This is a genomic window from Rhizobium sp. Root708 (assembly GCF_001429725.1).
Taxonomy (GTDB): domain Bacteria; phylum Pseudomonadota; class Alphaproteobacteria; order Rhizobiales; family Rhizobiaceae; genus Rhizobium.
Genome location: NZ_LMHV01000011.1, coordinates 1 through 57671 on the forward strand (window position 1 = coordinate 1; position 57671 = coordinate 57671).

General features: G+C 58.5%; 43 protein-coding genes and 7 pseudogenes (1 of these 50 running past the window's edge). 14 read left to right on the top strand and 36 right to left on the bottom strand.

Going from position 1 to position 57671, the window contains the following annotated elements:
• Positions 1-413: cation:proton antiporter domain-containing protein (locus ASE04_RS09965; protein ID WP_200960703.1), on the bottom strand; the 413-nt coding region annotated here is incomplete at its 3' end.
• Complete coding sequence (locus ASE04_RS09970) at positions 410-1291, bottom strand: alpha/beta fold hydrolase (protein WP_056815950.1); 882 nt, start codon at positions 1289-1291, stop codon at positions 410-412. The genes ASE04_RS09970 and ASE04_RS09965, both read right to left, overlap by 4 nt.
• A 216-nt stretch (positions 1292-1507) precedes the next feature.
• On the opposite strand from ASE04_RS09970, the pseudogene dnaE2 reads away from it, so the two are divergent.
• Positions 1508-1842, top strand: a pseudogene (gene dnaE2 / locus ASE04_RS29895) (error-prone DNA polymerase); the annotation flags it as partial.
• An 89-nt stretch (positions 1843-1931) separates the two neighbouring features.
• Here the strand turns inward: dnaE2 and ASE04_RS09980 are convergent.
• From ASE04_RS09980 to ASE04_RS10035, 11 genes and pseudogenes are all read right to left on the bottom strand, one after another.
• Entirely contained in the window at positions 1932-3548 is a 1617-nt protein-coding gene (locus tag ASE04_RS09980; protein ID WP_056815956.1) for an arylsulfatase, read from the bottom strand.
• Between the two features lie 297 nt (positions 3549-3845).
• Positions 3846-5018, bottom strand: coding sequence for a hypothetical protein (locus ASE04_RS09985; protein ID WP_156408748.1), 1173 nt, complete (start codon positions 5016-5018; stop codon positions 3846-3848).
• A 671-nt stretch (positions 5019-5689) separates the two neighbouring features.
• Positions 5690-6682, bottom strand: coding sequence for a TniB family NTP-binding protein (locus ASE04_RS09995; RefSeq protein WP_162260518.1), 993 nt, complete (start codon positions 6680-6682; stop codon positions 5690-5692).
• A complete protein-coding gene (locus tag ASE04_RS30950) occupies positions 6624-7916 on the bottom strand; it encodes a hypothetical protein (protein ID WP_162260519.1) in 1293 nt (430 codons plus the stop codon). Before ASE04_RS30950 ends, ASE04_RS09995 begins: the two co-directional genes overlap by 59 nt.
• Before the next feature lie 27 nt (positions 7917-7943).
• Positions 7944-8936 (bottom strand): hypothetical protein, encoded by a 993-nt coding sequence (locus ASE04_RS10005; protein ID WP_056815969.1) that lies wholly within the window; start codon positions 8934-8936, stop codon positions 7944-7946.
• 2 nt (positions 8937-8938) lie between these two features.
• Positions 8939-9535 carry a hypothetical protein gene (locus tag ASE04_RS30625; RefSeq protein ID WP_156408749.1) on the bottom strand — a complete coding sequence of 199 codons (597 nt, stop codon included), beginning with the start codon at positions 9533-9535 and terminating at the stop codon, positions 8939-8941.
• A 1164-nt stretch (positions 9536-10699) separates the two neighbouring features.
• Positions 10700-11170, bottom strand: a complete 471-nt coding sequence (locus tag ASE04_RS10015; protein ID WP_056815974.1) for a nuclear transport factor 2 family protein — start codon at positions 11168-11170, stop codon at positions 10700-10702.
• A 297-nt stretch (positions 11171-11467) separates the two neighbouring features.
• Positions 11468-11617, bottom strand: a pseudogene (locus ASE04_RS31495) (hypothetical protein); the annotation flags it as partial.
• The gene (locus tag ASE04_RS10025) at positions 11610-12593 is read right to left on the bottom strand and encodes a saccharopine dehydrogenase family protein (protein ID WP_056815977.1); all 984 of its coding nucleotides are present in this window, start codon (positions 12591-12593) and stop codon (positions 11610-11612) included. The pseudogene ASE04_RS31495 and the gene ASE04_RS10025, both read right to left, overlap by 8 nt.
• Before the next feature lies 1 nt (position 12594).
• Positions 12595-12990 carry a VOC family protein gene (locus ASE04_RS10030; protein WP_056815980.1) on the bottom strand — a complete coding sequence of 132 codons (396 nt, stop codon included), beginning with the start codon at positions 12988-12990 and terminating at the stop codon, positions 12595-12597.
• A gap of 15 nt (positions 12991-13005) precedes the next feature.
• Entirely contained in the window at positions 13006-13749 is a 744-nt protein-coding gene (locus ASE04_RS10035) for an SDR family NAD(P)-dependent oxidoreductase (RefSeq protein ID WP_056815983.1), read from the bottom strand.
• 136 nt (positions 13750-13885) lie between these two features.
• Between ASE04_RS10035 and ASE04_RS10040 the strand changes: the two genes are divergently transcribed.
• The 3 genes from ASE04_RS10040 to ASE04_RS10050 all read left to right on the top strand — a co-directional run bounded on the left by ASE04_RS10040 (position 13886) and on the right by ASE04_RS10050 (position 16492).
• Entirely contained in the window at positions 13886-14767 is an 882-nt protein-coding gene (locus ASE04_RS10040; protein ID WP_056815986.1) for an AraC family transcriptional regulator, read from the top strand.
• Positions 14768-14948: 181 nt separating this feature from the next.
• Entirely contained in the window at positions 14949-15599 is a 651-nt protein-coding gene (locus ASE04_RS10045) for a hypothetical protein (protein ID WP_056815990.1), read from the top strand.
• A gap of 230 nt (positions 15600-15829) precedes the next feature.
• On the top strand, positions 15830-16492 hold the full coding sequence (locus ASE04_RS10050) for an abortive infection family protein (protein ID WP_200960704.1): 663 nt from the start codon (positions 15830-15832) through the stop codon (positions 16490-16492).
• Between the two features lie 135 nt (positions 16493-16627).
• On the opposite strand, the gene ASE04_RS32170 is transcribed toward ASE04_RS10050, so the two are convergent.
• A complete protein-coding gene (locus tag ASE04_RS32170; protein WP_082597299.1) occupies positions 16628-17029 on the bottom strand; it encodes an HNH endonuclease in 402 nt (133 codons plus the stop codon).
• Positions 17030-18327: 1298 nt separating this feature from the next.
• Positions 18328-19517 (bottom strand): IS3 family transposase gene (locus ASE04_RS10060; protein WP_156408750.1). Its coding sequence is split into 2 segments (ribosomal slippage): positions 18328-19265 and positions 19265-19517, totalling 1191 coding nucleotides; the frame shifts between segments, so codons are not numbered across the junction.
• 61 nt (positions 19518-19578) lie between these two features.
• Here ASE04_RS10060 and ASE04_RS30630 point away from each other — a divergent pair.
• Positions 19579-19791, top strand: a pseudogene (locus ASE04_RS30630) (helix-turn-helix domain-containing protein); the annotation flags it as partial.
• 62 nt (positions 19792-19853) lie between these two features.
• On the opposite strand, the gene ASE04_RS10075 reads toward ASE04_RS30630, so the two are convergent.
• Positions 19854-20801, bottom strand: a complete 948-nt coding sequence (locus ASE04_RS10075) for a HEPN domain-containing protein (RefSeq protein ID WP_056816010.1) — start codon at positions 20799-20801, stop codon at positions 19854-19856.
• Positions 20802-21396: 595 nt separating this feature from the next.
• Between ASE04_RS10075 and ASE04_RS10080 the strand changes: the two genes are divergently transcribed.
• Together ASE04_RS10080 and ASE04_RS10085 are read left to right on the top strand one after the other, a co-directional pair.
• Entirely contained in the window at positions 21397-21993 is a 597-nt protein-coding gene (locus ASE04_RS10080; RefSeq protein ID WP_244490377.1) for a helix-turn-helix domain-containing protein, read from the top strand.
• Positions 21986-23221 carry a type II toxin-antitoxin system HipA family toxin gene (locus tag ASE04_RS10085; RefSeq protein WP_056816013.1) on the top strand — a complete coding sequence of 412 codons (1236 nt, stop codon included), beginning with the start codon at positions 21986-21988 and terminating at the stop codon, positions 23219-23221. The genes ASE04_RS10080 and ASE04_RS10085 overlap by 8 nt, the downstream gene beginning before the upstream one ends.
• Before the next feature lie 722 nt (positions 23222-23943).
• Here ASE04_RS10085 and ASE04_RS10090 read toward each other — a convergent pair.
• The 3 genes and pseudogenes from ASE04_RS10090 to ASE04_RS31500 form a co-directional block, all read right to left on the bottom strand.
• Positions 23944-25116, bottom strand: a 1173-nt coding sequence (locus ASE04_RS10090; protein ID WP_056816148.1) for a DHA2 family efflux MFS transporter permease subunit, incomplete at its 5' end; no start/stop codon positions are given.
• A 67-nt stretch (positions 25117-25183) separates the two neighbouring features.
• Positions 25184-25861, bottom strand: a complete 678-nt coding sequence (locus tag ASE04_RS10095; protein WP_443216856.1) for an MFS transporter — start codon at positions 25859-25861, stop codon at positions 25184-25186.
• A pseudogene (locus ASE04_RS31500) lies at positions 25821-26016 on the bottom strand (isoprenylcysteine carboxylmethyltransferase family protein); the annotation flags it as partial. The pseudogene ASE04_RS31500 and the gene ASE04_RS10095, both read right to left, overlap by 41 nt.
• A gap of 218 nt (positions 26017-26234) precedes the next feature.
• Here ASE04_RS31500 and ASE04_RS10100 point away from each other — a divergent pair.
• Positions 26235-27283, top strand: a pseudogene (locus ASE04_RS10100) (nucleotidyltransferase family protein).
• Between the two features lie 275 nt (positions 27284-27558).
• Here ASE04_RS10100 and ASE04_RS10105 read toward each other — a convergent pair.
• The 3 genes and pseudogenes from ASE04_RS10105 to ASE04_RS29920 form a co-directional block, all read right to left on the bottom strand.
• Positions 27559-29950, bottom strand: a pseudogene (locus tag ASE04_RS10105) (arylsulfatase).
• A 403-nt stretch (positions 29951-30353) separates the two neighbouring features.
• The gene (locus ASE04_RS10110; protein ID WP_056816016.1) at positions 30354-30662 is read right to left on the bottom strand and encodes a hypothetical protein; all 309 of its coding nucleotides are present in this window, start codon (positions 30660-30662) and stop codon (positions 30354-30356) included.
• Between the two features lie 142 nt (positions 30663-30804).
• Positions 30805-31026, bottom strand: coding sequence for a hypothetical protein (locus ASE04_RS29920; RefSeq protein WP_200960705.1), 222 nt, complete (start codon positions 31024-31026; stop codon positions 30805-30807).
• Positions 31027-31401: 375 nt separating this feature from the next.
• On the opposite strand from ASE04_RS29920, the gene ASE04_RS10115 reads away from it, so the two are divergent.
• Positions 31402-34350 carry a 2-oxoglutarate dehydrogenase E1 component gene (locus ASE04_RS10115; RefSeq protein WP_082597302.1) on the top strand — a complete coding sequence of 983 codons (2949 nt, stop codon included), beginning with the start codon at positions 31402-31404 and terminating at the stop codon, positions 34348-34350.
• Positions 34351-34625: 275 nt separating this feature from the next.
• Entirely contained in the window at positions 34626-34919 is a 294-nt protein-coding gene (locus ASE04_RS10125; RefSeq protein ID WP_056816022.1) for an ArsR/SmtB family transcription factor, read from the top strand.
• Positions 34920-35205: 286 nt separating this feature from the next.
• Here the strand turns inward: ASE04_RS10125 and ASE04_RS10130 are convergent, their stop codons facing one another.
• The 9 genes and pseudogenes from ASE04_RS10130 to ASE04_RS10170 all read right to left on the bottom strand — a co-directional run bounded on the left by ASE04_RS10130 (position 35206) and on the right by ASE04_RS10170 (position 44950).
• The gene (locus ASE04_RS10130) at positions 35206-36210 is read right to left on the bottom strand and encodes a GlxA family transcriptional regulator (protein ID WP_056816025.1); all 1005 of its coding nucleotides are present in this window, start codon (positions 36208-36210) and stop codon (positions 35206-35208) included.
• A gap of 50 nt (positions 36211-36260) precedes the next feature.
• Complete coding sequence (mug, locus tag ASE04_RS10135; protein WP_056816027.1) at positions 36261-36800, bottom strand: G/U mismatch-specific DNA glycosylase; 540 nt, start codon at positions 36798-36800, stop codon at positions 36261-36263.
• 4 nt (positions 36801-36804) lie between these two features.
• Entirely contained in the window at positions 36805-38607 is a 1803-nt protein-coding gene (locus tag ASE04_RS10140; protein WP_056816030.1) for an acetolactate synthase 3 large subunit, read from the bottom strand.
• A gap of 168 nt (positions 38608-38775) precedes the next feature.
• Entirely contained in the window at positions 38776-39402 is a 627-nt protein-coding gene (locus tag ASE04_RS10145; protein ID WP_244490378.1) for a TetR/AcrR family transcriptional regulator, read from the bottom strand.
• A gap of 29 nt (positions 39403-39431) precedes the next feature.
• Entirely contained in the window at positions 39432-39812 is a 381-nt protein-coding gene (locus ASE04_RS10150) for a nuclear transport factor 2 family protein (protein ID WP_443216857.1), read from the bottom strand.
• Between the two features lie 41 nt (positions 39813-39853).
• Entirely contained in the window at positions 39854-40801 is a 948-nt protein-coding gene (locus ASE04_RS10155) for an aldo/keto reductase (RefSeq protein WP_056816036.1), read from the bottom strand.
• Positions 40802-40936: 135 nt separating this feature from the next.
• A pseudogene (locus tag ASE04_RS10160) lies at positions 40937-42179 on the bottom strand (adenylate/guanylate cyclase domain-containing protein).
• A gap of 58 nt (positions 42180-42237) precedes the next feature.
• Positions 42238-43794, bottom strand: a complete 1557-nt coding sequence (locus tag ASE04_RS10165) for an MFS transporter (protein WP_056816039.1) — start codon at positions 43792-43794, stop codon at positions 42238-42240.
• The gene (locus ASE04_RS10170) at positions 43787-44950 is read right to left on the bottom strand and encodes an HlyD family secretion protein (protein WP_056816157.1); all 1164 of its coding nucleotides are present in this window, start codon (positions 44948-44950) and stop codon (positions 43787-43789) included. Before ASE04_RS10170 ends, ASE04_RS10165 begins: the two co-directional genes overlap by 8 nt.
• Before the next feature lie 527 nt (positions 44951-45477).
• Here ASE04_RS10170 and ASE04_RS10175 point away from each other — a divergent pair.
• Together ASE04_RS10175 and ASE04_RS10180 are read left to right on the top strand one after the other, a co-directional pair.
• Positions 45478-47238: an MOSC and FAD-binding oxidoreductase domain-containing protein gene (locus ASE04_RS10175; RefSeq protein WP_056816041.1), complete on the top strand. Its 1761-nt coding sequence runs from the start codon at positions 45478-45480 to the stop codon at positions 47236-47238.
• A 40-nt stretch (positions 47239-47278) separates the two neighbouring features.
• A complete protein-coding gene (locus ASE04_RS10180) occupies positions 47279-47878 on the top strand; it encodes a peroxiredoxin family protein (RefSeq protein ID WP_056816044.1) in 600 nt (199 codons plus the stop codon).
• On the opposite strand, the gene ASE04_RS10185 is transcribed toward ASE04_RS10180, so the two are convergent.
• A complete protein-coding gene (locus tag ASE04_RS10185) occupies positions 47875-50778 on the bottom strand; it encodes an ATP-binding protein (protein WP_244490379.1) in 2904 nt (967 codons plus the stop codon). The two genes, ASE04_RS10180 and ASE04_RS10185, sit on opposite strands and share 4 nt — an antisense overlap.
• 155 nt (positions 50779-50933) lie before the next feature.
• On the opposite strand from ASE04_RS10185, the gene ASE04_RS10190 reads away from it, so the two are divergent.
• Both ASE04_RS10190 and ASE04_RS32040 read left to right on the top strand, forming a co-directional pair.
• Positions 50934-51479 carry a response regulator transcription factor gene (locus tag ASE04_RS10190; RefSeq protein WP_338012488.1) on the top strand — a complete coding sequence of 182 codons (546 nt, stop codon included), beginning with the start codon at positions 50934-50936 and terminating at the stop codon, positions 51477-51479.
• Positions 51480-51626: a LuxR C-terminal-related transcriptional regulator gene (locus ASE04_RS32040; protein ID WP_338012489.1), complete on the top strand. Its 147-nt coding sequence runs from the start codon at positions 51480-51482 to the stop codon at positions 51624-51626.
• A gap of 340 nt (positions 51627-51966) precedes the next feature.
• Here the strand turns inward: ASE04_RS32040 and ASE04_RS10195 are convergent, their stop codons facing one another.
• The 4 genes from ASE04_RS10195 to ugpE all read right to left on the bottom strand — a co-directional run.
• The gene (locus ASE04_RS10195) at positions 51967-53757 is read right to left on the bottom strand and encodes an ABC transporter ATP-binding protein (RefSeq protein WP_056816050.1); all 1791 of its coding nucleotides are present in this window, start codon (positions 53755-53757) and stop codon (positions 51967-51969) included.
• 1343 nt (positions 53758-55100) lie between these two features.
• Positions 55101-55613 (bottom strand): NUDIX hydrolase, encoded by a 513-nt coding sequence (locus ASE04_RS10200; protein ID WP_056816053.1) that lies wholly within the window; start codon positions 55611-55613, stop codon positions 55101-55103.
• A gap of 193 nt (positions 55614-55806) precedes the next feature.
• Complete coding sequence (locus ASE04_RS10205; protein ID WP_056816056.1) at positions 55807-56853, bottom strand: sn-glycerol-3-phosphate import ATP-binding protein UgpC; 1047 nt, start codon at positions 56851-56853, stop codon at positions 55807-55809.
• Positions 56853-57671 carry the 3' portion of a sn-glycerol-3-phosphate ABC transporter permease UgpE gene (ugpE, locus tag ASE04_RS10210; RefSeq protein ID WP_056816059.1) on the bottom strand. 30 nt of this gene lie beyond the right edge of the window, so only the last 819 of its 849 coding nucleotides appear in the window; its start codon lies beyond the right edge, outside the window; the stop codon is at positions 56853-56855. Before ugpE ends, ASE04_RS10205 begins: the two co-directional genes overlap by 1 nt.

The window sequence follows — 57671 nt, forward strand, 5'->3', positions numbered from 1 at the left end:
AGAACGGGATCTGTCGGCGCAAGGGCGGCTCCAAGAAGCAACGCCGATGCGGCCCCGAGGCCAAGCACGCTCCATCCGAGAAAGGCGATGGCTGCGATGGAAAGGGGCATGGCAATTCCCAAGAGCCGCCATGTCGTCGCCCATCGATGCAGTCCAATGGGGCGGTCGATCTTCAGTCCGGCACCCATAAGTGCGACGATCACGACGAACTCAGTCAGATGTTCAGCGATCTTGCCGTTTTCCAACGGGTTCATATGGGGAAGCGGCGTGAATGGAGACCATGCCAGCAACATGCCGATGGCGACGCAGCAGATTGGGAGGGACACGGGAAGGCGGCGCAACGCCATCGGCAGCCAGGCTGTCAAAAGGACGACCGCGCCGAAGATGAAGAGCGTCACGACATATKTGTTCAAGGGGCGCCACCCAGGAAAACGGTCAACTCCCTGGCGACGGCCTCTGGGTCTTCCCTCTGTGGAAAGTGTCCGACGTTCTGCAACAGGATGCGCTCGAACGATCCCGTAAACTTCTTGTAGACATTCTCCGACACCTGTGGCGGGTTCACACCGTCTTCTTGTCCTTGAAAGTAGACGGCGGGGAGGGACACCGTTCTGGTTTCCTTGATCTTCTGTTCGAGCCACAAGCTTCGAGGATCAGGCTCGGCCTCGTCCCATCGCGACCGATAGCTATGAAGGGTTACCGCGAGCCAGTCGGGATTGTCGAAAGACTGCGCCACGCGGTCGAACGTCTGTTCGTCGAACCAGCCATCCGGGCCCCAGTTCTCCCAGTGCAGATGGGTGAAAGCCCTACGGTCTTCCGCGATGGCTTTCGCGCCACGCTTGGTCGCCATGAACCAGTGGTACCAGTCGAGCTGGGAATGCCAGAATGGAGGGGTCGGCAGTCCTCCCATCCGTGGCATGCTCGATAGCAGTGCGATCCTTTCGACGCGATCCGCCCATCCGATCGCCAGTGCTTCCGCGATGTTCGAACCCCAGTCGTGCCCCACCGCAGAAAAACGCTCGATGCCGAGGCCGTCCATCAGGGCGATCGCATCCAATGCCAGGATACCGCTGTTAGCGGTGCGGGGTGCGCCGTCATGTTTGAACACGCTTTCCCCGAACCCTCTGATCGTGGGGACTATCAGGCGATACCGATTGCCCGAAAGCCGTGCGATCAAATCGTCCCACGTCGATGCGTCGTCGGGCCATCCATGCAGAAGGAGAATAGGCTGGCCGTGTGCGCTACCGTGCTCGGTGAAATGGACCTGGACGTCGGCGGTCTCGAGCTTGGACATTGGTTTTTCCTCCCGGAGAAAATCAACCCAGTCGCTAAGCTTTGGTTCCGCGCGGCCGCGCCGAAGGTTCACATTTGGGGTCGCGAGAACTCGCAAAACCGAGCCAGTGCGTTGAATAAGCCGTCCGACCCGCTGCGCTCCGGGTCGCGGCCACGCAGAGAAACTCACGGCTGCTGGTGGCGTGATCCACGAATCCTTCAGCATGGCCAATGTCGTTCCGGTTCGGCGAACCTGGTGGTGTGGCCATCGTTGTTCGAGAAGCGCCGCCGGTTGGTGCTTGGATCGTCGATGATGGCGGTCAACGGGAAGATCCAGAGAGAAGGCGACTTCGTCCATCTCGTTACTCAGCAGCTCTGCGATCTCTCCTGAGAGCTGTCAGGGCTGGCTGACCGCGACATGGATTTCAAGCTACCGACAGGCAGGGGCGACGAGTTCGCCCACGGTGGCGGGCCAGAAAGGACAACCCGAAGCCTGCCATTCAGCCTCGGGACATCTTCATTCCCGATCTGCATATCGATAGCCTCAAGGTCAAGGCGCGCAACTTCCACTGACGGGACACCTCCTAACTGCGTGTGTTCGACGGCTACAAGACGTTGATAGCCATCAGCGTYCTGTAGCCGTCTCTGACAAATTAAACCTTTTAGTTTTGAGGCGACGACAACTGCTCGACGACCTTGTCGAGGTTGAAGCTCGCAGGCTTCTGTCTGGGGGGAAACTCCTTAAAGGTACTCAGCCAGTTCGCGGCGAGTGTCTGCAAGGGAACCTGAACAAAGGCGTGATCCGCCAGCCACTTGTCGTAGAGTATCGACTGATCACCCCGTTCGAATGGGTCGGAGCGAAGGTTGAAGAGCTTCGGAATCCGCAGCTCTTCAAAGCCGCGCRTCCAGACGCCGATCCCCTCGTGATTCTGCTCCAGAAAGACTGCCTTCCAGTCGTCGTAGCGAATGGCGACAAGCTGGCCGTCATCGTTCCAGTAGACGAACTCCCTTCTGGGCGCGTCCTTCACCTCGCCCTTGAAGAAGGGAATGAGATTATTGCCGTCGAGATGAACCTTGAAGGCCTTGGCGCCGAACTGACCGCCTTTCAGGCATTTGGCCACCACGTCGGGATCGCCGCCTGCCGCTGCAAATGTCGGTACCAAGTCATAGTGAGCGAAGGTTTGATTGAAGACGGTCCCGGGCTTTATGGTTCCGGGCCAGCGGATCAGCATCGGGACGCGGTARCCGCCCTCCCAATTCGTCGCCTTCTCGCCCCGGAAGGGCGTATTGCCGCCATCCGGCCACGACATCACTTCCGCGCCATTGTCGGTCGTGAAGACAACAATGGTGTTGTCTAGCACCCCGAGGCCCTCCAGCTTCTGAAGCAACTGCCCGACATAGCCGTCGAGTTCGACCATGCCATCCGGATAAGGCCCCAGGCCCGTCTTGCCCTTGGATTCCGGCTTGAGGTGTGTCCAGACGTGCATCCGGGTCGGGTTGAAATAGCAGAACCATGGCTTGTCGGCCTTCTGCTGCCTGTCGATGAAGTCCATTGCGGCGCCGAGGAATTCCTGATCGACCGTCTCCATTCTCTTGACGGTCAGCGGTCCCGTATCCTCGATCCGTCCGTCGGCCGATGCCTTGATGACGCCACGTGGCCCGAAGCGCTTGGCGAAATCGGGATTCTTGGGATAGTCCGGGTTCTCTGGCTCTTCTTCGGCATTCAGGTGATAGAGGTTCCCGAAAAACTCGTCGAAGCCATGGTTCGTCGGAAGAAACTCGTCCTTGTCGCCGAGATGGTTCTTGCCGAATTGACCGGTCGCATATCCCAGTGGCTTGAGGAACTCGGCGACGCTCGGGTCTTCGGCCCGCAGCCCGATATCTGCGCCAGGGAGTCCGACCTTCGTCAGACCCGTCCGGATTGGAGACTGGCCGGTGATGAATGCGGCACGACCGGCGGTGCAGCTTTGCTCCCCATACCAGTCGGTGAACATTCCACCTTCTGTTCCGATACGGTCAATGTTCGGCGTGCGGTAACCCATCATGCCGTGATTGTAGATGCTGGCGTTGAACCAGCCTATATCGTCGGCCATTATCATAAGGATGTTCGGCTTCTTGCCCGGAATCGCCGTCGTGGTGGTGGACTGAGCCACGGCAGTCGGGGCACTGGACAACGTCACAACACTCGCGGCCAATGCCGTGCTGGCAACGAGGAGATCGCGGCGGCTAAGGCCCTCCCGCGTTTCTCCGGTGGCCGTCTTTCCCTTCTCGTCTGCCATTTTTGTCTCCTTGACACCGACGGCGGATACCGTCGGCGCGACGGTAGCCCCAGGCGAATTCGAATGAAAGTACGCAACTGTAAACACGCACGTAAATATCGGTGCCGCGCGGATTTGCTAGGAAGACGGGAAAAGTCCACGCGACAGCAGATTTTAGTGCTGCGAGGGCTGCGGTACCGAAGAAGGCGAAGAGTGTCGGGACGCCGTAGACAACTTTCCTGAAGGGCAGCGTCGATGGTGAATGCCCTGTCGTCTGACTCGGTGCATTSATGCGACCACAACCAATGACTTGAGGGATCAATCGCCATCCCTTGACTGCGGCAGCTTCCGCGGGTTCTTAAAGTGGAGATAGAGGCTCCGCAGCGCCTCCGCGGCAACAGTGATATCCTCGACCGAGCGGATCCTGAATTCCGCTGTCACGTCACCTCTTGCATTCAGTTTCGACCAACTGAAGGCCTTCCATTCCTGCCGAATCTGTCGCTGATTGGCGATGAACACTTTCCATTCGCGCGGGGCAGGGTGGCTTCGAAATGTCTTCCGGATCAGCAGTTCCGTACCCTCGACATGAAGCTCCACATAGGTCGACCGCGTGGCTGTGTACGCCTTCACGACCTTTCCACCAGACGATGGCGGGATGACGAACGACGCGCACACGCTCGCCATCACCGCGCGGAACGCCTCCCAGAGCGGTGGGTCATTCCCGCGATCATCGAGCTCCCCAATCGCCTTTTCCAGGGACTTCCGCTCCACCAGATAGATCCTGTTGCGGGCACGGAGCTTTCCATGAATGCGCCGGATCCCGAGCTCTTCCAGCCTGGTCGCGAGTTCAAGATCCGTGCACCCGAGACGATCCTGGTAGACCTTGGCGTTGACGTAGGTGGAGCTGAAGACCTCGAACGAGGCGCGGTCGAGATACGTCTGGCCATCTCTCCCGACGCGGCTTTTGATGACACGAGCGCGAACGAACACCTGGATGGCGTCCAATTGCATCTGCATGACGGCAGCGGCCTCGACTGCGCGGACCTCCTTCTCGCGAACTCGCTGACGATACGCCTTCTTGTAGGCGATCGCCTCGAAACGCCAGGAGGCAATACCCCTCCGGCGGCGGTCGAGGCGCGCGACGACCATCTTGCCTTCAAGAACAGACTGGACGATGTCAGCCACGCTTTTGCCCGTTGCCTTCGATAGATAGTTGATACCGTGGTGCTGCCCCCGACTGCCAACGATGGGCACCGTAAGGATACGCTGGCGAAGCGCGTCGACCTCGGATCCGAGGTTTGCCAGTCCGTGCCCCTCGTAACCGAAGATCCGGGTGCGGCTAAATCCTTTGATCACGCCCATCGAGACGAAGTCGCGAACGCACGCCTGACTGCAGCCGAGCCGGGTTGCGGCCTCCTTCACGTTGATGATCATATCCTTTGCCATGGTGTGGAGGCGGACTACTTGGTCGTCGGTGAGAAATGCACGCATCGCAGGATCGGAACTCCTGACCGTGATTCCCGCCTGCTGGCTGATGCTGCGGAGGCCGCGAACGTCGACTCCGATAGCTGCCGCAGCCTCCTTTATTGTGACTTCCTTGTGCGGCAGTTGGTCTACACCATTGCTCTGACGGCCGATGCGACCTGTTTTCGCAAAGGCACGCCGCATGGAGCATTGATATCTGGCCAGCGAGCTGCTCCCAGGAAGTTTCGTTCTCCGCGGGGCATGAACCAACCATAGCCATTGTAGATTCCGCGGTTGCGATCCTGCTGGGCCACATTAGCCTCCAGCCAAGCCACGAAGGTGTTCTCGACATCAGGCAAACTCCCAGAGAGAGCCAGGTACCCTGTTCGGCAATCCTCGCGCCCGCTTGGCGGCGCAGTCTTCATCCATGGATTCGAGAGCAGACGCCCCATGGCCCCGCATAGATCGATCACCTCGTGCAGCGGCGCGCTATCCAGGAGTGGGCGAGCATAGCTCTCAACACATCCAAACCGGGAGAGGACGTACCATTCAAAATCATCCGGCTCCAGGAGGAGCGGAGCCGGACGCCCGAGCGGCTCGCCATCAGGGTCGAGCTCGAAGGACGGAAACCACCACTTGATCAGATCTCCGGCCGGGCTTCGATCGCCAGCTCGTAAAGGGGAGGCGGAACGTCTCCATCACGCTGCCTCCCTGGCGAAGTATTCCCGGGCGTCGCCGGGCTTCTGTCGGAGGGCGGCTTCCTCATAGAGATGGTGACGAAGGATACGCGGTGAATCCTCGTTGAGTGCTCGGAAGGCAGCAGGACGCACCAAGTTGAACATCACCTGGCCCGTGGCACCGCCTGTGAAGTCATGTAGCTCCTGAGCGAGGTACTTGTTCGCAAGCCCGGATAGCTGGCGAAATGGAAGGCGAAGATCGATTTCGTGCAGCAGCAGCAGTCGGAACTGGTCCATCGCACCTTCGCCGAACGGAGTCAGGACTTTTTTGGGGAACCCTCCCCTCGCAGCAAGCGGACCGAACGCAAGCACCTGTGGGATCACGCCTTCTTCGCCAACGAACAGGATGTTGCAGGTGTGCCTGTCGACCAGTTGCTTCAGGAAGCCATAAAACTCTCTCACGTGGTTCTTGTGTGCTCCAAACAAGAACTGAGAGTCATCGATAATGACCAGTTGCGCTCGCACCCCTACGATCCTATCGACTGACCGCCCCATAAGGGATGGAATCTTGATTTTGGGAGCGGATCCGGATCCCGTCACGTCATAGACGATCTCAGCAAATCGCTGCGGTACAATGTCCGGGGGCACCGGGATGTAAACGACTGGGATTACAATGCCGTCCTCCACAACGTGTGCCGGCCACTTGTTGCAGTAGAACTTGATGATGTCGGTCTTCCCGGCACGCGTCTTTCCGAATAGGCCGCCCACGGAGCCACGCCCGTGAGTCCCTCCGATCACTGGAAAGTGGTAATTCCCAATGAATTCGACGAGCTGGTCGAACAGCGGATAGGTAACCAGCAGCCGCTCGATCATGTGCTGGCGCTCGATGTTGGGTAGCAGGCTCACAGCCTCTCGCTGCTCTGGCGTATCAAATGTGGCGGTGTGGAATTCGTGATCATGGCTTCTTCTTCCAATCAGGGTTGCGAGCGAGCAGGCTGGCGATGTCGTCGTCATCGTCCCCTGCGGGAGAAGTTTTCTTGGGAGCCGACTTCCGTCGGGTTTCGGCAGACCGGGGCTCACTTTTTTGTTCAACCGCAGGCGCTGGCACAGGGGTCTTCGGAACGTCCGTTGCGGGAGCTGGGACCGTGCGAAGCGCCGTTGTGACTTCGACGCCATTGCTCAGATCGATGGTGCCGTCGTCCTCCATTCTCGCCACCTCCAGAACCTTCCGGCGGCGGTCGGCCACGAAGTGTCCCTGGACGAACTTGGCGAGTTTCTTTCGAGGAGCATATCTCTTGCGGTTCTGGTCGATCAGGTCCATGAGCTTCGAGTGGAGCTCCCGGCGCGCCTGAAGCAGATGTGGTTTGACCCGACCGGCCTTCTCCTCCTTGCGACGGAAATCCTGGATCATCTTGTGGATTTCCATGGTCATTCCAGAGCAGTACTCCGCATCAGGCCCGACAGCGCGCACCTCGATGATTTCTTCGCGGTAGGGGTCGTGAACCCACGCTTGGCCGATGCCATTGAAATTGATCGTCATGCGAAACTTGGTTGAGTCACGTCCGGACTTTGCTCGTTTCGTCTTTGGATGAAGAGATAGGGCAAGGAGGCCTGGGGAGTTCCAATGAATCCCATCCGAGCGCACGCCATCGCTTTGGACAGTGACCCACCGCGTTTCACCGGCCAGTCGGGCGAAGATCGATCGGTCGAGGAGAGGGCGGCGCGGGATTGATGCCTCGTGCTTCTTCCACAGTTCGGCGGGAACGCCCGCCTCGGTGAGAAGATCACCCCCGAGACCTTGGCGGGGGGGCTGATGGTGGACGTTCGCGATCCAGTGCTGGATGACCGCCTCCACTTCAGACAGCGCAAGAACAGGCACGGCCATGTCGCGATCCTCGCCGAACAGCTTCCTGATCTCAGGCGACTCCATCGTGGTGCCGGGCAGGTTCTGGAACACGTCTCGTGCCAGGGTACCCAGCGCACGTTCCAACGCGCCCTTGTCACCCGGGGCTGCCGGACGGTGCTCGATGATGTCGAACCCAATCGCGTGGGCGGCAGCGTCGATGGATTCGCCGATCAGGTGGAGTGCATTGTCCACTGCCAGCTTGTTGAACAAGCCGAACCAGGGCCAAGTCACGCTCTCCGCGAGCCGCTCCATCCCGAAGATCGCGGCTTCAAGTCCTCGCAGAAAGGTGGCGTAGGAAGGATCTCCGAAGCCGGCTGCATACGCGATGATGGATCCTGACAACCGCTCCCGGAAGATCACGAGCTCCAGTCACCCGAAGGCGAGAGGATTCTCGTCGAGATACGCGATGATATCAGGATTCAGATGGTCGACATCGACAATGTCGAGCAGGCTCTGCGGGCGGTGGACGCGGATGTACTGGCGGTTCCTCGCCGCGGCGATGTCAGCGCCGTGGCGCAGCAGCGATCTCGTGTACTTGTCGACGGCGGCAAGATGAAAGTCGAACGTGCTCTTGTGGAGCTTGATTGCGCCTTCCTTTGTCAGACCGACGTGCCGGACAGGCGCGAATCGATCTTCCTCCAGCAACAGATAAATGAAGTGGTCCATCATGGTCTTGTAGTCGCCCTTTGGCTGCGACCACGCGAAATGAGCAGCCAGCTCAAGCACTTCATAGATCAGACCGGGGAGACGCGGTGACCCGTTACCTCGCCTAGGAGCACGGGCGAAGTTCATCAGACGGTCGAAGTGTGTTCCTGCCTCGTCGTTGCGAACCATTTTTCGCAGCCACTCGTAGCTCATCGGAGCTTCGCTGCGCTCGGCTGCGACGCCTACCAGGAACGCTTTGGTTCTCTTCTTGAGGCCGTACGTTTCGAAGCCGATGGACTCCAGAAAAGCATAGTACCGATCAACGATGGCCATCGCCTTCTCGGCATCCTGGCGATCCGCGTCGGATAGGCGATGAGAGGATCCCGGCAGGATCTTCTTTCCGCTCGTTCCAACCGGGACGATCCGGCCGAATTTCTCCAGCCACCTCATCCCCGCATTGCTGAGTGTGATCTGCTCGTTGCTTTCGACGCGGCTGAATACAGCCAGCTTGCGCGACTCCAGAGTTAGCTGAAGCCATTCCTTGAAGCGCGCCTCGGTGTACCCCGTCCGATCTTCATTGAAGATCAGAACTCTGTCCCCGGACGTGAAGCCGAAAAGTTGGCCGTCGATCTCGCCGGGTTCCACCTTGGGAAGGCCAAGGTCATGTGCTGTCAGCACAGGCTGCATGAATTCGAAATGCTTGCTAGCGAAAGACACTGTCACACCCTCCGCGAGACGATCGAGGAAGTCGACAGTGGTTTTGACATGTCGAGGTCGACCTTGCCGAGGTAGCAGAGCCTCAGGCATGCGCTGAAGACGACTTTGACACCTGCAGTCGGTTTCGCTGCAGAACGGGCCTCGTCCTCCCATCTCTCAACGAGAACATTCCGCGGCAGTGCATCGGTCAGTTCGTCAATTGTCATCGGGAATGGCTGTTCGAGGATGCTTCGCTCTACCATGGTAAGGTCGACCTCGCCGCTGCGTGGTCTGTTCGCATGCAGGAGATTGCGATTGAAGAAACGCGGCTGCTTCAAGATCTGCGTCGCCATCATGACCTCGTAGGACGCGCTGCAATCCTCCTTCAGCGAGATTTGAATGGCATGGGTGCGGTCGTCGTCGCGACGGGTGTCAAGGTCGTGAAAGAAATCCATGAAGGCAACGTCCCCGTTGCGGCGGAGGACCGCGAGGTCCGGAACATGATCCTTCCACTGGACGCCGTTGCTCGCATTGCGGCCGAGGTACCGGATAGTGATGGGATATGGAGAGAGCGCGACAATGTCGGGATCGCCATCCATGAGCGCTAAGCCATGGGCCATCCACTTGTTCCGGGTCACGATCGAGTTGCCAGTCTCGTACTTTGATGTTGTGAACCTAAACCGGCCGTGCTCCCTGACGCGCGGCGGGAAAACAATGCGGGGCTCATGATGCTCTGAGAAGATGTGATCGAAGGTCCGCCGCAGGTGCTCCCGATACCAGACGTTCGCGTGCGGAAGGCACTGAAGGAGAACCTGATAATCATTCTCTGTCGAACGCTTCTTATCGTCGGAGGGTAGTGGCTTGGTGATCTGGGACGGTTTCCGGCCCGAACGCCGCTTATCTTGAACGCTCCTTTTGACGTGGAAGAAAGACAGCGCGACGTTGTTCACCCGTGATCGGGGCGACGGAAGGATCAACGGCCGCAGGTGCTCCAATAGGCCTTTCGTGATCCCGCAGGATTCGAGATCCTGAGATCTCAGCTTCATGTTCCGGACGCGAAAACTTTTGGCATGGCTGATCATCGGCAACACCTCTCCGTTCGCGCTCCCGCTGTTCGGAAGCGACGTCGACAAACTGTCTGTTGAAATCGGTCAAGCGAGGTGGACACCGCCGGACACGGGCGCAAAGGTCCATAATCGGAGACCATCGGCAACCCATGATTCGCCTAACTAATTGTAATCAATGGATTAAAGCTCGAAACCTTGAACCTGCGCCCGCGAAGTATTTCTCTCCAGGCGCGAGTCCTTTGCCGTCGCCCGAAAGAGGCACGGTCGGAAGTACATCCAAGCTCAAACGAGGCTTCGGAATGGCACCGCATGTAAAGCGGCGGAACTACCGATGGCGCGCGCAGGCGTGCCAAGAGCATCGGTCTGGGATGTCTGCTGTTCAGGAGTCTTTGCGTGGCGTGCGAAAGCGCGGCGTCAAGCTCGCGGAAGGATTGCTATTCGTATTCGCATCGAATGCATGGCCACGTTCCCTTCATGGAAGCCGCAGAGGCGAAGGCGCGGCGCCGTCATGTGCCGCTCTCACAGATATTACTGCGGGACGCTTATGTTCCCTTTTTGTTCGATCGTCAATGGGGCTCGGTTAAGATTTCTTTGGAGTTCGTTGCGGGCATCAACATGACTAGGCGGCGGCTTTGCGCCGAAAGCAGACGTGGCGCGGGAGGACGGCGGCGAAGACAATGTCTCGCCGCCGTCCTCCTTCAGCACACATAGTAGAGGCTAGATACCGGAAAGAACTCCGATGTCACCTGACCTCCAGACGTTGTCGACCGTGTTGCGGGTAATGACCCAAAGATCGCCGCTCCTCTTGAGTTCGATGTCGTAGCGGTTCTTCATCAGGTAGTGACGCGAGGGATCGCTGCGGGGAACGTGCTGGGCTTCGACGAGAACGCCCATGCGTGCCGTGTCACCGTCGATCGTCACCCGCGGATTGCTGACGGAATGTGTCGTATCCAGGGTGGCGAGCGATGTCGTCAGCGCCGAGACGATGACATCCCGGCCCTCGATGACGGGATATTCGAAGCCGGCCTTGGCAGCAGCCGGTCGGAAGTCGGAGACGGCATCTTCCGCCAGCGATGAGGCGAGGAGGTTGCTGTCGCGAAGATCGATCCCAGCGGCGAAGCGGTAAAGGGCCTCGACGACCGCGAGCCGGTCTGCGACGTCCTGTGCGAACGATGGCGAAATGGTCATGAACGTGCTCCTTGTTGCGCCGGAGGCCTGCGGAATGCACGCCTTTCCCGGCATCGGCGCTGTGCGCCGATGGTTATGGTTTGATAGGACTGCTGGCTGGTGAGTTATTCGAGATCGGCGTCGATGCGCTCGATCAGACCGTCGGGGTTGATCGCGACCTTCAAGATCCCGATCTCGTGTCCGAAATCGCCTGTGAAATCGAGCCGGACATCTGAATGGACGCTGTCCAGTTCTTCGATGGACAGCAGTTTGCTCGTTGTAACCGACGAAGAACCGCTCAAGATATTGGCGGACACCGTCGCGACCGACGAAGGGGTCGCCAACCGAAACATCGTCGATGACGGCGTCGGCTGCGAACAGAGACAGAGCCCCTTCGACGTCGAAGGCATTGGCAGTCGCGATAAAGGATTCGACGAGCTTCTGCATTTTGCCGGGTTCCTCACACATCGTTGATCGAGGTATCGGCGATGGTCTGTGCGAAGCCGCTTCCGAACACGGCAGCAGGCGTCTGGAAGCCGGGACGGAATTCGCCGCCCAGGACACGCCGGCCAGCCTCGGCCGCCGCCATCGCCGTGAACGTGTAGCCATTGACCGTGTCGAGGATGGAACGGCTGGCCACGCCGTCGGCATCGGTGACTTCGACCACCGCCTGGTAGCGGCTGGCAAGCCGATCCTCTTCACTCGGGCCGCCTGGGAGGAGAGACAGATCACCCTGCGGGAACCCATCGCCGGTGACATGTACGAAAGTCTCGATGTCGGGAATGCCCGTCGCCCGCCAGATGGTGATGAGATCCGGGAGCGTCACCGGAAAGCAGTCAACCGCACCATTGCCGAAATCGAACTTCCGGATGCCGTCGGCGGCGATAGCGACAAGCTCGCCGTCCACCCGCGCCAGGGTTTCGACGGTGACGTTCTCCATGGCACTGATCGCCGATCCGCGTGAAAGTCCACCTGCGACATGCAGCGCGATCCTGATCTTGAGAGGGTCGTTCACGCGCGAGGCCGCATGTCCGGCAAGGCTGCCGAGCATGGCGACGCTTCCGCCGCCGCCCGGCATGAGCATCACGCCTGCCGCCTTCGCCTCGTCGTCGAGCGAGCCGGCCAGACGGTAGCTGTCGAGTTCGGCCGCTGTGTCGAGATAGTGGATGCCATTGCGGATCGATGCCTTCATCAGCGCATCGGCGGTGCGCATGAATGGTCCTGCGCAGTTCAGCAGGACGGAGACGCCGGCCAGACCGGCATCGATCGCCGCTGCATCGTCGAGGCCGAAGACGCGGTATTCGATGCCGAGTTCTGCAGAGAGTTTGGAGAGGGCCGCTTCGTTGCGGCCGGCGAGAACGAGAGGCGTGCGGGCCGCCTTCGCATGTTCCGCCGCCATGCGGCCGGTATAGCCCGTCGCGCCATAGATCATCAGTTTTGTCATATCAGTGCTGCCATTCCTTGTAGACGAATTCGAGGCTGTAGCCGTCAGGATCTCGAACCTGGGCGGCGTAGTAGCGGGGGTCGTAGTGGAGCTGTGCTCCCGGCGGATGGATTTCCGAGGCGCCCGCCATCATGGCGGCGGCGAAGGCGGCGTCGACCTGGGAGGTGCCATCAGCGACGAAGCCAACATGGGCTGCGCGGCCTTCGACCACGCCTTCGCGGAGCCAGAAAAACACTCTGCCGTTCGCCCCGAACCCCTTCAGATCGGGATGTCCGGGAGGGCCGTCCTTTCCCTCGTAGTCGTGCGCATGGACAATACCGAGTGGGGCCAGCGCCGCCTCGTAGAAGGCGATCGAGCGATCGATGTCGCTGACGGAAATGAAGACATGGTCGAGCATATTGCTCTCCTCTGATCAGATGATGTAGCCGCCCGCGACTTCGATGTTCTGGGCGTTGATCCAGCCGTTCTCGGACGACAGGAGACTGGCGACGACGCCACCGATCTCTTCAGGCTTGCCGACGCGACCGAGCGCAGTCTGGCCTGCCAGCATGGCCTCGAACGCGTCGTTCAGACCGCCGCCGAGTTCTGTGCGGATTGCGCCGGGAGCGATCGAGTTCGCGCGGATGCCGCGCTCGCCGAACTCCTTGGCCATGTAGCGGGTCAGGACTTCGAGTCCACCCTTGAATGCGGCATAGGGCGCGACGCCTGCGGTCGCCACGCGCGAGGTAGCGCTGGTGATGTTGATAATCTGGCCGCCGTTCGCCACCAGCGGCAGCAGGATCTGGGTCAGGAAGAACGGCCCTTTGAGATGGACGTTGAACAGCCCATCGAACTGATCTTCCGTCACCGTGGCTATCGGATTGAAGAGGCCATATCCGGCATTGTTGACGAGATAATCGAAGTCGCCCCGGCTGAAGACGGAACGCAGTTTCGATGCAATCGAATCCCGGAACGCCGGAAACGAGCCGACGTCGCCGACATCGAGCTTCAGGGCAACGGCCTTACCGCCGATCTCCATGATCGTATTCACGACATCGTCCGCTTTTGCAGGGTTGCTGTTGTAGGTCACGACGACGCCCATTCCCTTGCGGGCGCATTCGATGGCTGTGCTGGCTCCGAGACCTCGGCTTCCCCCGGTGACGATTACGATCTTCATGGCTGTTTCCCTGTCCGTTTGATGTGACCTGAAGCTAGGCCTGCGCCATCTCGCCCGCTCACCTATTCCTCTCCGAAGCTTGCCTATTTCTGCTTCCCTGTTGCGGAGGCGATCCTGACCTGTCACGGTCACCTCCATGGAAAAGCAACTTCAGGAGCTGCGCGATCTAGCGTCGACAGCGGAAAACCGCCGAACAGAAACGGGCATTCCCCGTGTTGCGATGGTCCAGGGCGAGATCCCGGAGCATCTGCTTTCGGCGGTCTACGAACCGATGATCAACCTGATCCTGACCGGGTCGAAGACGATGACCGTCGGAGAGCGGACGTTCGCCTACGACCCGGCGACGTATTTCGTCATGTCGGTCGACCTTCCAGCAGTGGGATCGGTGCATCCCTCTGTGGCGGGAGAACCCTATCTCGCGGTCAGCCTGACGCTCCACCCGCCAACGGTCGCAGCACTCATCAGCGACCTGCCGGTGCAGGTCTGCAGCAAGCTGTTCGGCTCCGGATTCTCAGTCGCTCCGGTCAACGACGAATTCCTCGACGCCTGGGTACGGATGCTCAGGTTGATGGATCGTCCGGACGAGATCGCCGTGCTGGCACCTGCCTACGAGCGGGAGATCCTTTTCCGGGTGCTGCAGGGACCGCTCGGCTGGATGCTGCGCGACATCGCCGCGCCCGATGCGGCGCTGTCGAGGATCGGGGCCGCGATCCAGTGGATCCGGGAGAACTTCGCCAAACCGCTCAGGGTCGAGGCCCTCGCCGAAATGGCGGCCCTTAGTGTCTCGGCCTTCCATCGTCATTTCAAGGCGGTCACAGCACTGAGCCCGATTCAGTATCAGAAGCAGGTCCGGTTGCTGCATGCGCGGACACTTCTGATGGCCGGCGAAGGAACTGCGACTTCGGTCGCGTTTGGTGTCGGCTATGAAAGCCCAAACCAGTTTAGCCGGGAATACGCAAGACAGTTCGGGCTCCCACCCTCGAAGGATGTCGTCCGTCTTCGGCGCGAAGCTGTGTAACGGGCGCCGGGATAGGGATACTTCATCCAGCGACCGGGGCCGATTCCGGTCATTGGTGCAACTTCTACCTAGGCCTGGATTTTTCTTCCTATGGGCGTCAGGCCGTCGGCAGGATATCCGTTGCTAAGCCACCTATCGTTGCGAAATATGCGGTCGGCTTGTAATCCAAAGGAGGGATGCCATGGGGGTGCCAGATCGATTTGCCATTGAATATCCGCGCCGAGCGCTGGAGCTCATCGGAATGCTTGAGGCATCTGCGCGCGAGAAAAGCCTACTAGGGTCATTTGGCCTATTGGCAGCGTCTGCAGTTCTGACGATCCCGTTCGAACGGATGCGCGCCAGCCACTTCCTGCACGACCAAGGGCGCGATAAGGACTTGGTGAAGAACCTGAAGGCGCTCGAGAAGGCCAAGTTTCTCGCGGCGCCTTTTTGGGAGGAGCCACCGGACGGCGCCCAATGGCGACAGTCCCGTATTATGAACAATGTCGACAAGGTCCATAAGTGGGTTGATCAGGATGGCAGGGATCCCCGTTCGGCAGAGGCGAATACGATTCAGACACGTAAAGCCGACGAGGTGCTGCGGGTTCTCCGCAATGCACTAGCGCACGGGAACATCATCTATCTCGACAAGGAGGGGAGAGAGATCCCGGGAAACCAGATGGTGTACATGGCTTTTCTGTCGCGTTACGAGGAAAATCAAGAACAGCGTGATAAGGCTGAAACCTACAGGGTGGTGATCACCACCGAAGAAGCGTTCCTGCATTTCGTCAAACCCTGGGCCGGATGGATTGGCGGACTCGATCTTGATAGACGAGTAGTGGCTGCAGCATGAGCGGACGCTTCTCTCCCTTTGTGATAAAGGCGCTCGCAGACGTCATAACCGGCGGCGCCGGGCAGGGTCCGGATCTTACGGAACCGATTGGAATATATCGGAGTGGTTCAAAGATAGAGGCACTATTTCTCGACTGCGGTCTCGACATGCGTATCGGGAGCAGTTCCCGCGTCCCTGCGACGATCCAATATCTACGGGATCTCGCGAACCGCTGGGACGATGACGAGTCCTTGAAGCGGGTCATCCTCCGTGTCTGCGACCCGCGGGAGTATCTCTCTTCTCCCGAAAAGGCCGTTGCGGTGAGAGAACACGTCAACGCCGCACTGGAGGCCGATGGTCTCGCTGTGACGATTGTCAATGGGACTGCACACTTGGTGGAGCGCACCGCCGCCGGCCTCATTGTCCAGCCTTTCATCACCAAGGTCGAGAAACTGGACTTCGACACCGTCCAAATCGAAATCGCTCGAGCGCTGCCGAGCATCAGCACCGACCCGGAGGACGCGGTCACAGCAGCATGCTCGCTTGTCGAGGCAGTATGTCGCTCGATCCTGATAGAACTCGGATTGCCGCTGCCGCCAAAGCGCGACATCGACGGCTTGCTCAAAGCGGTGCAGGAATCACTGAACCTTTCACCAGGCCGCACCGATCTGCCTTCCGAGATCGAACAAGATGTCCGACAGGTCTTAGGCGGCCTCACGTCTGTCACCAAAGGTATCGGCGCGCTTCGTACGCATGCTGGCGACGCCCATGGGCGTGAGAAAGGCTTTCGTCGTATCGATCCGCGCATCGCCCGACTAGCCCTCAATTCCGCAAGCTCGATCGCCTTGTTTTTGATCGATACCTGGGAGACCAAAGAGCATCGCCACCTGCCGCAACACAGCGAGGAGGCGTAAGCGGTCAGGTGATTAAGCGGCGTGGGTCGGTCGCCGTGGAAGAAGATCATGGCGAAGGTTTCAAGAATGTCGTTTGGATGAAGGACGACTGGAAGCACTTAACGGCCGCCTGCAATCAAGTAGCATTGCGGGCATTTAAATCTGTCGCTTTAACGCACCAGCGTTCTTTTCGAAATTGCACTCATAGCATTCGGCTTGAATGTTCGAGATATCGTCTGTCCCGCCGTGATAGACCGGCAGTTTATGCCCTTTGGTCCAGGTGTTCTTGTAACGAGGATCTGGTCGCATGGGGATTGCATGCCACGGCCGCTTGCATTCGGCACATACGGGGCTGGCCGTAAGTAAAGCCCTCCATTCTGCTGCAGTATGTTTCCCGCCATTTGCCTTGAGCCTCTCGTTGCGAACACGTCCGCGCGCATTCCGACAATCCATGCAGGCATTCCAGGAGTTGAAGCGCGACCCTCCGCATTTTGTGCATTTCTTGCTAAGCGTCGTATCCATTACCCGACTCGCATTTCTGACTGGGACCTGCTGCATGAATAAAATAGATCGCCGACAAGTGACCGCGCTCGCACGCCTCTCCACAGGAAAGGCCGTGCCTCTGGCGGCGTTTTTTGGCGTTGGCCGGGTAACCTTCCAAGCGCTAGTCGACAGCGGGTGGGCAACGCAAGACCGAATGTCGAGCAAACTGTTGATCACTGAGCTTGGCCAGGAGGTTTATGCGAAATCGGCTGCTGAAGGGATCCAACCCATCCCCGCTCCTGAAGGACATTCGTGGATCGACCATGAGGCCCGAGTTTACCGCGTTGTGTTCGAGGATGGGCACGCTTCCCCCGGATTTCCTGACCACATTCACGCTGAAGATTACCGTGTTGCCTTCGGTATCGTGCGCGATAATCCCGGTTCATCCTTGCCCGCGTTCGCTTTGAGCGATGACGCGGCAGCAATTCTTCACCCAACAGACGAGCTTGTTAGGGCTCATGTCGCACTCCTTGAAGCGGATAAGCAGAGGTACCAGCCGCGTCTTCGCTGGGTCGAAACAAGCCCAGGAGAGGGGAAGGATGACTTCACGGCATGGGATCGTGAGGAGACTTTCGCGCGCATTCATTTTGACAAATCCTCGCGAAGGAAAGGCGGAAAGTGGATGTGGGAATCGTACGCTCATGTCGAGCGTTTTTCACCCCCGTCATCGGTGGGGCCTCGCGGCCAACACGCGGGGCTTTCGGACGGTACATTCCTAAGTGATCGTTCGCCGGNCGCTCATGTCGAGCGTTTTTCACCCCCGTCATCGGTGGGGCCTCGCGGCCAACACGCGGGGCTTTCGGACGGTACATTCCTAAGTGATCGTTCGCCGGATAACGGGTGTCAGTCGAATTGACTCGCTAATGCTCAGTACATGTGAGCTAGTGGTAATTGCCCGGTGCGGATCGGTTCCTGGGACCGACCTCTGGCTGTTGGAGCCCGCTTTGCACCCGTCAGCGGGTTCCTTCTGTCGAGAGACTGCTTTGCCTAACCTAAGACGCTCGACCCTTATTTCTTTCGAACTGGAACTCATGGAAACAAGACTGTCGGACGGCGGATCGGAAAGTGCAGACTTCCGATCCTTCCCGGCATCGACGGCTCGTCGGTGCCAAGAAGCTCGGGCGGGGGTCCCGGGCTTCTTTTTTCGCAAAAGCCGGAGCGTTAAGCCGGCAAAGATGCGNCTTCCCGGCATCGACGGCTCGTCGGTGCCAAGAAGCTCGGGCGGGGGTCCCGGGCTTCTTTTTTCGCAAAAGCCGGAGCGTTAAGCCGGCAAAGATGCAATCTACTCCTAGCGATGACCTGCCACTGAAGTTTCATCCGGCTGCGATTAGAGCCTCGGCGGTTTTTGATACGCCAAATGGCGCGGTGTGAGCAACCGGCGGAGACGCGAAGCCTCCATATTGCGTAGCGTTGGAGCCGGTTGCGGCGATGGTCCCGGCATAGGCTGCTGGGGTCTGGTATCCAAGCGATAAGTGCGGCCGGAAATTGTTGTAATCGTCAGCCCGTTCGGCAATGGCACTGCGGGCATGATCGAGGCCGAAGAACAGGCTTTCGTTAAGCAACTCGTCGCGCATGCGACCATTGAAACTCTCGACGTAGCCATTCTGCATCGGTCTTCCCGGCGCGATGTAGTGCCACTCGACCTTATGTTCCTTCGCCCAGGCAAGGATGGCATTCGAGGTCAGTTCGGTCCCATTGTCGGAGACGATCATGCCGGGCTTGCCGCGTCGTTCGACCAGCGTCGTCAGTTCGCGAGCAACACGACGGCCGGAGATCGACGTGTCCGGGATCGCTGCCAGGCATTCGCGCGTAACGTCGTCGACAACGTTGAGCACACGGAAGCCCCTGCCGCAGGCGAACTGATCGTGGACGAAATCCAGCGACCAGCGAGCATTTGCCTTTGCTTCGACCAGGATCGGCGCACGCGTGCCGACAGCACGCCGCCTGGCTCTGCGCTTGCGCACGCAAAGACCTCCCTCTCGATACAGTCTGTAGATGCGATTGACGCCAGACGGCTCTCCCTCCCGCCGAAGCAGGATAAACAGCCGTCGATATCCAAAGCGGCGACGGTCATTGGCCAGATCGCGCAGCTTTGCCCGCAGCGCCGTTTCTGGCGGTCGGCAGGATTGATAGCGAACCATCTTGCGGTCGGCAGATATGATCTGGCAGGCCCGCCGTTCCGAAAGCCCCATCTCGGTCTTCAGGTGCGCGACGGCGTCACGCTTAGCGGCAGGCCCTACCATTTTTTTGCCAGGAGCTCACGAAGTGCGGCAACATCCAGCATCTGCTCGGCCAATAACTTCTTCAGCTTGGCATTCTCGTCCTCAAGCGCCTTCAGCCGTTTGGCCTCGGAAACCTCCATGCCGCCGTATTTGGCCTTCCAGTTGTAGAACGTCGCTTCTGAAATTCCGTGCCTTCGGCACAGGTCGGCCACCTTCGCGCCAGCCTCCTGTTCCTTCAGCACCGCAATAATCTGCTCTTCCGTAAATCTCTGCTTCTTCATTCGTCCGTCCTTTGATGGGCCGGACTCTAATCAATTCGGGAGGAAATTCGCAGTGGCAGGTCAGCTTTTCCAGCAGAACCCTTTTCACACGGCAAACCAGATCGTTCAGATCACAGGTCTGTCCGCACCAACGGTCAACGCCGCACTCGCAGATCTAGAGCGATTGGGCATCGTCGATGAGGTGACCGGCCGCAAGCGTGGACGCGTGTTCAGCTATCGACGATACCTGGCAATTCTAAGCGAAGGTACCGATCCCTTGCCTCTCAGTTCATGACAAATAACTGGGCCAAAGGTTCGATCTTCATCAAGAGCACCACCGCGGTCGAACCGCTTGGTTCAAGCCTGGGGCGTCTGTGAAAGGCGTTTGTGGCAGACGGTTTCCACCACCCCTTGAAGCAGTCTGACATGCTCAACTAGCCATCCAAGCTCCTCGACGCTGATGTTGTACTTGGCGGAATAACGCGCTTCGACATAAGCCCGCGACAGCAGTTCAAAGCATCGACGCGAAAGGCGAGTGTCGCGTGGCCATGCTGCTATCAACTGACTATCCACTTCCTCCGCTCTAGAGCGCAGAACTCTAATTCGGTGAGACTTTGGGCTGTAAAGCGTCAGCGTGAGCAGCGCACAGTGATATGCGCGTTCAGTAGCCTGATGCAGCATGAACGCACCGTCGCGCCAGAAATCCTTCTCAAGGAGCAGCTGAGCACCAGCCAAAGCCTCTTTGGATAATTGGTACCACTGGTCGAAGTATGCCTGTGCTTCGGTGTGCTGTTCTGCCGCCGTAAGTGCCTTCGGTTGAGCGAGCGGATGCCCCTGCTTCTCGTAAAGAACGATGCCGTCTTTCGCGACGTCGATGAAGAAGGGGCGACCACGGGAAAGCTGCGCGTTCACGTCGTTGAGGTCATGAACGATGGGAACCACCGGTGTCTCGATACGGCGACTGAGCTGCTGGTCCAGCAACTCGTGCTCGATGTCTTCCCAGAGCTCGTGCTCTTCCGCGAAGGCCTTGTTGTTGACGACGATCAATAGGTCGTAATCGGATCGGTACCCGCTGACACGATCCTCGACCCAGTCGCCGCGGGCGTAAGAACCGTAGAGGATGACCTTGAGTATTTTGCCGGCACTGCGCTTCTCGGACAGCTTCGTTGCCTGAAACTTCTCGACCCCTGCAAACAGAATCTCAATGATGTGCGCGAGTTCGCGCCGCTTCCTGTCCGGCAGGTGTTCAATGTGATCGGTCAAGGTCAAAGCAGCGTCGAAGCCTTCGGTGTGAATCGCATCCATCCTAGCGGTTCCGTCTCGATTGCACATCGAAACGTTTTACGGGATTCTATATACACATACAATCAACAGATGTGTGTGAATCCTACACAACGGAGTAGAGGGGACGGGTCGATTTCTCAAACAGCCGCTGTTGGCGATGCGGCCAGAAAGCGGAACACGCTGGCGTGGGGCAGTCGGTCCCGCGTCTCCTTCGGACCGCTATGCTGACGCTCCTGCGGCTGTCCTTCCTCACCCCCTCGTGTGACGCGAATTCCCGCTTTCCGCGCGTAGACGCGCGCCGCTATGCTGAAGCTCCAATACGCTTCTTTGTTTTGTGAAGGCAGCGGGATCGACGGCCGCAACCGTACGGGCAGGCCTATATTGCTGTCCCTTTCACGGGGGATACGATGCCGGTAGGGTCGGTACAGGTCGATCTAATGCGCATCCTGATGGATGTTACGTGATCTAGACTCGAATTATGAGCCTGCATTGTTGATATGATATACGGTTATATATAATTCACCTTTGTGATACGGTTTTATATATCAAMATTGCACYTTTCTGCCGAGCTGTCTATATATTATCCTGTATATACGATAGCGTATGATACAGGATAATGATCGTGACATACAAGACAGATCATATAACGCAGCAATTGCGCGCTGCCAGGCAAGGKCAGAAGCTAAGCCAGCGTGAGCTGAGTGCACGATCGGGCCTGACGCAAAGCCATATTTCCCAGATCGAACGGGGCACGATGGAGCCCGGACTTGGCAGCCTGGTGGATGTGGCGCGTGCACTCGACCTCGAGATCGTACTTGCGCCCAAGAAGCTGATGCCGGCGATCCGCAATATCCTCGTTAGCAGATCGACGTCAAATGACGTCCTTACATCTGACCAGCGCAAACTTGTGGCTCGGCTCGAGCGATGGTTGGCGCAGTTCGGCTATGGGGCTGGATCAAGGGTCGACGCGGACATATTCAAGGATAGCCTGGCCCTCCTGCGGCATTTSCCTTTGACCCCTGACGAGCTGGACATGCTCAAGCGGGCAGCCGACCGCCTGGAGACTTCCCGGGCCGATAAGATGCCGTGGCAAGAAATGGGGGCGATCGCGCGCGAGATAAGACAGCTGCGCAACGCCGCAGTGCATCGCGACCGCGATGACTCGGTCCCGCGCTCGGCATACGCACTGGATGAGGAGGACGACGATGCCTAAAGTCACGGTGCTCGATATCAAGCTAAACGGCGAACCGGTCGCGACCCTGACGAACCTGCAGGACGGCCGCTCGATCTTCGCATTCAACGAGGCTTATATCGAAGACGAAAAGCGGCCTACACTCAGCCTGTCATTCAAGGATCCGTTCGGCGCACTGGTTACGAAGTTCCGTCCGTATAACATGGTGGTCCCGCCGTTCTTTTCGAACCTGTTGCCGGAAGGTCCTTTGCGCAAATATCTCGCCGAGCGCGCCGGCATAAGACAGACGCGGGAGTTTTTCCTGCTCTGGATGCTCGGCCGCGACCTGCCTGGTGCGGTAACCGTACACCCCTCCGACGGCGATGACCTGCCGCCCGATGATGAGCAGGCTTCTGTTAAAGCGCGACCGAATGCGTTGCGCTTTTCGTTGGCCGGGGTGCAGCTGAAATTCTCAGCCTTCAAAAACACCACGAAGGGAGGCGGCCTGACTATTCCGGCCGAGGGTACGGGTGGATCATGGATCGTAAAGCTGCCCTCCCAGCAGTATAGCGGCGTGCCAGAAAACGAATTCTCAATGATGACCATCGCCGGCATGATGGGCATGGACGTCCCGGAGATCCAATTGGTCGAGCTGGATGCCGTGAGCGGCTTGCCACCGGGCGTGGGCGAACTGCATGGGCAAGTGCTCGCTATTAGACGTTTCGACCGTACGCCGAAGGGTCCGGTGCACATCGAGGATTTTGCGCAAGTGTTCGGCGTGAAGCCGGATGACAAGTACAGCAAGGGCAATTACCGGATGATCGCCCGCGTCCTCGGCATCGAGACGAGCACGGCCGACGTGGCCGAGTTCATCCGCCGGTTGGTCTTCAGCACACTGATCGGCAATGGCGACATGCATCTCAAAAATTGGTCTCTGATCTACCCCGATCGCCGCACTCCTGCGCTCGCGCCGGCTTACGATTTGCTATCGACCATCCCCTATATCGAGGCAGAGGATACGGCGGCGCTTAACTTTTCACGCACGAAAAGAATGGCAGAGCTATCGAAGGATGAGCTTGCACATCTGGCCGCCAAGTCGGCGCTGTCCGAAAAGCTTGTCCTCGACACAGCACGCGAGACGGTCGAACGGTTTATGGATGTGTGGAAAAACGAGAAAAACAATCTGCCGATGGCAGCGAAGGTGCGCGAGGCTATCGATGCACATCTGCCCACAATCGAGCTGTATCGGGAATTCAACGAAGCCACCTAGAAAACGGTCATCATCGGAAGAAGATGCCTCACTGTTGATTATGGGATGGCCCGCCCTTCCGAGGACATCGAGTATGATGATCCATCGTTCAAGGAAGAGGAGCCGGTCCATGACGATTTCAATTTTGGGTATCGATATCGGAAAGAATAGCTGCAGCGTTGTGGCGTTGACGAGAAAGGTGCGGTGACTACCAGGCGAACGGTGCGGCGGCAAGAAACTGGAGCAGGCTGGCGTGGGCCAGTCGGTCCCGCGACTTCTTCGGACCGCTATGCTGACGCTCTCGCGGGAGCCCTTCCTCACACCCTCGTATACGCGAATTCCCGCTCCGCGCGTATACGTGCAGCTATGCTGAAAGCTCCGATACTCTTCTTCGTTTTCATGAAGTCAGCTGGATCGAATGACATAAGGCGACACTGTGCGCATCTCCTCGCAGGCGTAGTGTCGCGTGGATCACTCCGTTTGGCTGATCAAGCGACCCCACTTTCTGGAAGCCTCACCGAACGAAGCCGCGATCTCAATCGTGAACGCTGCGCTGAAACGGCCCGTAATGTTTTCGTCYGGCTCGATATATCACGACCGCTCGACGATATCGTAATTGTATTCGAAGACCATGACCCCAGCCGCGCTTGAGGTCAGTTTAGCCCGCTCGGCGTGCTTCGTATCAGGAACTTCGATGGCGGCGCGATCCGACTGAGTTGGCTGCGTCGTAACAGCAAGAAGAGCTAGGCTCCGTCTTCGCCGGGCGATACACGCGTTGCAAAAGGAAGAGCGGTGATCGCGCACGCCGTGAGGATAGCGACGAGAAGCCATGCTTCGTTGATCGCCTGGACAGAACTCGCGGTCTGGACGAGCGGGTCGAGCACCGCTGTTTTGTCAGCGTCAAACGCGCCGGACTGATGAGCACTGACTATGCCAGTTGGAGCCCCTACGAATGCGGCAATCTTCATGTCGCCGCTCTCGAGACCCTTCCAAAGCTTTTGACCCAAGACATCCGTACGGGTGTAGATGATGGTGTCGATCAAGGCGATCCCGATAGCACCACCGAGGTTTCGCATGAGGTTGAAGAGGCCGCTGGCGTCGGGAACGCGGTGAGCCGGCAGCGTACCTAGGGCAAGGCGGGTGGGAGGCAGAAGGCAAAACATGATAGCCACACCGCGAACGACTTGCGGCCAGAACATCGCATCATAATCGGATTGCGGGTCCTGAAACGCGCTCATGGCAATGCCTACGGAAAACAAGGAAAATCCACACGCCGACAGCAGGCGTGGGTCAGTTTTCTTTTCCAATACAACGGCAATCGGCGCCGTGATGAGTTGAGCAACTCCCGTGACCAGCATCGTCATGCCGATTTCGAAAGCGTCGTGTCCTCGGACAAATGCCAGAAAGACTGGCATCAGATATACGGAACCAAACAGGCCGATGCCAAGAATGAAGCTCAAGACCGAGCCGACTAGAAAGTTACGGTCACGGAAGTTACCTAGTTCGACGAGCGGTGGTGATCGCATCGTGGAACGCCACGTAAAAAGCGACCCGGCGAGAAAAGAGCAGCTCAAGCAGCCAACCACATATAGCGAGATCCACCCACTCGTCGGCGCTTCCTTGAGCCCGATTTCTAGAGTGGCAAGAGCTCCGGCTATCAACAGCAGGGATACCCAGTCGAACCCCTGAAGTGCTGTTCCGTCGATGCCTTGGCGTGGTAGGGTTCGTGATGCCACCGCAGCCGCGAGCACTCCCGGTGCCAGGTTGATGAGAAAGAGCCAATGCCACGAATAGGTTTCGGTGAGCCAGCCACCGGCTATCGGCCCAACCGTCGGCGCAAGGACCGCGAGGACGCCGGCAATCGTCGTCGCTAGTGCCTGTCGGTGGCTGGGAAACAGGATGAACACCGCAGAAAANCGACGAGCGGTGGTGATCGCATCGTGGAACGCCACGTAAAAAGCGACCCGGCGAGAAAAGAGCAGCTCAAGCAGCCAACCACATATAGCGAGATCCAGTCGAACCCCTGAAGCGCTGTTCCGTCGATGCCTTGGCGTGTAGGGTTCGTGATGCCACCGCAGCCGCGAGGACTCCCGGTGCCAGGTTGATGAGAAAGAGCCAATGCCACGAATAGGTTTCGGTGAGCCAGCCACCGGCTATCGGCCCAACCGTCGGCGCAAGGACCGCGAGGACGCCGGCAATCGTCGTCGCTAGTGCCTGTCGGTGGCTGGGAAACAGGATGAACACCGCAGAAAAAACAGAAGGGATCAAAGTCCCGCCGGAGAAGCCCTGAAGGACACGCCAGGAGACGAGCTCGCTGAAATTGCCGCTTGCAGCGCAACCAGCCGAGGCGATCACGAAGACAATCAGGGAAGCCACAAACAACCAGCGCATGGTCAAAAAGCGGGTGAGGAAGCCAGTGAGCGGTATGGCGACGACCTCGGCAATCAGGTAGGCGGTCTGGATCCAGCTCATTCGGTCTGGATCGATTTCAAGCGCGGATTGTATTGTCGGAAGCGACGTCGCCACGACTTGGACGTCGAGGATGGCCATAAACATACCGGCGCACATAGCCACGAACCCGACCCACACCGAAAAAGGAGTGCGGACACCTGGCAAAAGATCAGCGGCGGGCAGCATATCGTAATCCTGAAAGCGCTGCATTCTGGGTCCTGATACGGACGACGAGAACGATCGCGTTGGCTATGGAGAATACCAGCGTAAGGCGGTTGGCCAAGGCATAACGGAAGGACTGCGATTTCGCCGACCACGATGACATAGTTGGGGTGCTGCACAAAGCGATACTGGCACGCCCTCAGAGGAGGCCGTTTCAATCGATCACGATATACTATACTTGCGAAAATAATATAAAGGCGTCGGATAGGGGTTGGAACCGAGCATATCGCTGCTTCAGCCGAACTGCGGATAGCCATCTCGTAACACATGGTGGGCAGTGGCTAACGGCCAGGAACGGCCAAAGCTGGTTTATAGACACGACCTATACTAGAGTTGCGAAAACAATATAGTGGCCGCCGTGATCAAGCAGATCGATCTCATGTTCCGGACGATGGTCGCGGAACTTCAGCAACGGTCATTTGATGACGATTGGGCAGAGGACTTTCCTCCGTCAGGTAGATTCGTGCCGGTCGCTGTCGATGGCCGGCGCTATTGGTATTTCGACCAGCCTAACGGTGGGGGCGGGCAGAAGCGCCGGTATGTCGGGCCCGCGGATGACCCCTTAATTTCGGAACGGGTCGAAACGTTCAAGGGCGAGAAGTCGGACTATAAGGCCCGCCGCAAGTTCGTTTCCACGCTGACGCGCGAAGCCGGTTTGATCGCTGCTGATCGCTTTACCGGCGATGTCGTACAAGCGCTTGCAAGGGCCGGTCTGTTCCGGCTGCGTGGTGTTTTTATCGGCACTGTCGCTTTTCAATGCTACTCGGCATCCGTCTGCCCTCGGCGGCGATCTTGACGGGTGACGCAGACCTGGCCCAGGATTTCGCGATTTCCGCGGAAGTCGCTGACTCATTGCCGCCGATCCTTGATCTCCTGAAAGGACTTGATCCCTCGTTCCGGGCCGTGCCTCACATTAGCGGTAGCCTTCGATCTCATGCCTTCCGAAATCAAATCGGCTACCGGGTCGAATTCATGACGACGAACAGGGGAGCAGAAGAATATTCGGACAAACCCGCCCACATGCCTGCTCTCGGTGGCGCCTCGGTCGAACCGCTGAGGTTCATGGATTTCCTGATCCGTGATCCCGTTCGTTCGATCCTCCTACATGGCGCGGGTATCTCGGTGGTTATCCCCGATCCCTGCAGGTATGCAGTGCATAAGCTGATCATAGCCGGTCGCCGCCAAAATGACGCTGGCGGCCAGGCCAAACGGGACAAGGACCTGAGACAGGCAGGAATTCTATTCGACGCTCTGCTGGTCACCGGCCATGGGCCTTCACTGACCGATACACTGGAGGAGGCGTGGGATCGCGGACCTGCCTGGAAGCTGGCGATTTCAGAGGCCGCCGAAACCATGCCCAAAGAATATTGGGACGGCGTCAACCGGATGGTCGGCATTCTCGAACGTTGAAAATAAGCTCGGTTTGAGAAGGCGTACCACTTGTTTGGGCAGGGGGGTGAAGTGTCAGGCCTTCTTCTTCTCGTCGCGCCGACGATTTTCCTCTCGCTGCGATTCAATCTCGCGACAGAGGGTATTCTTCCATCTGAAATTGCAGTCGATGTTCGATTAGGCAATTCATCCGTTGTTAGGATCCCCTCAAGGTAGGCTGGCGTCGCTGAAAAGAACGTCCGCAACCTTGTCTGCTTCCGGCCCTTAGCTGCCACTGGAACTAGCCCAGCACAGTCTCAGTTCAACTGGACCGTCAGCCTGTTGATCGTCCCGGTGAAGGCAAACGGCACCTGGTAGTCCTTGTCATCGACACCGGTGCGAGTATCAACACCGACGTCGAAGGTCTCGTACCATGGCATAAGAGCTGGGACAGTGTGCGGAATTTTCTGGTTGGTGACTTCCTTGCCATCCACCTTGAGGATGCCCGTACCGCCGCTGCCCATGTTGTGGCTGTCCGATGCGAAGTCGAACTCGATGGTATGCTTGCCGGGCGGCAGCGTGTCGGAGCCTTCCCACCGGAAGCGTTCGATGTCCACGAAGTTATAGAGAAACACCGGCTTTTGCTTCAGGACGTATAGGCCGAAGCCGCCAAAGCGACCGCCCGTCGTCGCCAGCATGCCGTCGGCGCCGGCCGCCGGAATCTCGATCTCAGCGGTGATCGTGTAGGACCTGTTCAGGATGTTCGGGGCGTTTCCGCCAGGCACGCCTGAGACGACGCCTGAATAGGTGAACAGCTTCCGTCCGGCGGTCGCGCTCGGTCGCGGGGTCATGAGCCGCTCCAGGATCGAGTTGTCGAGCGGGAACACGTTGTATTTCGCGGCCTCGAGCAGAAACAATTCCTGCAGCTGATGCAGCTTGTCAGGATTGCTCTGCGCGAGGTCGTTGGCCTGCGAATAGTCCTCGTTGAGATTATAGAGTTCCCATTCGTAGCCATTGACCACTTCCGGCATCGGCGCAGTGCCCATCAGCCAGGGCGCTGCCGGCGGCGTGGTACAGGCGTACCAGCCGTCGTTGTAGATGCCCTGGTTTCCGAACATTTCGAAGTACTGCGTGCGGCGTGTCGAAGGCGCGTCGGCGTTGGCCTTTTCCCACGTGTAGGCCATGCTGACGCCTTCGATCGGCTTTTGCGCCACACCGTTGACCATGGCTGGTGCCGGGATCCCGGTCGCATCGAGGATCGTCGGCAGGATGTCGATGATGTGCTGGAACTGGCTGCGAATTCCGCCTGCGTCCTTGATGCGGGCGGGCCACGCCATCGCCATGCCTTGCCGCGTGCCGCCGAAATGCGAGGCCACCTGCTTGGTCCATTTGAACGGCGTGTCAAAGGCCCATGACCATGCTACCGACATGTGCGGGTAAGTCTGGTCGGTACCCCAGGCATCGTAGAATTTCAACTGATCGGCGACGGGGATCTGCAGGCCTTCGATGGTGATCACCTCGCTCGGAGTGCCTAGCGTGCTCCCTTCCGCGCTCGTGCCATTGTCACCCTCGATATAGATGACGAGCGTGTTGTCCAGCTTGCCGATGTCATCTACTGCCTGAACCACGCGTCCGATCTCATTGTCGGAATAGGCGACGTAAGCTGCGAACACTTCGGCCTGGCGGGCAAACAGCTTCTTGCTGTCAGCGTCGAGCGCGTCCCATTTCGGCAAATATCGGGCCAGGGGGTGAGTTGCGTATTTTGCGGAACGACCCCTAGGCGCTTCTGGTTCGCGAAGATCTGGTCGCGCATGGCATTCCAGCCCATGTCGAACTTGCCCTTGAACTTCTCGATCCACTCTGGCGTCGGATGGTGCGGCGCATGTGTGGCGCCGGGTACATAGTAGACGAAGAAGGGCTTGTCAGGCGCAGCCGCGTTCAACTGCTTGATGTAGTTGATGGCGTTGTCGGCCTCGTCGGTAATCAGATTGTATCCGGGCTTTCCGACCCAAGGAAAAATCTGCGTGTGATCCTGAAAGAGGTAGGGCTGCCACTGGTTGCTGTCGCCGCCCATGAAGCCATAAAAGTAGTCAAAGCCCATGCCCGACGGCCATTGGTCGAAGGGACCGGCGCTGCTGTACTGGAACGATGGCGTGTTGTGGTTCTTGCCGAACCATGATGTGGAATAGCCGTTCTGCTTCAGAATGTTGCCGATCGTTGCGTTGTCTACGCCCAGAACGGAATCGTATCCGGGATAGCCGGTCGCCTGCTCGGAAATCACGCCAAAACCGGTCGAATGATGGTTGCGCCCCGTGATTAGCGCCGCCCGCGTAGGCGAACAGAGCGCCGTCGAGTGGAACTGCGTGTAGCGGAGGCCCGTCTGCGCCACCCGATCGAGCGCCGGAGTCGGGATAACGCCTCCGAATGTGCCGGCCACCCCATAACCGGCATCGTCTGTCATGATCAAAAGGATATTGGGGGCGCCCTTGGGTGGTACGACCTGCGGCGGCCAATACGGTTTTGAGTCCTTGGCGCTCAACCCGATTTCACCGCCGAACGGCGTCGGCGGATTGGGAAGGTATCGCCCGTCAAGGGTCGTCGTCGCGTCCGGTGCACACCCGGTGCCCCGGTGATTTCCTGGGTGCTCACAGTCCAGGCTGAACACGTCAGGGTTGCCGCAGCGACCTGCGTCAAAAATCCCAATTTCATTCGCATGGTACCCTCCCGGTCGCTACCATCAGATTGAAACGGTCACATCAGCATTGAGGGGAACTCGAGTTGAACGAGTACATCAGAAGAGTTTGGAGCCTAAACCCAACTAACTACACGAAGGTCAAACAGACTTAGCAACAACCAATACGGGCCGGAGGAACATCCTCTGCCTCTGTTCATATTAGCATACGCTTGACGACACGGCCAATTAACTCATAGAATAGAAGCTTTGGTTGCAACGACCGCGCGAGAGCGTCTGGGCGAGTCTCAACGTCGTAAAAATACAGGATCAGCACGGCGCGATGACGGGCCGTTCGAATGTCCGTTCTTGGCGCAATCCTGCCGTAGCCAGATGCGGACCTTTACACCATCAGCGGTCACAATGAGTTCCCAGCGCTTCTCACCTCGACACGCCGTTAATCAGGATCAGAAGCGCAAGCGATGCTACACAAAGTGCCACAGTCCCAAACATCGCCAATCGAAGCCGTCTAAATCGAGTTTCAAGAAAAAAGGCATTGAACCGATTGGACTGCCGCGCCTTTCGCTCCCACCGAGAGAGACTTTCCTCGCCGGGAAGCACAACTAACGACTCCGTACGCCAGAGGACGACCGCAATGGTGATGATCCCGCTCAACACGCCGAGCGAAATGATTGCCATCAATATGCGTAAGGCAATTTGGACAACTAAACTGTGTTCTTCGCCGGTCATAGCCTATTCACCCCCCCACGGATGACAGGTCAAAAATACCCCTTTTAGGTTAATTTCATGCAACCGAACGAAAGGCCGCTTGTGGCGCAAAGCAGTCGATTGTCGATGTCGCTATCGGCCCTCAGTGGAACACTGACATATCTCAGAAGTCGGCAGAGACCGACACGTTCCGCCACAAATTGATGATGGCTGCGTCTGACGCGTGCTTCGCCTCGATCGCGGCAACCGTGTCGCTTGGGAACGGAATGCGGACAGGTGGCTGATCGACGTCGGCGAAGGCGACAACCTGCCGAGCGAACTTCTCCGGATGATGCCGCACTTCGGGGGTTAGCAGCGCCAGTCCTCGAGCCTGCCGAAACCACACGGGATATCACTAATCCGACTTCGGAGGCGGGGGGACTTGTAGCCAACCTGCCCAGCAACGCGCGGCTTTGTGGGGGCGACACCTAGGTGCAATAGCCATTTTGCCGGGATTTCGCGATCCTTTGCCGACGCGCAGCGATGCCTGCAGACGACCTGACTTCTGCAGGCTGCACACAACTCGGCAGTAAATGGATCCAGTTTGTCCGTTTTTGCATGTTGTTGCAAATATCGGACGCCCCGGCCGAGACTATATTGTTGTGTCGGTGGTCGAAACATGGGCGCGGGAAGCTGCCAGTGTCAGCGACGTGCATGGCAGCGGGTGGGTGCACCGGAAACGCAGATGAGCAAATTCCGATTAGTGGGAAGGGGTGCCAAGATGAATAGCGCGCGCGATCCGCAATTGCCTGCCGGTATGTTTGCGCAGATGTCGTTCCTTGATATCGGGAACGCGGCCTATGTCGAAAATTTGCAATCACGGTATCTGGAAGACCCGAACTCGGTCGCGCCGGAATGGCAAGATTTCTTTGGCTCGTTGGGAGACGAGGCAGCCGACATAAGAAGGACCGTCAGTGGTGCTTCGTGGAAGTCGGCCAGCTGGCCAATTCCTCTCAATGGCGATCTCATCTCTGCGCTTGATGGCAATTGGGCCAGAGAGCCCGACCGGAAAACAGCGGACGTAACGCAGCCCGTCGACGGTCGCGATCAATTTGCAACTGACCGGGATACGGCGCGGGCATTGGCGCTCATTCGCGCCTATCGAATGCGGGGACACAGGGAAGCAAATCTGGACCCCTTGGGTCTCGCTGTCTCGGAGGGGCGCGAGGAACTAATGCCCTCCTCCTACGGTTTCGGTGAAGCCGATCTCGATCGGACGATTTTCGTGGATGGCGCGTTCGGGGTCGAGTTTGCCACAATGCGTGAGATGATCGGTCGGCTGCGCGGTAGCTATTGCGGGACTGTCGGATACGAATACATGCATATTTCTGACCGTGCCCAGAGGATTTGGATTCAAGAGCGCGTCGAAGCAACCGGCGTGTCCACGACAACACCCGATCATCAGCGGCGGATCTTGCAGCGACTGGTCGAGGCGACGGGTTTTGAGCGTTATCTCAACAAGAAGTTTGTCGGTACGACGCGTTTCGGCATAGACGGCGGCGAAACGACGATCGTCGCCCTCGAGGAAATGCTTGAGCGAGGAGCCGAACTCGGCGTGTCCGAGGTTGTCCTTGGTATGGCGCATCGCGGACGCTTGAATGTTCTTGGTCAGGTCATCCGGAAACCTCACCGGGCGATCTTCAGCGAATTCAAGGGAGGATCGTCTTTTCCGGACGAAGTCGAGGGTTCAGGTGATGTGAAATATCATCTTGGAACGTCATCGGACCGGGAGATAGGCGGCAGGAAGGTCCACTTGTCCCTGATCGCAAATCCATCGCACCTCGAGATCATCGATCCCGTCGTATTGGGAAAGGTAAGAGCCAAACAGGAACAGCGGCGTGACACGGTCAACCGCTCTACCGTCCTGCCACTTCTGATCCACGGCGACGCCGCATTCGCCGGACAGGGGTTCGTCGCAGAAAGTCTTGGTCTCTCCGGTCTCAAGGGATACCGGACAGGTGGCTCGGTCCATTTGATAATCAACAACCAAGTCGGCTTTACCACCGATCCGAGCTATTCGAGATCCTCACCCTATCCATCCGATGTCGCGAAAATGGTGGAGGCGCCGATCTTTCATGTAAATGGCGACGATCCAGAGGCGGTCGCACGCGTTGCCAGACTTGCGATCGAGTATCGGCAGACATTTCATAAGCCGGTCGTGATCGACCTGATCTGCTCCCGCCTTTTTGGCCACAACGAGGGTGACGAGCCGTCGTTCACGCAGCCGGAGATGTACAAGGAAATCCGCAAGCATAAGTCGACGCTGGACATTTATACCGAGCAACTGGTGTCGAACGGCGTCGTGGACGGACGGGAAGCAGAGGACGCCGGCAAGAGGTGGGCCGAGCATCTCGATATAGAGTTTGAGGCGTCGAAGTCATACAAGCCGAGCAAGGGCGATTGGCTTGATGGAAAATGGGCAGGTCTCGGGGCCGGCAATGCCGACCCCGAGGATGAAAATGACGGCGCTACGGGCGTTGATCTCGAGAAGCTGCGAGCCATCGGCCGCAGCATAACGACCCTTCCAGATGGTTTCCGTGCGCATTCCACGGTCGTTCGTTTCCTCGACGCACGGCGGAGTGCAGTCGATGCCGGTACCGGCATCGACTGGGCGACGTCGGAGGCACTGGCTTTCGGATCCCTCGCTACCGAGGGTCATCCGGTCCGCCTTTCCGGCCAGGACAGCGAACGCGGGACGTTCTCGCAACGTCATTCGGTGATCATCGATCAAGAAACCGGTACGCGCCACTCGCCTCTCGGCTCCATCAGTCCGGATCAGGCACCGTGCGAGACATTCAACTCGATGCTGTCAGAACAGGGCGTTCTTGGCTTCGAATACGGATACTCGCTGGCCGAGCCGAGCACGTTGGTCCTCTGGGAGGCACAGTTCGGTGACTTTGCCAATGGCGCCCAGGTTCTGTTCGACCAGTTCCTGTCCTCCGCGCAGCGCAAATGGTTGCGGATGTCGGGATTAGTCTGCCTGCTTCCCCACGGATACGACGGACAGGGCCCCGAACACTCCTCGGCGCGGCTGGAGCGATATCTGCAGAGTTCGGCTGAAGGCAATTGGCAGGTTGCGAACTGCTCGACTCCTGCAAACTACTTTCACATTCTGAGAAGGCAGTTGGCCCGCAATTTCCGCAAGCCTCTGATACTGATGACGCCCAAAAGTCTGCTGCGGCACAAGCGATGCAGATCGGATCTTGCCGAGCTTGCCGGCGCTACGCGGTTTCAGCGCATTCTCCGCGACGATGGCGAGAAAGGCGACAGCAGCAAGGCGAAGCTCGTTGACGACCGCAGCATCCGGCGTGTGCTGCTATGTTCCGGCAAGGTCTACTACGATCTTGTCGAGGAACGAGAACGGCGCGGTATCGACGACGTCTATTTGCTCCGTGTCGAGCAGCTTTATCCGTTTCCTGTCAAGGCGCTTGCAACGGAACTCGGTCGCTTCCCGGCGGCAAGTATTTCGTGGTGCCAGGAGGAGCCAAAGAATATGGGCGCCTGGTCGTTCGTCGAACCCTACCTCGAATGGGCCGCGACCCAGGCTCGCGGGACGGTCGGGCGTGCGAGCTACATCGGCCGACCTGCCTCCGCCTCGACCGCGACGGGCCAGATGTCGCGACATGTCGCGGAGGTGGCAATGTTCATGAATGCGGCGTTTGCAGCATAGCCTTGAAGCAATCGCACGTCGAAGCGCCCGGCGTTTCGGGAAATGAGGCGTCGTTCGAGAGTGTCGTCGGCATGCCGTGCAATTCGCAGGCTCTACGCCCAAGCCCGATCGAGTCGAACTCGCGGCGGTCGCGGAGTCGCCTCATGTAGATATTCAAGTTTGTCCGATCGACGGGTTGGGAGCCTGTCGACGCTCGGCCGGTCGAGGCCGCCGCCATCCTCGAGGCCTCCCGGCGGAGCAACAACGTAAAGCGCGGCGACAGCCGAGGAAAATACATGGAAACGATGAAAGTGATGAAGGCGTTGGCGCACCCGGCTCGAATGGAAATCCTCGGCTGGTTGAAGGATCCGGAGACGCACTTCGGACTTCAGGAATATCCCGTCGCTATGGGCGTCTCGGCAAACCAGTTTCAGCGAAGCGGCTTGGCCCAGTCAACCGTCTCGGCTCATCTTGCGGCACTCACCGCTGCCGGCCTCCTGAGCAGCAGGCGGGTTGGCCAATGGATCTTCTACAAGCGCAACGAGGAGGCCATCGTAGCATTCTTGAAACAACTGACATTCGACCTTTAGGCCGCCGAGCAAAACCCTTCCGACCGACGCAATGTCGATAACTGCGCTACCCATGACGATGCCCTCAGCGAGCTGCGGTAACCTCGATATGGGTTCCAAAGTCGTCATCATTCGCAGTTTCGATTTATCGAGCTCGCGTTCAAACGGCCTCCAGGCTGCAAGCCGTTGCTCGATCGGTGCGACAACAGAATCTACCCTGATCAGCGCGACGCGTAGCAAGATATGCGGGAAGACCAGCCTGTTAAACCTCCGTTGTGTCATATGTATGCGTGCAGACTGACGAACGTCACGCCGTGGCGAGTGTCCGAGCCGGAGGATCTTTCGCTGCCGTCGTCGCGGACGGCCGGAATCTGTGCCGGTATTCGACTGGGGTCACATTTATCCGCCGCATGAACGCGCGCCGCAAACCAGTCTGATCCGCGAAGCCGCACAGGCTTGCCACTCTCTTCAACGGCGTGTCGCTTTCCTCGAGGATTCGTCGAGCTGCCTCCACGCGGGCGGCCTCGACATAGTCGCCGGGGGTCATCTGGGTTTCTCGTTTGAACGTCCTTGCGAAGTTGCGGGCGCTCATCCCGATGCGCGCCGCCAGTGTCTCGACGGCGAGGTCGCCCGCTATGTTGTCTACAATCCATTGAGTGATGTCGCGGATCGGACCGATTTCGGCCGCCTGTGCCTCGAGCTGCACGCTGAACTGCGACTGGCCCCCTGGACGCTGGAGGAAAAGGATCAGTTCCTTGGCGACCCGCAAGGCGATACTGCGACCGAAATCTTCTTCCACAAGCGCGAGCGCCAGATCCATGCTGGCCGTAACGCCGGCGCTTGTATAGATCGGCCCGTCCTTCACGAAGATCGTGTTGGGCTCGAGCCTGACGGTCGGAAACGTGCTGGCAAGCCGTGCCGTCGAGTTCCAATGTGTCGTGGCGCGGCGCCCGTCCAACAGCCCCGCCTTCCCGAGGAGGAAGGCGCCAGTGCATATCGAGGCAAGACGGCGGACATGACGTGACTCACGGATTATCCACTGCAACAACTCTCGATGGTCCTCGTACTGGCGCACGCCGGGGCTGCCGGCAATCAGCAGCGTGTCGAAGCCTTCCAACGTGCCCTCGATCGACATGTCCGGCAGAAATCGAGTGCCGTTAAGGGCGGTCACGGGATCCATCGTCAGCGCCACGATGTCCACGCGATATCCGGAGCGCTCCTTCAGAAGCCTCGTAGCCTCCGAGAACACATCCATCGGCCCCGCCACGTCGAGCATTTGAACGCCGGGGATCGTGAGTATCGCAATGCGCATGGTTTGCCCCCTGCCTATGGCCGCTGGCAGGCTCAAGGCCGTCTCAGCGGCTAAAGTTTCGATCTTAGGTCGCGGTATTGACGGGTCAAGCGATCCAAATCAAACGCCCTGTTGAGGCCGCTTGGATTCGGAAGTATCCATGTCCTCGCTCCCGCGAAAACTTCACTCTGCGGCCCCCAATCGCAATCACCGCGGCCGCTGATTGCCGCAAACGCCGCCTTTCCCAAGAACGCGAGATTGCTCGGCGAGAAATTCCTTATCTTTGCCTCCAGTTCGGGCACCGCTTTCACATAATCATCGGCGATCAATTCGGCTGCGCTCCTCGTTGCTCTCTCAACGGCCGCAGTTATTCCGCAGCCATAGAGAAGCAGTTCCTGCTCCTCTTCAGCCTTCAATAGCCGAGGGGTGAACCCGGCCAGATGCAGTACTCGCCAAAAGCGATTCGTCGGTGACGAGAAGTTATGGCCATCCCGCTCGGCGGTGGTCGCCGGATTGAGTCCGCAGAAGACAACCTGCAGACCGATCGCCAGAACGTCGGACCGCCCCCCGTTCCGAGGGAAGGCCGCACCGGTATCGAGATCAACCCTCATACGATCACACCAGCGCACGACCCTCGGCGGAGATCACCGAGCCCATGTCCACGACTTCGTCCGACAGGATCATTTCGTTGTGAGGCCTTCCCGACGGGATCATCGGTAAGCAGTTCTCGGTTTTCTCGACCCGGCAATCGAAGATTACGGGACCGGGAGTATTCAGCATTTCAATGATCTTGCCGTCCAGCTCCTTTGGTTTTTCCGCCCGAATGCCTACTGCGCCGTACGCCTCGGCCAGCTTCACGAAATCCGGAAGGCTCTCCGAATAGGAATGGCTATAGCGCTCGTCGTGCAGCAGCTCCTGCCATTGCCGGATCATTCCCATATATTCGTTGTTGAGAATGAATATCTTGATCGGGAGCCGGTACTGAGCGGCAGTGGACATCTCCTGCATGTTCATCAGGATCGAGGCCTCGCCGGCGATATCTATGACGGTGCTGTCGGGATGGGCGAGCTGGACGCCGATCGCTGCCGGCAGGCCATAGCCCATCGTACCGAGCCCGCCCGATGTCATCCACCGGTTCGGTTCGCTCAGATGGAAGAACTGCGCCGCCCACATTTGGTGCTGCCCGACTTCGGTCGTGACGTAGACGTCGCGATCGAGTGTCAGCGCGCGCAGGCGCTCAAGCGCATATTGCGGCTTGATAACCTCCGAGGAATTGCGATAGCCGAAAGCTTTGCGGTCGCGCCAAACGTTGATCTGCTTCCACCAGGGGGCAAGCCGATCCCTGCGATCTTCCTGACGCTGGCCTGGCCACGCGGCGATCAGGTCTTCCAGAACGGAAAGAGCGTCGCCGACTATACCAACGTCGACGGGAACAATCTTTCCTATGGACGAAGGGTCGATATCGACGTGTATCTTTCGTGATCCCGGAGAGAAGGCGTCGAGGCGCCCCGTCACGCGATCATCGAACCGGGCGCCGAGGCAGAGCATGACGTCGCAGTCATGCATCGCATGATTGGCCTCGTATGCACCGTGCATACCAGGCATCCCGAGCCATAGATCGTCGGAGGCGGGAAACGCACCCAGTCCCATCAAGGTGGACGTGACCGGGGCTCCAACCAGGGCAGCAAATTCCCGCAGCCGTTGGCTAGCCCTTGGTCCAGAATTGATGACGCCGCCGCCGGTGTAGAGGATCGGTCGTTTCGCCTCGGAGAGAAGTCGTAGCGCCTCCATGATCAAGACCGGATTCCCCTTTGTCTGGGGAGCGTATCGATGCAATGGGATGGCTTCGTCGGGAGCAAAATAGCGTCCGCGAGCGACCTGGATGTCCTTGGGAATGTCGATCAGAACAGGACCAGGCCTCCCAGTCGTCGCAATTCGATACGCCTCGTGCATGACATGAGGGAGCTCCTCAATGCTCCTGACGAGGTAATTGTGCTTCGTGCACGACCGAGTGATGCCAATTGTATCGGCTTCCTGGAATGCGTCGGTACCAATCAGGTGGGTCGGGACCTGCCCGGTGATGACGATCAGAGGTATCGAATCCATCAGGGCATCGGCAATCCCGACGACGGTGTTGATCGCACCCGGACCGCTCGTTACGAGGACGATGCCCGGTTTGCCGCTCGAGCGTGCATATCCCTCTGCGGCGTGGGCGGCACCTTGTTCATGCCGTACAAGGATGTGGCGAAGCCGGGGCTCGTCCAGGAGGGCATCGTATATCGGAAGCACCGCGCCACCGGGGTACCCGAAAAGCACTTCCGCGCCTTGATCAGCCAACGCCCGGACCACCATCGCTGCGCCGGTCATCTCGTCGAAGTGCTGAGCTGCGGTCGTCTTTGAATTGATATTGATCGTCATGATAGGGTCCAGTCTTAGTGCCAAGGCTCTAGGTTTTACCGAACCAATATAGGTACGCGGCACCTGTCCGGAATCTCGATTCCGTAGCAAAAACGGACAATCCGACGTCGTTTACGGCCATCGGTTCCGACTAGTATCGATGATCTCGCCGACACCACCAGTTCAGCGCTAGCTGCTGCGCCGAACCTCTGCAATCTGCATCATCACCGACCGTATGACACCTTCGTCATGTAGCTCGCCGACCAGCAGCTTGTACCAGCTAAATCCAACCCAGAGCGCGACCTTGGCAGCCACCTCGTCGGCTTGCAGCTCCCCGCGGACCGCCGCGCTGTTCAACATCCGTCGTACGTCGGCGGTACGATCGGGAAGAAACCTGTCCCGCAACGCACTCAGCGCTTCCGGTGTGCCCTGTGCCTCGGCGATAAGACCGCGAAGTGCCGCCCCGGCGGGGTGAGACGCCCAGAAACGCCACAGGCTGGTGGTGTATTGCTCAAGCTCATCAATCAAGTTCCCGTTCTCTGGAACAGGGACGAAGGTCGAGCGCTCGGTGGTGTAGATCGCGATGAAAAGGTCCGCTTTGGTCGGATACCAGCGATAGATGGTGGTTTTTCCGGCACCTGCCCGACGGGCGACCTCATCGACGGAAAACCCCGCGTAGCCTCTCTCCGATATCAGATCCCTGGCAGCGGCGAGAACCGCAGTTTCGGTTTCCGGATTGCGACGCGATCCGATGGACGTTCGCTTCTTGGCGGGGACGGGTGTCGGCTTCGTGATCATTGGGAAGGCGTAGCGCAACTTCGTAGCTCCGATCAACAACGAATACGCTAGGACCGGTCGACCAGATGAGCCCGCGACGCTGACGGCTCGAAAGGACCTGCGAAGTACTGCGTTTCCCTCGCCACGAAGCCGTTCGCGAACTCCATTATGCTTACTGCGTAAGAAGGTACGTCGTCGTAGGACAGGACGAACTCCGTCACCCACAGGTTCCCGTTGCCCAGGATGCGCTGGACGGAGAAGCGCTTCCTGTTCGGCTGAACGAAGCGGCTTTCCTGGATCTTTCTGCGCCCGCTTATGCGCTCTCCAGACTGAGGATACTCGAGCACAGCATTCTCCTGGTAGATTTCATGCTCGAGCTCGAAATTCCCGGCGTCCGAAGCCGCCCAGTGTCGTTCGAGCGCGAGCCTTAGTTCCCGGTCCTCGATCATCGACGTTGCCTCCGCAAAGTTCTTCAGATCTCATCTGCCGCTTATACGCCAGAAGCTCGGGGAATGAAGCCTGGAACACCCGTGTCGACCACGCCATTGAAGCGGATGTTCGTTGTTATGTGGTCGCGCATCTGATGCATCGCGTCCTCCGGCAAAGTGGAGAAACCGAAGTTCTCGCCGATCCGCTTTGGGTTCACCGACGTCGTAAGGAATGCCGTCCCCCGCTGGGCGGCCCAGGCCAGTGCGACTTGAGCCGGCGTCTGACCCGTGCGGTCGGCGATCGTGGTCACGACTGGGTCCGCGAGCAGGTTCGGAACCATCCCATGGCCGAGAGCCGCAAAAGCCAGAAGAACAATGCCATGCTCCTGGCAGTATTCCAGCAACTCCCACTCGGGCAGATATGGATGCGCTTCCACCTGCACGGTGGCAGGCTTGATCCGCGCCGCTTCGACGATCTCCTTGAGCTTTTCGAGCGATATGTCGGAAAGACCTATCGACCGACACCGCCCGCTATCCACGAGCTCCTCCAGCGCGCGCCAGGTATCGATCAGCTTGACCCCCGGATCATAAATGACGTGTCCATACTCGTCTCGCGGGTCTTTCTCCTCACCTGGGAGAAACGCGAAAGGCGTATGTATGAGATAGGCATCGACGTAATCGACGTTCAGGCGGCGGCAACTGGCGTCAAACGCCGGTCGTACTCGTTCCGGCCGATGATTTGTGTTCCAGAGCTTCGTGGTGACAAAAAGCTCCTCACGGCGCAGGGTACCCGCCGCAATGGCTTCGCTGAATGCCGCGCCAACCGCTTCCTCGTTCAGATATCGTTCGGCGCAGTCGAAATGACGGAAACCTGCCGAAAGGGCCAATTTGACCGCCTCGTTCGTCGCGACCGCGTCGGGAATGAGCGTTCCGAACCCGGCGACCGGAATTGCACCAGTGCCATGAGAAAGGGGAATCTTCTTGAAGCGGAGCATATCTGTGGTTGTCATTTGCCAATCCTTCGTTTGGGCACGAGCATTCCCGTTTCGCCTAAGCAAGACCAACCGCGATCAGATCACGCGAGTTCCCTTGTAAAACGGCGATGTTCCCCGGCCTATTGTACCTTGGTGTCAGCACGCTTCCGCTCATGCGGCGCGATCCCCTGCGGGCATCATGCCGGTTTCGCGGGGAGCGCCGTCGACGGTCATTGTGAAGAGTTCCTGAGCGCGGCTGACGCCCCTTAAGACGTGGGATCCGATCGATATCAGCCCGTAGGCCTCTGGAGCCGAAACAAGCGCGGTAAACGGCGCCGACATGAGGAATTTGTGCTGAAGGGGCCGACAGAGCGAAGCAATTCGACTGACCTCGTTGGATCACGGTGAAGTCGAGCCGGTCCTCGCTGCCGATGTTCCCGTAGAACACGTCTCCGACATGGAGCCCGAGATAGACATCGGTGACGGGACGGCCCTGCGCACCGCGTCGCGCGTTAAGGTCGATCAGCCGCTTGTCGAGCAGTTCGCGAGCAAACAATACTGCTGCGCAGGTTCGGCTGGCAATCTCGCCCCTGAACATTGCGAGTGTCCCATCGCCCATAAGCTTGAGGACTTCGCCGCCCGCCTGCCTGATCGACGAGATCACGGCGTCGGAGTAGTCGTTAAGCAAGGGGATGATCTCTTCGGGATCGATTGTATCCGAGATCCGGGTGAAGTTAGCCAGGTCCGAAAACCATAACGCCGCAGAGATACGCTCGCTTCTCCCGCGCGTGATCCTTCCGTGCAAGACCTGACTTGCTGCATCCTCGCCGAGGTAGACCTTCGCGATCGTGGAGGCGACCCCACTGACAACCACACATTTGACCGCCAATGCCAGGCACGGCAGCAGGTCGCGCAGCGCCTGCACGTCGGCCTGCGAGAAGCCGGCCGGCGCGCGAGTCCCGAACTGAGAGAAAAAGCAGTCTATGCCGCCTATGGCATCCGGATCGTCAAAGCGGTGAGCCATGGCGATAAAATCGCTAAAGCCGTCGCGCTTCATCGTGTCGACCAGGAAGAACTCCGCGGGATCGCCATCCAGGAGCCGTCGCCGTATCTCGTTTCCGCCTGTGCTCTTGAGATGATGGAAGGCGGAGCGCTGCCAGTCGTTCTGGGCGCCGCCCTGTTTGGCGAACCCGAATTCGAAGACACGTTGCATCCATCGAGAGCGGTCCCAGCGATAGGCGCGGCGTTCGTACACCGGATGCAGCGTGTCCATCAACGCGCTGGCCCGATCGATCTGGAGCCCACCGGCGTTGCAACGCTCGCAGAACCCGGCGAGGAGATCTTCCTCGGGCAATCCCCTCAGTCCCGACTGCATAAGCCAGTCAGTGATCTGCTTGACGTGCTCGTAGTCCACGGTAGCTACTCCAGATTTTGAACGGCTCGGCGAAGGCGCAACGGCCGATCGCTTCGCGTCAACGCGACGTTAGCGGGTGCGCGGGCGAGGGCTTCATCAACGAAACGACGATCAGGCCAACGATTGCTGCGATGAACGTGATCCAGAATCCATCAATATAGGCCAGTACGTTCGCTTCCCTTTGGACAATCGTCGCCAGCACTCCGACCCCGCGCTTCAGGGCCTCAGCCTGTGAACTGACCGGTCCGGAGCCGGAGCCAAGTTGAGCGATCGCCGAGTTCCACCCCGGCGTCGCGCCGGTGACGTGAAGACCGATCAGGTACGAGTGCAATTGCTCGCGCTGGCGCACCCAAGTCGTCATCGACGTCGCGAAGGTCTCCGAACAGATCAGTCGCATCACCTGAACGTAGGCTACGAGGGAGACGGCTCGTGCCGGGTTCACATTGCTGAACAACGTTGCCACCGCGGCAAGAAAGACAATCTCTTCTCCGAAAGTCTGCAGGATCACAATCAACCGAAATTCGGGCAAGGACCACAGGCTGGTCAATTGCGTACCAAGCCATGCCGATATTGCGAAACACGTGAAGCCGACCAGCAGCGTCGCACGTTGCTTTACCGTTCTGACCAGGGTTACGGCCGTCACGGTCGCTGCGGCAAGAAGCAGAACCGCATAAGGAGCGGTAAAGTCGCCGATCTGCTCCGGACGCAGGCGAGAGACGCTGACCAGAAAGTTCGGCTCCAGAAGCGAGCTTCCAAGGCTGGCAATCATGAAACACGCGATGGCGACGAATCCGAGCGCGATGTTTCGATTGTAGAGGATTGAAATATGAGCCCATGGCTCCCCAACCCGTGTCTCGTGCCACAGAAAGACAGCGAAGAGAAAGCCGGTGGCAAGAAGCAGCGATACGACATAGCCGGAGCGGAACCAGTCTAGGCGGTTACCCTGGTCCAACGCGAAGTAGAGCGTTGTCAAGGCGACGCCAAAGAGTGCCATCCCGCCCCAATCGGCACGGTCCAGAAGCTGGCGATCCACCTTCGACGGTTTCCCGCCATACCAGAACAGAATGCCGATGACCGGAGCAACGAGTGCTCCCTGCCAATAAAGCCATTGCCATCCGATTGTCTGCGTATAGCTGCCCGCCGTATAGAGACCGAGGTTTTGCGCGAACGGTATTCTCAAGACGTAGAAGGAAAGAGCGAGGATCCAGTACTTTCGGTCAAGATTGCGAAAGGCCACCAGAAGCGTGGCTCCGACAAAGATGCCAAGCACGACTGCCCTTATCGCATGCAAGGTGACGAGAACTTCGAAGCTGTGCACAAAGGGAATCGCGATTGAGATCAGCGAATAGAGAATTGACGGCCCGATCATGACCCTCTTGACGCCAAAGACGGCGATCAACCAGCCGATGCTCGGTGCAATGAGGATTTGCGGCGCGGTTGCAAAGGTGCTCAGCCACGCGCCCTCGTCGAAACTCAAACCGAAAGCGCCTCGCAGGTCGGCGAGGCCGATACTCGCCGTCCGGACGTCGAATGCGGTCAGTATAGCCGCCATGACCATGGCCACCGCTACATAACCCTGACGCGGAAGGTCGCTTGCATGACCATTCCTAGACATGATCGTCTTCCTTTGTTGCTATTCGCGTTATGACCGACATGCCGGGACGCAGGCGGTCGAAATTCGGCTGCGCCGGATCGAGCTCGATACGTACGGTCAGGCGCTGGGCCACCTTGGTGAAGTTGCCGCTGGCATTGTCGGGAGGCAGAAGCGCAAATGTTGAGCCACTTGCCGGCGAAATTTTCGAAACGACGCCATGCAAGGTTTCTCCGGGCAGAAGATCGACGGATATGTCGACAGGCTGCCCTTCGCGGACCAACGCCAGCTGGTTTTCCTTGTAGTTCGCCAGGACGTACACTTTTGGAAGCGGCACGATGGAGATGAGACTCGCACCCGTGGCGACGTAGTTCCCCAACTGCACGTTCCGCTTCGCGACAATGCCATCGACGGGGGCGCGAACGTCGGCGTATCCCAGATCCAGTTCGCGTGCCGCGACGTCGGCGGCGGCCGTGTCGACGTTCGCCTTCAGCACGTCACGCTGTTTTGCGATCACGTCGAGCTTGACCCGCTGGGCGACCACGCTCGCATCCGTCATCTTCGAGTTTGCCAACGCCCGTTCGTGAGCCGCGGTGGCCTTCTCGAGCGTCTGAAGCGAGCTCGCTCTGCCGTCGAGACCAAGCCGCGTCTGCCGCTCAAGCTCCTTGTTCGACTGGATTTCATCGGCGGCCGATGCCTGTTGCTGGGCAGCGGCGACATCGATTTGGGTAAGCTGGAAAGTTCGTTGGGTGTCGTTGTCCTCGAGTTGCGCTCTGGCAGCTTCAAGTCTCGCCTTTGCGGCACGAAGAGCAACTTCGAATGGCTTCCGGTCGATCTTGAATAAGAGATCGCCAGCTTTGACATGGTCATAGTCGCGAACAGAGATTCCATCGACCGTGCCCCCGACGCGAGCGCTAATCGAAGAGACGTCGGCATAAACTGCCGCGTCATCCGTGGTCTGCACGGGTCGGCTCGCAACCCACCAATCCCAATTCGCTCCGGCGCCGACAACGGCAGAGAGCGCAACCGTGATTGCCGCGGCCGGCACGATAAATGAGGACGGCGATACCCTTTTGGGTGACGGAGCCGCCTGCTGGTGGCTCTCATGCGCTCCCGGCAACGCCGTGACGTTGTTTCCCGACTGTTCGGATACTTGGTTCTTGTTTCGCAACCAGGCCATTTTCTTCGTCCATTTGGTACACGCCCAACCGGCGTCTTGAAAAAAGCGACGAGGTCGAACCGTGTGGGCTTTCAGGTTCACGCGGGAATGCGGCTCGCCGTTCATCGCTTCGTAGATTGGACATACGAAGCTCCAGCCCACCTCCGCATCCTTCGACAGGAAGGCCGGCAACCGAGCCAAATTCGCTTGTAATGACCTTGGGGAAAATCCCCTTGACCGCTCCAAGCCAACTTCTCCGCTGCTTGTGCAACCTCATATAAACGATACGTATCGTTCAATCAATAATGCGAGCCGTGAAATTTCACTTGCCCAGCTATTCGGCTTTGGCTGAGGGGCTCGCCGACCAAGGATGAAAGCAGGCGTGGCCACAGGTCACCATTCAACACCGAGATATGGGCAACACCTTCGTACAATGGCGCCGAAGGCCGTTTCGGATGTTCTGTTCTGTCGTTGGACGAGCGGCGCAGTGCCGTATTAGAAAAGCCTCTTGTCCTTAAAGACGGGCCCGTGCTCGGGGAGTATCCCTTATGGCTTGCCTTCTTTCAGTGAACGTCGGCCTGCCGCGCAACGTTGAGTGGCAGAACCGGATCGTCAAGACGGCAATCTGGAAATCCCCGGTTGACGGTCCGCGCATGGTCCTACGATTGAACATCGATGGGGACGGACAGGCGGATCGCAACGGACACGGTGGGGAACAGCGCGCAGTATTCGTCTACCAGATCGACTCCTACCGATATTGGGAACGACATCTAGGGCGCAGCGATTTCGTCTACGGTCAATTCGGTGAGAATTTCACCGTTGAAGGCCTCGCCGACGACGAAGTTTGTATAGGCGACCGATACCTGATCGGTGGCGCCCTGTTCGAGGTAACGCAACCGCGCGTTACCTGCTATCGCCTCGGAATTCGGATGCAAGTGCCCGAGATGGCCGCGCTGGTCGTGTCGCATGGGCGGCCGGGATTCTACCTGCGTGTTATTGAAGAAGGCGAGGTTCAGGCGGGTGACGAGATCTTAAAGACGGTTTCCGGTGACGGCGGAATGACGATCTCGGAAATCAATGCGCTGCTCTACAAGCCAGGTCATCCCGTTGATCGACTGGAACGCGCGCTACACATCCCGGCGCTCAGCGCAGGATGGCATCGCTCATTCGAAGCGTTGCTGAGACAATCGAAGGAAGCTGTAGGCGAGACAGGAAACGTTGGCCTGACCGGACCGGCGCAGGCTGCCCCGGCATGGCGCGGCTTTCGTCCATTCCGCGTGGTTCGCAAATTGGAGGAGACCGACGGCGTCACATCGCTTCAACTGGCGCCCCTGGATGGGATCCCGTTAGACAGATACCTCCCGGGCCAGTTCATTGTTCTCCGGCTGGAGCCATCCGCCGCACCCCTGATCCTTCGCAGCTATTCTTTGTCAGGCGATCAGGACGGCAAGCGTTTCAGGGTGACAATCAAGCGAGAGCCCGGGGGCGCCGCCGGAAAGTATGTAAGCGAGGAACTGAAGGAAGGTGATGTCGTCCAGGCGAGCGCGCCACGCGGCGAGTTTACACTAATCCCCGGTGATGGTCCCGTAGTTCTCTTAAGTGCTGGTATAGGGATCACGCCGGTCCTGAGCATTCTACATGCTCTGGCGGCCGAGAAGTCTTCGAGGGAGATATGGTGGCTGTACGGCGCACGCAGCAGCCTGGAACACCCACTTGCGAGTGAAGTGAGCGAACACCTGCGATCGCTTCCGAACGTTCGCAGCCACGTCTGCTACAGCTCGCCGATCCAGGGCGACCAGCAAGGTGTGAACTATGAGTCAAAGGGACGCCTCGACGAGGGAGTACTCCGCGAACTTGGCCTGCCGATCAAAGGTGACTTCTACATCTGCGGGCCCTCGAGTTTCATGCGTGACCTCACCGACGGACTTGAAGACCTCGGCGTCGCGCGCCGTCGCATCCACACGGAAATGTTCGGTTCGACCTCGGCCATCAATCCTGGGATCGCGCCGTCGCCGGGACGACCACCGCAGGTGCCAGAAGGATGGCGTGGAACCGGCGCACTCGTCTCTTTCGCTCGAAGCGGCTTGGCTCTGCGATGGAACCCCGACCTCCACAATCTTCTGGAGCTCGCAGAGAGCTGCGAGGTACCCACACGATGGTCCTGCCGGACCGGCGTCTGCCACACCTGCGAAACGGGAATAATATCGGGATCGGTTACCTGCCAGCCTAGTCCGATCGATGATGCCACGGATGGCAATGTGCTGCTTTGCTGTTCGCAGCCTCGCGGCGATATCGTCATCGACCTTTAGCAGCGCAATTCCGAAGTCAACGCGCAAAGAGGATTCTGAAATGAGACCAGACATCGTGCCGGGTGCGGCTCTTCCAGGCTACGAGCTGAGCGATCACACCGGCAAGCGCCGCAAGCTCTCCGATCTTCAGTCCATCTATCCCATGGTTCTGGTTCTGAGCCGCGGCAGTTTCTGTCCCAAGGATCGGCGCCAGCATGAGGGTTTGCTTCAACTTCATCGAGAGATGGAGGTGGGATACTGCAGGATGGTAACGATCAGTACCGACACAATCGCGGAAACACATGAATTCCGCAGCGGAGTTGGTGCGCACTGGCCGTTTCTCGCGGATCCGAGGAGGACCATCCAGAAGGACCTCGGTATCGCCGAGTACACCGACGCTGCGCACAACCCGATGATCCCCCACGTCATCGTCCTCGAGCCGAAACTTACCATTTACAAGGTCTATAACGGCTATTGGTTCTTCGGCCGGCCGACGGTGGAGGAACTGCGGCAGGATCTGCGCGCGGTCTGCAAGAAATCCTTCCCGGACTGGGACATCTCTGAGCAAGAGCTGCGGACCGCCTGGCAAGAGGGGAACAAGGACAGGTTCTTTCCCTACGGCAAATCCCTGGTCGAGATACTGGGCAATGGAGAGCCCTAGGGCAATCTGGCAAGAAGACGTTCGGCACGTCGCACCAATGGTGTTTCGAAACCTTCTGTAATCCGAAGATAGACGGGCTGAAGGAGGTGACGAGCACCGGATTGTCCACTGTCCTGGCGAAAAGTCGCCAGATCGATTGTCGCGGCCAGTTCCGACGTAAGTGCGCCTTGCATCCGGCTCCAATCCAACGCGCTTTCCAGACAGCTCTCAATTTGTTCGGAGGGAGTATTCGGCATCCGCCCCAGAACGGAAGCCTTTGTTCGAAGCAACTCCGGCATATGGGAGACATCCCCGCTGTTTTCGACCTCTCGGATTGCTCGATCGACCAACTCCAAGGCGTCCGTGGCGCGACCCGACGCTGCCAAACCGGTGGCGAGGGCGACGCTGAAGGTCGTCGTTAGGAGTTCGTAGCGCGCGACTTGCAAATCCACGATGGCGGATTCCAGCATGGGCACACCCGGTGCTACCTCGCCACGGCGAATGGCAAGCAATCCCTCGTAAGCCCGTCCTGCTGCAAGATACGGCTCAAGCTGGTGAAGTCTTGCGCGTTGCGTGAACCGCTCGAGCAACTCTTCGGCCGTTTCAATTTCATCCATGGATATGTAAAGGGAGATTGCCCAGATGAGCGCAATCGACAGTGTTACTGGATGATCCTTCTCGATTGCATCCGCGATGGTCCGGTGGGCGTGTGCCACAGCCTGATCGGCTAAACCTTGAAGCCACAGTGTTTTCGCCAGGAATATCCCCGCAAGGTCATGGCCATCGAAGCCAAGATAGATGGTTTTCGAGTCCACCAGCGGAGCCTGCCGTTCGTGAGCGGCCTCCAATTCGGCCCGGGCCCTGACGAGGTCCCCGGTATGTGTCAACGAAATGCCGGTAATCGCATGCGCCAGAGCTTTCACCGCCGGGTCGCTCTCACGGATCGACAGTTTCAATGCGCGTCTGCCCAGTTCGATCGCGGCCTTGAAGTGTCCGATCCGCAGATAATACATCGTAAGTGGCGCCATAAGCTGTAGTTCGCTGCGCGGATCATTGCTGCCGATTGCAATGGCCAGGCTACGGCTCAGAGCGACATGGGCGGCGCTGCTGCTGCCGCGCGTGAACATCATCGACAAACCAAATGCTGCCTGGAGATGCATTTCGTACGCGTCGCCGATGTCGGGCTCGTCGAGGGCAGCGATCGCAGTTTCCGACCAATGACGGCAGTCATCCAGCAACGAGAGCGTAAGAAAAATCGGCGATGCACTGGCAGCAAGCGCAATGCCAAGATGACGATCGCCGCCAGGACCAAAAGTCCATTCCAGTGCTACTCTCACATCGTTGATACCGGCGAGATAGGGAGAGCGAGCGACCGTGTCGTGAAGCGTGGCCGCATTGTTCTCCAGCCATTTCAGGCAGTATGAGGCGTACCTGCCTGCGAGCGCGGTTCTCTCCCGGGTGTCAGCCGCCAAGCCAAGGATGTATGCCCGGGTGGTTGCCAGCAATCGGTAGCTTGTGATGCCATCGCTCTGGCGCGCAGCCAGCATCGATTTTCCGACGAGGCTTTCGATGGTGTCGATAACCATGGTCGGATCTTTGCCCTCGCCATGGGTCACATTGATCGCCCCGTCGAGCGTAAAATGCCCGGGGAATACAGAGAGGCAGCGAAGTACCCATCGCTCCTCTGGGGAGAGGAGTTCGTAACTCCAGTTAAGCGTAGCCTGCAACGTCTTCTGTCGCTCCGGCGCCGACCGGCTACCTTGCCAAAGCAGCGTAAGATGCTGATCCAGCAACGTTGCGGTCTGCTGCAGACCAAGAGCTTCAACGCGACCGGCAGCTAGCTCTATCGCCAGCGCAACGCCATCAAGCTTCCTGCAAATGGCAGTGACAAGCGCGGCATCTGCATCATTCAGAGTAAGCCGGGCGCCGCTCGCGGTCGCACTGTCGATAAACAATTGTGCGGCGGGAAAGCGAAGCGCGTCTGTGGCCGTGATCGATGTATCATCCGGAGGAACCTCCAGCGGGTCCAGTTTGTAGACGAACTCACCCGCTGCTCGCAACGCTTCTCGACTGGTCGTCAGAAGGTGGACCTGCGGTGTCCCGCGATAAATCTGTGAAGCAATGGCGGCAACGGAATCAACGACATGCTCGCAATTGTCAAGCACGAGCAAAATGCGTTTGTTCCGCAGGAAGGTCACTAGGCTCGGCGTCGGATCGCGGGACCTGACGGCTATCCCCAATGTCGACGCAAGCGACGTCGTCACCATGTTAGGGTCGCTCAACATGCCGAAATCGACGAACAGAACGCCTCCAACGAATGGTTCAAGCATGTCATGGGCAATCGCCAGGGCGAGAGTTGTCTTTCCAACGCCGCCAGGGCCAGTGATCGTTACGAAACGGGAAGATATCAGCCTGGCGGACAAGTCATGCACACCTTCGCCACGGCCAATCATGCCGACCACCCGCGGCGGAAGTAAGTGGCGGACGCCGACGTCATCAAGTGAAGGTTCCGTTGCAGCGGTTCCACCGCTGGCATCGATGGGCGCCACGAAGCGATAGCCGCGACCGGCGATCGTCGCGATGTATCTCGCGCCGCTCTCGCCGTCACCCAGAGCCTTTCGCAACGTTGAAACATGGAAGCGAAGGGTACTTTCCTCTACCGTAAGGTCCGGCCAAACACGGGCCATCAGGTCCGATTTGGCAATCACGCTATCCGGATTGCAAACCAGCTCGATGAGGATGTCCAGTGCTCGTCCACCAAGGTCTACCGGATCCCCGTCGCGCGTCAGAAGCCGTTCGCTTGGCTTCAACCGAAATCGATCGAAGCATATCTCGCCAGCGTGCTGAGTGGAAAACGCGTTAGTCATGGACCTTTCCCTGGGCGCATCGAGCACTTTACTCCAATAGGCTATCAATTCCATCATGGAACGGGGCCATATGCCTTTCGTATGAGGCCGTCTGACTTAGCCAGGTTTCAACCCATCAAAGTCAAACGATTTCAAGCATCATCAAACGGGCCAAAACTATCGAGTTGGGCCACAATGATCAGAGCGTTTTCTACTGTAGGAGGCTCGATATGATCAGGATTTTAGACAGAGCCCCGGAACTGCCGGGCTCGGACGTCTGTTCCTCAACGCCGGTGGTTTACATCGTCGATGACGATGTTTCTGTTCGGGAGTCGCTGGAGGGCCTCGTTTGCTCCGGTGGATGGAGGGCGGAAGCTTATGCATGCGCGGAGTCGTTTTTGTCCTCGGTCAGACCAGAGGTTCGGAGTTGCCTGATCCTGGACCTAAATTTACCGGATCTCAGCGGGCTGCAAGTGCAGAGCCGTGTTCGTGAAGAGCATCAAGACACGCCAATCATCTTTATTACTGGTGATGCGGACGTGCCTTGTGCAGTGCAGGCCATGAAAGCTGGCGCCTGTGAGTACCTACTCAAACCGCTCGCTCCCGACGAGCTGCTTGATGCGATCGGACGTTGCATCATGCTCAGTAGCGCTGAGCTCGATCGGCGCTCCCAATATGATATGATGTTAGACCGCTATCATTCACTCACTTTGCGCGAACGCCAAGTCATGTCCTTGGTTGCTGGGGGCCTAATGAATAAGGTCGTCGCATATTAGTTGGGAATAAGCGAGATCACCGTCAAGGCGCACCGCGGCCAAGTTATGCGGAAAATGGATGCCAATTCGTTGCCCGATTTAGTCATGAAGGCGGCGCGCCTTGGCGTTCTTTCCTTAACGCCAGAGTTAGAGCATTCCGGCATTTGACGAGCTCACAATCATATGGGAAGTCGCCGCCACAGCGCGGCTCTCGCACGCGATTACGTGTCGTGGCGGTTCCGGAGATTTCGAGAACCGCACAAGCGACGACAATTCCTTCTGAAAGCGATCTGTGCGTAAGAGCCGGCGCGATTTGCCGAACTCTCCCGCCTCAGATAAGGAACTCAGTAGCCTCAGTTCTACCGACAAGAGAGGCGCGCAGCATTTGCAGGGTCTACGGTTCGAATCCGCTCAGGAGGTTCGGAACGGAGCATGGGGCACATTTCCGGATTGCAGACTTATGGCGGAGGGGCGAAGCACCGGAGGTCTTTGCTCCGGTGCTTCGGGTTCATGCAACCAAGCCCTTGGTGAGCTCCAGCGCCTGCCGCTCGAACAGCCGGCGGTAGACGCCGTCGGTGAGGCGGACCAGCGACTGGTGGTCGCCTTCCTCGACGATGTTTCCCTTGTCGAAAACCAGCAGGCGGTCGAGTGCCCTGACGGTCGACAGGCGGTGGGCGATCACCAGTGTCGTGCGGCCTTCCATCAGGCGTTCCATCGCCTGCTGTATCTGCACTTCGCTCTCGCTGTCGAGGCTGGACGTTGCCTCGTCGAGAATCAACACGGGTGCATCCGCGAGGAACGCCCGGGCGATGGCGACACGCTGGCGCTCGCCACCAGAAAGCTTCACACCGCGCTCGCCCACCATCGTCTCATAGCCCTTGGGAAGGCTCATGATGAAGTGATGGGCGCTTGCTTGTCTCGCGGCGTCCTCGATCTCGCGTCTCGATGCCTCCGGCCGGCCATAGGCGATGTTTTCGGCAAGCGTCCGGTGGAACAGGATTGGTTCCTGCTGGACGATGGCGATCTGGCCGCGCAGGCTCGATTGCGTCACCTTGGCGATATCCTGCCCGTCGATCCGGATCGAACCCGAATTGACGTCATAGAGGCGCTGGATGAGCTTGACGAAGGTCGTCTTGCCCGAGCCCGAATGACCGACCAGACCGACGCGCTCTCCCGGCGTGATCGCGACGGAGAAGTTGTCATAGAGCGGCGTAGGATGGGCGCCATACTGGAAGGTGACGCGATCGAAAATGATCTCGCCCTTGCCGATGGCAATCGCCTTGGCGCCGGGCCTGTCCTCGATGCAGAGCGGTGTCTTGTCGAGCAGCACCAGCTCTTCCATGTCGTTGACCGCGCGCTGCAGGTTGCGGATATCCTGTCCGACCGAGCGGAGATACCCCTGCAGCACGAAGAACATCGCCAGCACGAAGGTGATATCGCCGGGCGTCGCCAGACCCTTCTGCCACATGACGAGGCCGGTGCCGAGGATGCCTGCCTGCATCGAGACCATCATGAAGCCCTGGATCGTGCCATTCAGCGTGCCGCGCCGCCAGGTCCGCCGCGTGCGGGTGTCCCATTTAGCGAGAACATGGCTGAGGCGCTCTTCCTCGCGGTCTTCGGCGCCGAAGGCCTTGACTACGGAGTTGCAGCTGATCGCATCGGCAAGCGCGCCGCCAAGCTTGGTATCCCAGGCATTGGCGAGCTTTGCCGCGGGCGACACATAGCCCATCGAAAGCACGACCGTGACGCCGATATAGATCAGCGATCCTGCCGCCACGATCAGGCCCATGACCGGCCAGTAGCTGCCGAGCACAATGCTGGCGCCGGCGAGCATGACGACCGACGGCAAGAGCGCGACCAGCAGCAGGTCGTTCAGGGCATCTAGCGCCCACATGCCACGGGTGATCTTGCGCACAGTAGAGCCGGCAAAGCTGTTGGCATGCCAGTCGGTGGAGAAGCGCTGGACCTTGTGGAAGCCACTATTGGCGACATCGGCCATGATGCGCAGCGTCAGCCGTATGATGCCGTTGAAGATGAACCAGCGCAGCACGACGCTGGTGAGGCCGAGCGCCGCAACGACCACGAAGGCGCGGATTGCGCCATCGGCCGCATTGCCGCCGGCAATCGCATCGACGATCTGGCCGGAGAAGACCGGGACCAAGACCTCGGCGAGCGTGCTGGCGATAACCAGCAGGATGATGCTGCCGACGAGGGTAGGGCGATGCGTCCATTGACGAAAAACAAAGCCGAGCACGTTGCGATAGGCATCGGCACGGAAATCGAGCTTCTTGCGAGTCATTTTAACCAGCCGGCGCCATATCGAGGCAGCCGGTCCCAAAATCGAGAGTTTATAGACACAGCCGGAACGGGAGACAAAGTAAGACCGGCAGATCGGTGGCGCTGTGAAAGACGTTAAAACCGCTTGCCGCGTGCCCTTGGGCGGGCCGCGAATTGGAATGACCTAGTGTCGGATCATTCCGGACGAGAGGGTTTCGATGAATGCTAATGTCATGCAACGCCTCCCTTGATTGATCTGCAGCGGTGGAGATTTTGTACCGGACAAATCCGGTCTTGCCAACCGGATCTTTTCTACTTTGCGGAGAATGATGCTGGGATGACACACGGGAAGCGCAGCCTGTCATCCCATTCATGGATGACCACTTGCAATCTCGCTTTAGGGGCGTCCCTTGACCTTGGCTAGGAAGCGCCAGTCCACGTTAACCGGCGTGAATCCAAACTCTAACTTGACCGAACGGTAAGGTCAGTCGGGGAGTGGTAGCGGCTACCACACTTGCTGGATCGCGATGACTGCGAGAAAAGCGACCAATACCAGTGAGGCTATCCATAAAACCGTGCGATTGGCCTCGGCGAGTACCCGTGGCGTGGGGTCTCGCTTAGGATTGAATTTGTGGCGACGGTTTTGCGGCTCACTAGCCTGCGATGATTTGTTTCCTGCTACCATGGCTGCCATTCCGGTCGAGATGGTGGGTTTCCCGAAGCTAATCTACGCTGTTTCATCGTCCGCGCGAAGTCTTTCTCTTTAGCAGACGAAGCGGCTATTCTCGTCGCCGTGCAGGCTCCAATCAAGAAATGCGCTCGGTATAGTGACGCCCATATTTGGTTTCAGGGGTACCGAGCAACGCGTCGTGGTGAACACGCCGCCTGCGAAGCTGTCTGTCAGCGCAGGCCGGGAGCGGTCAGCACGGGACGGTCGATGCGTTCCTTGTCCGCACCAACGCCAACAACAGGTTGCTGACGTATGGAACCGTCGTTGACAAGTATGCGGCCGCTGCGGCGATTTACGCCAACTGGGCGATCCGCTAGGTCGGAACGACGAGTATCAAACGCCAAGAAGTCTGTGGCGTGTTGTCGAGATAATATTCGACCTTGGAGCACGACCCTGTGGAATTCCGGACGGTGGCCTCTTGCCTATCAATTGCCCTTCTCGATCGGAAGCTGCAGATCGTGGCGCTGAGCAATAGAGTGGCTTGCTATAGCTCATTGCCAAAGATGTGAGTTTTAGAGTGGCTGCCTATAACTCATGAAATGGAATTGGCAGAGTGTCGATTAGACAGACTTCAGGACCACACTCCTGGCTTTAAAGACGTTGAGGTTCAGCACCACCTCAAGCGTCAAGCAGTTTCAATTCTCGGGTCGAAAATCTACGAGCAGTGATTTCAGCTCAATTTCTCGTACCCTACGTGCGGCCTCCTCAGGCGAAACCCATGCGAGAATACGCTGTCCTTTTTCTTTGAAATTCTCAGTCTGCTTCGTCACCTTGACTCGGAAGACATCCACTATGGTGGGAGCGACATCGCCGTCATCCATCATCTTCAGATAGGTGTATCGGCCGATCGGTTCTTCGCGCACGTGTCCCTTGACGCCAGCCTCTTCCCAAGCCTCAATCTCGGCCGCCTCGTGAGGCTTTTTTCTTTTGATAGGCCATCCTTTCGGGATCACCCAGCGTCCGCTGTCACGAGAGGTCATCACGAGAATTTCGACATGCCGCCGCTCTGCGTGAAACCGAAAGCACACTGCTGCATATTGTTGCCGGAACGACCCCGTGAACAGCTTTTCAGGATTGGCAGCAAGCTGCTGTAGAAGGCTTGGCTGTCGCGACGGTTGGGACGTCGGTGGTTTTTGCTTTCTGCTCATACTTGGCCATCAGATTGGTGAAGCGAACTGACACGGCAGGCCCGACCACGGGACCAGTTCTTGCGTGGAGATATCTGAAGCGCGAACCCTATCAAACCCCGTGGCCGTCGTTTTTCCTTCAGCGGGTTCAATACGTGGAAACCCAGATCGTAGTCACCTTCCAGATTAAATCAGGACGCTTGCTTCCTACGCATCATTCCACGATGCGTTGGTTCCCATCATTGAAGTAGTGTACCGATTGCGGTAGCGCCGCGACGACCAGCAGTTCGTCAATTCCTATCCTTGATCTGCCTGGCACGCGGAAGATCATCGGTGTCCCATCGGCAAGAAGACCGTGGACATAGCTCTCGGCTCCAACGAGCTCGACCGCACCAACCCTGACTTCCATTCGAACGGCAGCTTCGTCGGCTCCGACGGCGATGTGGAGATCTTCGGGCCTGATGCCAATCGTTTTCGTGCCGGGCGGTACTGCGCCGCCGCCTCCGACGAGGGCATGCCCCTTCTCGAAGGAAAACAGGTTCATCGAAGGCGACCCGATGAACGTTGCTACGAAAGTTGTCGCAGGCTTCTCGTAGAGCTCGATTGGTGTGCCGATCTGTTCGATATGGCCACCATTCAGAACCACCAGCCGGTCGGCCAAGGTCATCGCCTCCATCTGATCGTGCGTGACATAGACGCTCGTTGTCTTCAACGAACGCTGCAACCGCTTGATCTCGACACGCATCTGGACGCGCAGCTTGGCGTCGAGGTTCGAAAGCGGTTCATCGAACAGAAAAGCTGCCGGCTCGCGGACGATGGCGCGACCCATCGCAACGCGCTGGCGCTGTCCACCCGAGAGCTGCCGTGGCTTTCGCTGGAGAAACGGTTCGATTTCGAGCGCCTTTGCAGCTTTCTGAATCCGCCGCTCAATCTCGTCGGACGGCGTGTTGCGGTTCTTCAGGCCGTAGGCGAGGTTTTGTCGGACGGTCATGTGCGGGTAGAGCGCATAGTTCTGGAACACCATGGCGATGTCGCGTTCGGATGGCTCCAGATCATTGACCACACGCTCGGCAATGGAAATCTGCCCGGAAGAAATACTTTCCAGCCCTGCGATCATCCGCAAAAGTGTGGACTTGCCGCAGCCGGATGGCCCGACGAGCACGACGAGTTCCCCATCACCGATGTCGAGCGACACGCCCTTGATGACCTCAAGACCACCGGCATAGGTCTTGCGAACATCTTTGAGATTGATCCTGGCCATTACTTCTCCGTCTCCACGAGACCTTTGACAAACCAGCGCTGCATCAGGACCACGACGATGATGGGCGGGATGATGGCGAGGATCGCCGTCACCATGACGAAATTCCACGGTGTTGCCGCGTCGGCGAAATCGACCATCTTGCGCAACCCTATGATGATGGTGTTCATCTTGGCGTCGTTGGTAACGAGAAGCGGCCACAGATACTGCGTCCAGCCGTAAATGAAGAGGATCACGAAGAGCGCCGCGATATTGGTACGCGATAGTGGAAGCAGGATGTCGCGCATGAAGCGGAAGGGTCCGGCATTGTCGATGCGAGCAGCCTCCAGCAACTCGCCGGGGATGGTCAGAAAGAATTGCCGGAACAGGAACGTTGCGGTAGCCGACGCCATCAGAGGCAGCGTTAACCCTGCGTAGGTATCAATCAAACCAAGGTCGACGATCACCTTGTAGGTCGGCAGGATGCGCACTTCGACTGGCAGCATGAGCGTCACAAAAATCATCCAGAAGAAGACCATGCGAAACGGAAAGCGGAAGAAGACGATCGCGAAGGCAGAGAGGAACGAGATGACGATTTTGCCAACAGCGATAGCAACGGCAACCACCAAGGTGTTGAACAGCATGCGCTCGAGACTGACGCCAACCACTTGCTCGACGCCGCCGGAAAGCGCGTCGCCATAGTTCTCAGTGAAATGTCCGCCCGGTAAGAGCGAGATCGGCGGCCGGATAATCGCAGCCGAGGTCATCGTCGAGGCGACGAAGGTGTAGTAGATCGGAAACGCGACGATGATGATGCCGATGATGAGCATCAGATGACCGAT

Excerpts from the sequence above, each read along its gene's own strand:
- ASE04_RS09970 (WP_056815950.1), bottom strand. The coding sequence starts at position 1,291 with ATGTCCAAGCTCGAGACCGCCGACGTCCAGGTCCATTTCACCGAGCAC.
- ASE04_RS09985 (WP_156408748.1), bottom strand. The coding sequence starts at position 5,018 with ATGCGTGCATTTCTCACCGACGACCAAGTAGTCCGCCTCCACACCATG.
- ASE04_RS09995 (WP_162260518.1), bottom strand. The coding sequence starts at position 6,682 with ATGACGACGACATCGCCAGCCTGCTCGCTCGCAACCCTGATTGGAAGA.
- ASE04_RS30625 (WP_156408749.1), bottom strand. The coding sequence starts at position 9,535 with ATGGCCCATGGCTTAGCGCTCATGGATGGCGATCCCGACATTGTCGCG.
- ASE04_RS10015 (WP_056815974.1), bottom strand. The coding sequence starts at position 11,170 with ATGACCATTTCGCCATCGTTCGCACAGGACGTCGCAGACCGGCTCGCG.
- ASE04_RS10025 (WP_056815977.1), bottom strand. The coding sequence starts at position 12,593 with ATGACAAAACTGATGATCTATGGCGCGACGGGCTATACCGGCCGCATG.
- ASE04_RS10030 (WP_056815980.1), bottom strand. The coding sequence starts at position 12,990 with ATGCTCGACCATGTCTTCATTTCCGTCAGCGACATCGATCGCTCGATC.
- ASE04_RS10035 (WP_056815983.1), bottom strand. The coding sequence starts at position 13,749 with ATGAAGATCGTAATCGTCACCGGGGGAAGCCGAGGTCTCGGAGCCAGC.
- ASE04_RS10040 (WP_056815986.1), top strand. The coding sequence starts at position 13,886 with ATGGAAAAGCAACTTCAGGAGCTGCGCGATCTAGCGTCGACAGCGGAA.
- ASE04_RS10045 (WP_056815990.1), top strand. The coding sequence starts at position 14,949 with ATGGGGGTGCCAGATCGATTTGCCATTGAATATCCGCGCCGAGCGCTG.
- ASE04_RS32170 (WP_082597299.1), bottom strand. The coding sequence starts at position 17,029 with ATGCAGCAGGTCCCAGTCAGAAATGCGAGTCGGGTAATGGATACGACG.
- ASE04_RS10075 (WP_056816010.1), bottom strand. The coding sequence starts at position 20,801 with ATGGATGCGATTCACACCGAAGGCTTCGACGCTGCTTTGACCTTGACC.
- ASE04_RS10085 (WP_056816013.1), top strand. The coding sequence starts at position 21,986 with ATGCCTAAAGTCACGGTGCTCGATATCAAGCTAAACGGCGAACCGGTC.
- ASE04_RS10095 (WP_443216856.1), bottom strand. The coding sequence starts at position 25,861 with ATGCAGCGCTTTCAGGATTACGATATGCTGCCCGCCGCTGATCTTTTG.
- ASE04_RS10110 (WP_056816016.1), bottom strand. The coding sequence starts at position 30,662 with ATGACCGGCGAAGAACACAGTTTAGTTGTCCAAATTGCCTTACGCATA.
- ASE04_RS10115 (WP_082597302.1), top strand. The coding sequence starts at position 31,402 with ATGAATAGCGCGCGCGATCCGCAATTGCCTGCCGGTATGTTTGCGCAG.
- ASE04_RS10125 (WP_056816022.1), top strand. The coding sequence starts at position 34,626 with ATGGAAACGATGAAAGTGATGAAGGCGTTGGCGCACCCGGCTCGAATG.
- ASE04_RS10130 (WP_056816025.1), bottom strand. The coding sequence starts at position 36,210 with ATGCGCATTGCGATACTCACGATCCCCGGCGTTCAAATGCTCGACGTG.
- mug (WP_056816027.1), bottom strand. The coding sequence starts at position 36,800 with ATGAGGGTTGATCTCGATACCGGTGCGGCCTTCCCTCGGAACGGGGGG.
- ASE04_RS10140 (WP_056816030.1), bottom strand. The coding sequence starts at position 38,607 with ATGACGATCAATATCAATTCAAAGACGACCGCAGCTCAGCACTTCGAC.
- ASE04_RS10150 (WP_443216857.1), bottom strand. The coding sequence starts at position 39,812 with ATGATCGAGGACCGGGAACTAAGGCTCGCGCTCGAACGACACTGGGCG.
- ASE04_RS10155 (WP_056816036.1), bottom strand. The coding sequence starts at position 40,801 with ATGACAACCACAGATATGCTCCGCTTCAAGAAGATTCCCCTTTCTCAT.
- ASE04_RS10165 (WP_056816039.1), bottom strand. The coding sequence starts at position 43,794 with ATGTCTAGGAATGGTCATGCAAGCGACCTTCCGCGTCAGGGTTATGTA.
- ASE04_RS10170 (WP_056816157.1), bottom strand. The coding sequence starts at position 44,950 with ATGGCCTGGTTGCGAAACAAGAACCAAGTATCCGAACAGTCGGGAAAC.
- ASE04_RS10175 (WP_056816041.1), top strand. The coding sequence starts at position 45,478 with ATGGCTTGCCTTCTTTCAGTGAACGTCGGCCTGCCGCGCAACGTTGAG.
- ASE04_RS10180 (WP_056816044.1), top strand. The coding sequence starts at position 47,279 with ATGAGACCAGACATCGTGCCGGGTGCGGCTCTTCCAGGCTACGAGCTG.
- ASE04_RS10185 (WP_244490379.1), bottom strand. The coding sequence starts at position 50,778 with ATGGAATTGATAGCCTATTGGAGTAAAGTGCTCGATGCGCCCAGGGAA.
- ASE04_RS10190 (WP_338012488.1), top strand. The coding sequence starts at position 50,934 with ATGATCAGGATTTTAGACAGAGCCCCGGAACTGCCGGGCTCGGACGTC.
- ASE04_RS10195 (WP_056816050.1), bottom strand. The coding sequence starts at position 53,757 with ATGACTCGCAAGAAGCTCGATTTCCGTGCCGATGCCTATCGCAACGTG.
- ASE04_RS10200 (WP_056816053.1), bottom strand. The coding sequence starts at position 55,613 with ATGAGCAGAAAGCAAAAACCACCGACGTCCCAACCGTCGCGACAGCCA.
- ASE04_RS10205 (WP_056816056.1), bottom strand. The coding sequence starts at position 56,853 with ATGGCCAGGATCAATCTCAAAGATGTTCGCAAGACCTATGCCGGTGGT.